General features: G+C 61.8%; 39 protein-coding genes (2 of these 39 running past the window's edge). 22 read left to right on the forward strand and 17 right to left on the reverse strand.

Going from position 1 to position 57,671, the window contains the following annotated elements:
* The 15 genes from F0P96_RS02215 to F0P96_RS02280 form a co-directional block, all read right to left on the reverse strand.
* Positions 1–576, reverse strand: the 5' end (the start) of a protein-coding gene (locus F0P96_RS02215; protein ID WP_151077106.1) for a DUF7033 domain-containing protein. Its footprint begins 819 nt before the window's first position; only the first 576 of its 1,395 coding nucleotides appear in the window; its start codon is at positions 574–576; its stop codon lies beyond the left edge, outside the window.
* Between the two features lie 147 nt (positions 577–723).
* Positions 724–2,157: a T9SS type A sorting domain-containing protein gene (locus tag F0P96_RS02220; RefSeq protein WP_151077107.1), complete on the reverse strand. Its 1,434-nt coding sequence runs from the start codon at positions 2,155–2,157 to the stop codon at positions 724–726.
* Positions 2,158–2,193: 36 nt separating this feature from the next.
* Positions 2,194–3,258, reverse strand: coding sequence for a glycosyltransferase family protein (locus tag F0P96_RS02225; protein WP_235917350.1), 1,065 nt, complete (start codon positions 3,256–3,258; stop codon positions 2,194–2,196).
* 229 nt (positions 3,259–3,487) lie between these two features.
* Positions 3,488–4,531, reverse strand: a complete 1,044-nt coding sequence (gene pseI / locus F0P96_RS02230) for a pseudaminic acid synthase (RefSeq protein ID WP_151077108.1) — start codon at positions 4,529–4,531, stop codon at positions 3,488–3,490.
* Between the two features lie 41 nt (positions 4,532–4,572).
* Complete coding sequence (pseH, locus tag F0P96_RS02235) at positions 4,573–5,118, reverse strand: UDP-4-amino-4,6-dideoxy-N-acetyl-beta-L-altrosamine N-acetyltransferase (RefSeq protein ID WP_151077109.1); 546 nt, start codon at positions 5,116–5,118, stop codon at positions 4,573–4,575.
* 81 nt (positions 5,119–5,199) lie between these two features.
* The gene (pseG, locus tag F0P96_RS02240) at positions 5,200–6,225 is read right to left on the reverse strand and encodes a UDP-2,4-diacetamido-2,4,6-trideoxy-beta-L-altropyranose hydrolase (protein ID WP_151077110.1); all 1,026 of its coding nucleotides are present in this window, start codon (positions 6,223–6,225) and stop codon (positions 5,200–5,202) included.
* Positions 6,225–6,971, reverse strand: a complete 747-nt coding sequence (locus F0P96_RS02245) for a cytidylyltransferase domain-containing protein (protein ID WP_151077111.1) — start codon at positions 6,969–6,971, stop codon at positions 6,225–6,227. Before F0P96_RS02245 ends, pseG begins: the two co-directional genes overlap by 1 nt.
* On the reverse strand, positions 6,956–7,762 hold the full coding sequence (locus F0P96_RS02250; protein ID WP_151077112.1) for an SDR family oxidoreductase: 807 nt from the start codon (positions 7,760–7,762) through the stop codon (positions 6,956–6,958). The genes F0P96_RS02245 and F0P96_RS02250 overlap by 16 nt, the downstream gene beginning before the upstream one ends.
* Positions 7,744–8,625 (reverse strand): aldo/keto reductase, encoded by an 882-nt coding sequence (locus F0P96_RS02255; protein ID WP_151077113.1) that lies wholly within the window; start codon positions 8,623–8,625, stop codon positions 7,744–7,746. Before F0P96_RS02255 ends, F0P96_RS02250 begins: the two co-directional genes overlap by 19 nt.
* Entirely contained in the window at positions 8,625–9,791 is a 1,167-nt protein-coding gene (gene pseC / locus F0P96_RS02260) for a UDP-4-amino-4,6-dideoxy-N-acetyl-beta-L-altrosamine transaminase (RefSeq protein ID WP_151077114.1), read from the reverse strand. Before pseC ends, F0P96_RS02255 begins: the two co-directional genes overlap by 1 nt.
* A gap of 33 nt (positions 9,792–9,824) precedes the next feature.
* Complete coding sequence (locus F0P96_RS21410) at positions 9,825–10,157, reverse strand: acyltransferase family protein (RefSeq protein ID WP_420840940.1); 333 nt, start codon at positions 10,155–10,157, stop codon at positions 9,825–9,827.
* Positions 10,075–10,539 (reverse strand): acyltransferase family protein, encoded by a 465-nt coding sequence (locus F0P96_RS02265; protein WP_151077115.1) that lies wholly within the window; start codon positions 10,537–10,539, stop codon positions 10,075–10,077. The genes F0P96_RS21410 and F0P96_RS02265 overlap by 83 nt, the downstream gene beginning before the upstream one ends.
* 188 nt (positions 10,540–10,727) lie before the next feature.
* Entirely contained in the window at positions 10,728–11,021 is a 294-nt protein-coding gene (locus F0P96_RS02270; RefSeq protein WP_151077116.1) for an acyltransferase family protein, read from the reverse strand.
* Positions 10,981–12,000, reverse strand: coding sequence for a UDP-N-acetylglucosamine 4,6-dehydratase (inverting) (gene pseB, locus F0P96_RS02275; RefSeq protein ID WP_151077117.1), 1,020 nt, complete (start codon positions 11,998–12,000; stop codon positions 10,981–10,983). Before pseB ends, F0P96_RS02270 begins: the two co-directional genes overlap by 41 nt.
* A 105-nt stretch (positions 12,001–12,105) precedes the next feature.
* The gene (locus F0P96_RS02280) at positions 12,106–13,413 is read right to left on the reverse strand and encodes a glycosyltransferase family 4 protein (RefSeq protein ID WP_235917351.1); all 1,308 of its coding nucleotides are present in this window, start codon (positions 13,411–13,413) and stop codon (positions 12,106–12,108) included.
* 207 nt (positions 13,414–13,620) lie between these two features.
* Between F0P96_RS02280 and ffh the strand changes: the two genes are divergently transcribed.
* Positions 13,621–14,964, forward strand: coding sequence for a signal recognition particle protein (gene ffh / locus F0P96_RS02285; RefSeq protein ID WP_151077118.1), 1,344 nt, complete (start codon positions 13,621–13,623; stop codon positions 14,962–14,964).
* 68 nt (positions 14,965–15,032) lie between these two features.
* Here ffh and F0P96_RS02290 read toward each other — a convergent pair whose 3' ends face one another.
* On the reverse strand, positions 15,033–15,509 hold the full coding sequence (locus tag F0P96_RS02290; protein ID WP_151077119.1) for a nucleoside deaminase: 477 nt from the start codon (positions 15,507–15,509) through the stop codon (positions 15,033–15,035).
* Between the two features lie 236 nt (positions 15,510–15,745).
* Here F0P96_RS02290 and F0P96_RS02295 point away from each other — a divergent pair, with 236 nt between their 5' ends.
* The 11 genes from F0P96_RS02295 to F0P96_RS02345 all read left to right on the forward strand — a co-directional run bounded on the left by F0P96_RS02295 (position 15,746) and on the right by F0P96_RS02345 (position 36,897).
* Positions 15,746–17,623, forward strand: coding sequence for a CHRD domain-containing protein (locus F0P96_RS02295; RefSeq protein WP_151077120.1), 1,878 nt, complete (start codon positions 15,746–15,748; stop codon positions 17,621–17,623).
* 362 nt (positions 17,624–17,985) lie between these two features.
* Complete coding sequence (locus tag F0P96_RS02300) at positions 17,986–18,312, forward strand: hypothetical protein (protein ID WP_167291145.1); 327 nt, start codon at positions 17,986–17,988, stop codon at positions 18,310–18,312.
* Between the two features lie 23 nt (positions 18,313–18,335).
* On the forward strand, positions 18,336–19,058 hold the full coding sequence (locus F0P96_RS02305; RefSeq protein ID WP_151077122.1) for a 3'-5' exonuclease: 723 nt from the start codon (positions 18,336–18,338) through the stop codon (positions 19,056–19,058).
* Positions 19,043–20,950, forward strand: a complete 1,908-nt coding sequence (locus F0P96_RS02310; protein WP_151077123.1) for a DUF294 nucleotidyltransferase-like domain-containing protein — start codon at positions 19,043–19,045, stop codon at positions 20,948–20,950. The genes F0P96_RS02305 and F0P96_RS02310 overlap by 16 nt, the downstream gene beginning before the upstream one ends.
* Before the next feature lie 403 nt (positions 20,951–21,353).
* Positions 21,354–24,143, forward strand: coding sequence for an alpha-d-galacturonidase (locus tag F0P96_RS02315; RefSeq protein WP_151077124.1), 2,790 nt, complete (start codon positions 21,354–21,356; stop codon positions 24,141–24,143).
* Between the two features lie 127 nt (positions 24,144–24,270).
* Positions 24,271–25,830 carry an MGH1-like glycoside hydrolase domain-containing protein gene (locus F0P96_RS02320; protein ID WP_151077125.1) on the forward strand — a complete coding sequence of 520 codons (1,560 nt, stop codon included), beginning with the start codon at positions 24,271–24,273 and terminating at the stop codon, positions 25,828–25,830.
* A 152-nt stretch (positions 25,831–25,982) separates the two neighbouring features.
* The gene (locus F0P96_RS02325) at positions 25,983–27,641 is read left to right on the forward strand and encodes a glycoside hydrolase family 28 protein (protein ID WP_151077126.1); all 1,659 of its coding nucleotides are present in this window, start codon (positions 25,983–25,985) and stop codon (positions 27,639–27,641) included.
* Positions 27,642–27,694: 53 nt separating this feature from the next.
* The gene (locus tag F0P96_RS02330; protein WP_151077127.1) at positions 27,695–30,505 is read left to right on the forward strand and encodes a glycoside hydrolase family 95 protein; all 2,811 of its coding nucleotides are present in this window, start codon (positions 27,695–27,697) and stop codon (positions 30,503–30,505) included.
* Positions 30,506–30,586: 81 nt separating this feature from the next.
* Positions 30,587–34,156, forward strand: coding sequence for a malectin domain-containing carbohydrate-binding protein (locus F0P96_RS02335; protein WP_151077128.1), 3,570 nt, complete (start codon positions 30,587–30,589; stop codon positions 34,154–34,156).
* A gap of 147 nt (positions 34,157–34,303) precedes the next feature.
* Positions 34,304–35,902, forward strand: a complete 1,599-nt coding sequence (locus F0P96_RS02340) for a sodium:solute symporter family protein (protein ID WP_151077129.1) — start codon at positions 34,304–34,306, stop codon at positions 35,900–35,902.
* 68 nt (positions 35,903–35,970) lie between these two features.
* Positions 35,971–36,897 carry a dihydrodipicolinate synthase family protein gene (locus F0P96_RS02345; RefSeq protein WP_151077130.1) on the forward strand — a complete coding sequence of 309 codons (927 nt, stop codon included), beginning with the start codon at positions 35,971–35,973 and terminating at the stop codon, positions 36,895–36,897.
* A 127-nt stretch (positions 36,898–37,024) separates the two neighbouring features.
* Here the strand turns inward: F0P96_RS02345 and F0P96_RS02350 are convergent, their stop codons facing one another.
* Positions 37,025–37,921 carry an AraC family transcriptional regulator gene (locus tag F0P96_RS02350; protein ID WP_151077131.1) on the reverse strand — a complete coding sequence of 299 codons (897 nt, stop codon included), beginning with the start codon at positions 37,919–37,921 and terminating at the stop codon, positions 37,025–37,027.
* Between the two features lie 959 nt (positions 37,922–38,880).
* Between F0P96_RS02350 and F0P96_RS02355 the strand changes: the two genes are divergently transcribed.
* The 10 genes from F0P96_RS02355 to F0P96_RS02400 form a co-directional block, all read left to right on the forward strand.
* Positions 38,881–40,548 (forward strand): fucose isomerase, encoded by a 1,668-nt coding sequence (locus tag F0P96_RS02355; protein ID WP_151077132.1) that lies wholly within the window; start codon positions 38,881–38,883, stop codon positions 40,546–40,548.
* A 41-nt stretch (positions 40,549–40,589) separates the two neighbouring features.
* The gene (locus tag F0P96_RS02360; RefSeq protein ID WP_151077133.1) at positions 40,590–43,583 is read left to right on the forward strand and encodes a SusC/RagA family TonB-linked outer membrane protein; all 2,994 of its coding nucleotides are present in this window, start codon (positions 40,590–40,592) and stop codon (positions 43,581–43,583) included.
* Positions 43,584–43,598: 15 nt separating this feature from the next.
* Entirely contained in the window at positions 43,599–45,347 is a 1,749-nt protein-coding gene (locus F0P96_RS02365; RefSeq protein ID WP_151077134.1) for a RagB/SusD family nutrient uptake outer membrane protein, read from the forward strand.
* A gap of 116 nt (positions 45,348–45,463) precedes the next feature.
* A complete protein-coding gene (locus F0P96_RS02370; protein WP_151077135.1) occupies positions 45,464–47,128 on the forward strand; it encodes a pectate lyase family protein in 1,665 nt (554 codons plus the stop codon).
* Positions 47,129–47,317: 189 nt separating this feature from the next.
* A complete protein-coding gene (locus F0P96_RS02375; protein WP_235917353.1) occupies positions 47,318–50,500 on the forward strand; it encodes a DUF6298 domain-containing protein in 3,183 nt (1,060 codons plus the stop codon).
* 202 nt (positions 50,501–50,702) lie between these two features.
* Entirely contained in the window at positions 50,703–52,022 is a 1,320-nt protein-coding gene (locus tag F0P96_RS02380; RefSeq protein ID WP_235917354.1) for a glycoside hydrolase family 140 protein, read from the forward strand.
* Positions 52,023–52,058: 36 nt separating this feature from the next.
* Positions 52,059–53,024: a glycoside hydrolase family 43 protein gene (locus tag F0P96_RS02385; protein WP_151077136.1), complete on the forward strand. Its 966-nt coding sequence runs from the start codon at positions 52,059–52,061 to the stop codon at positions 53,022–53,024.
* Positions 53,021–54,889 carry an exo-alpha-sialidase gene (locus tag F0P96_RS02390; RefSeq protein WP_235917355.1) on the forward strand — a complete coding sequence of 623 codons (1,869 nt, stop codon included), beginning with the start codon at positions 53,021–53,023 and terminating at the stop codon, positions 54,887–54,889. Before F0P96_RS02385 ends, F0P96_RS02390 begins: the two co-directional genes overlap by 4 nt.
* Positions 54,890–54,994: 105 nt before the next feature.
* On the forward strand, positions 54,995–55,396 hold the full coding sequence (locus F0P96_RS02395) for an endonuclease domain-containing protein (protein ID WP_151077137.1): 402 nt from the start codon (positions 54,995–54,997) through the stop codon (positions 55,394–55,396).
* Positions 55,397–55,502: 106 nt separating this feature from the next.
* A protein-coding gene (locus F0P96_RS02400) for a glycoside hydrolase family 2 protein (RefSeq protein WP_151077138.1) crosses the window boundary here: on the forward strand, positions 55,503–57,671 show its 5' portion. Its footprint extends 651 nt past the window's final position; 2,169 of the gene's 2,820 nt are visible here — the first part of the coding sequence; the start codon lies at positions 55,503–55,505; its stop codon lies beyond the right edge, outside the window.

A 57,671-nucleotide genomic window follows, 5' to 3' on the forward strand; every position in this document is an offset into this window, starting at 1 on the left:
CCAGCCGCTGCGCAGCTCGTCGATGTCGTGGGTAACGAAGACGGCAAACGGCGACCCGGACGCCCAGCGGCGCGGGCGTAGCGGCTGGCCCGTTACGTGCTCGACGGCCGCGCGCAGGATATCGAAGTAATAATTGACCACGGGCACGGTCACGAACCCGTAGCGCTGCTGCACGCTGGCCGCATAAGGAAAGCGGCCATGTCGGTCGCGCTCCACGGAAAAATACTCCTGCCAGCCACTGAGCAGGTAAAACGCGGCGGAAATGAGGTCGGGCCCGATGATGGCCCGACCGGGCAGTAACTGCAGCAGTTCGGCCTCCGGCGTGGGGTCAAAGAAAAAAGGCAGCTTAGCGCCTCTCCAGTCACGGTAAGTCGGCGGGCCGGGGTAGGGAGATGCAGCCTCAAAAAAGCCGCCCGTGCCATCGGCCATTTCTATATCGGCCGCACTGCCGAGGTGTCCGATGCGCAGCTCGGACACAGGTCCGTATGCCAGCCAGAAATGCTGCAGCACGTAAGTCAGCCGGGTTTCAGCAGAAACTGACGTGACGGCAGCTACAGGCATCGAAGGCAACGACATGGAACGAAGGTACACGCTTGGCGCAATTCAGGTGGGTAATTCGTCGATGTTGCCAGAGCCGCAAAAATGAAGCGGGCCGCGGCGCCGCGGAGTATTACACTCCTTGGACGCCGCGGCCCGCTCGTGGGGCATTTCCGCTGCGGTTATCTATTCTATAACCAGTCGCTTGGTTACCGTGCCTTCGGCCAGCGCGATGCGCACGGTGTATACGCCCTTGGCCAAAGCCGGTAACGGGAGCTGTTGAGCGGCGCGGGAGTCGATGAGCTTTTGGGTGAGCAACTGCTGACCTAGAGTATTGTAGATAGTCACTACGCTTTGCTGGCTGGCCGAAGCGGGCAGCTGCACCCACACGGTGCGGTGGGCCGGGTTGGGGTACACGCTTACCTGGGCACTCAACTGGGCCGAAGCCGTAGCCAACGTGCGGCCGGTCATAATGTATTCGTTCCGGTACGTTTGGTTGTCAAGCACTAAAGTACTAGCCGTGACGGTTGGTGAGGTGGTATTCCAAGCCAGTGCGTCGTTGGCCGTACGGGTGTAGAGGCCGCTGGCCGGGACCGTGCCCGATTCTGGACTTAGGCGCACCGTATAGCTCGACGTTGCGGGCACGCTGAACACGCCAAAGTAACTAGGCGCTGTGCCAGTGCCCGGTGAAACCTGCGGCGTGCTGTTTACGGCGTAGAGGTGAATTCCTTTGTTTTGGGCATTGACATTGGTTACCACGGCTGAGTCACGGTTGGCTGCAAATAACCACATGCGGGCAACATTGATACCTGCGCTGGGGTAACCTGCCACGCTGGCGTCGCCGATGGCCGCGCCGGAGGTGACCCAAGGGTTTCCGGAGAAACCTACCAAGCTTCCGTTGGCGGGTACACTGCCTTCATCGTTGGCTACCTGGCCACTAGACTGATCGAAACGGTAATAGGCGACCAGGTTGCCTGGAATCGTGGCGAATCGGCGGCACATATCAGTTCTGATATGTGCCTCTGTTCTGGCAGAGTTCCACACCCTTACTTCATCCATTTGCCCGTTAAAGAATTGGTCGTTGGCAAGGTAATACATGCCAATAGCCATAGGCACAGAAGAAGCCAAATTGCCGTTGGTGTAGTTGTAAGTGGTGCTGCCTTCTAGGATTCCATCAACGTACACTTGCCATGTGCTTCCCGTGCATACGCCCGCCAAGTGGTGCCAGCGGCCATCATCTACTCGCGTGACGGACAAGCCAGAGGTAAAATATTGCCCTACGCCGGCGCGCCCATGGAAACCGGCCCTGCCCCCATTGGTAACAAGGTGGTAGCCCTTATCTTGTCCTGAACCGTCGGAGTATTTGCCGAGCACAAATTGATAATTGCTGGTCGACGTTTTGATCCATGCCTCCACAGTGACTTGCTGCGTGATATTTCGGTTGCCGGCTCCTGCATTTATGTAATTGCCAAAACCACTAAAAGTAAGTGCCTTACCCGAGCCCGGTAATGTTTGAGCATCGGCATTGGAAAGACTGCCGGCTATTGCGGCGAGCAGTAAAATACCTCTTGAAACCCAGGTTAAGATGTTGGCAAGTGATGAAGTAAACATTTTAGTCATGCATGTGGGGAAAGATCTTCTTCAAAGAACGTCAACTTATTGTGAAGCCAACCAGGCGCCTACGGCGTGAGCAACAAGGGCCTGGCTCTTGCCTTCGTAGGGTGTGCCAAGGGTAGCGCAGTAATAAGCGGCCCGCTGGTAATGATACAACGGTTTTGCAAGCTGATAACCCCGTAATACATTGCCGAGCTCATTCAGTGACGTTGCTCGGTCAACTAGGCCGTGGGCCACATAACCGTAATAGTCATCGGCAGCGGCGTGGGTGCCGAAGCGGTAATATATACCGACTAGATTCAGGAGTGTGGCCTCCAGATGGGTAGAGGTATCGGCGGCCACCAGCGCGTCGTGACGGAGCAGAAACTCGAATACGCTTTCCTGCCGGGCGCTTGAAAACTGTAGTTGCGGGAATTGCTGGCGTAAGGCCGCAAAGTCGCGTTGGTCGCCGGGGTGCGGGCGCAGGGTAAACGTCAGTTCAGGGAAGATTTCGCACAGGTAACTGATGGCGGCAGTCAGGCCATCGGTGGGGTCGAGCAAGTTGGCGGCAATGGCTACGCATTGCACGTGCGGCTGGGTGTTGCGCTGTGCCAGAAATACATCGGCTTTGGGCATGCCCACGAGTTGCACGCGGCCTGGTATCGGCCCGCATTGCCGGTATTTGTCAAGGGCATCTTGGCCTTCGAGAAGGTTTAAATTGAAGGCTAGTGGGGGAAAAATAGTACTGACGCTGGCATGCTGGATGTAAGCCGTTGGCACGCCTTCGGCTTGGCAGGCCAGTAGCAATGCGCGAGCGTCGTCGTTGTGGTCGTTGGCAAACACCACCGCCCGCGGCCGGTAATGGCGTAGGGCTCGGCAGTAGACTTCATAATACCCAATGGCGTTGAATATCAAATCAAAAAACCGCCATGCCGGCCGGCCTTCACTGTGCATCAAACCCGCCAACACGATTGGAAACTGCCAATAGTAGAGCAGCTTGCGGCGTAATGAAAGCCGATTGACATGCAGGTTATAGCGTCCGATTTGCTTGTGTTGGCCCGCCACAAGTACGGCATCGGGCCGCTGGCTTTTCAGGAAGGCCAGCGCGTCGTAGTTGTTCTGGCTCACCACGTACAGCCAGAGGCCCCCGTGCAGGTTTTCGGGATTTCGAATTGGCTGAAAAACATTGCCCACCAGGCGCGCTCCAGCGTAGCCCAATACTTTCAGCAGCCGCCGGAAAGGGTTGGCCGGCGAAACCGGGTCGAGCACCGCAGCGGGCAACGAAACATACAACGGGCTGAAACGCAGTTGCAACAAGTCGCGAATGCGCGCAACCAAAGGCAGGGCCGGCATGCGTTTACAGTACCTCCCAGCTAAGGGGAGTGCCGGCAGCCAGCGCCCCCCGAGCAGGCTTGCCCAGCACTTGTTCGAAATAGCGCGGGGGTAATCCGTCGCCGGGACGGACTACGCGCAGGTTGTCGCGGGAAAACAACTCGCCGGGCGCAATGTCTTGAGCTACGTACACCGAACGTTTGTAGAGGCGACTTTTCTCCTCAGCCCGCTGCACGCCGTACTGAATTTGCCCCAAAGCCTGCCAGGCGCGTTCGGTTTCGGTCACCAACAGAGCTACTTCTTCGGGCTCCAGCGAAAACGCCGAGTCCACGCCGCCATCGGCGCGGCGCAGCGTTACGTGTTTTTCCACCACGCTGGCGCCCAGAGCCACCGCCGCTACGGAAGCACCCACGCCCATGGTGTGGTCGGAGAGGCCCACCAAGCATTCGGGGTAGAGTTGTTGCAGGTGCGGAATGGTGCGCAGGTTGGTGTTTTGAGGAGTAGCTGGGTAGGTGCTGGTGCACTTGAGCAGCACCAACTCGCGGCAGCCGCCGGCCCGCAGCACGTCCACTGCTTCGGCCATTTCGGCCAGCGTACTGGCGCCCGTGCTCATGATGACGGGCTTGCCGGTGGCGGCCACCCGGCGCAACAACGGCCAGTCGGTGTTTTCGAAGGACGCAATTTTGTAGGCCGGCACGCCGAGCGACTCCAGAAAATCCACCGCCGTTTCGTCGAAGGGGGAGCTGAAGGCTTCCATGCCGTGCTGGCGGGCACGGTCAAACAGCGGCTTGTGCCATTCCCAGGGCGTGTGGGCCTCTTCGTAGAGCTCGTACAGCTCGCGGCCGTACCACAGCGACGACGGGTCGTCGATGCGATGGGCGCCACGCAGCGTCATGGTGTTGGCCGTGTAGGTTTGCAGCTTGATGGCGTGCGCGCCCGCCGCTGCCATTGCATCCACAATGGCCAAGCCCCGCTTGAGCGACTGGTTGTGGTTGCCGCTGAGTTCGGCAATAATGAAAGGAGTCTGGTTAGGACCGATTGTGCGGTTGCCTAGCTGAAATTCGGCCATATGCGGGAAACCCGAAAAGTCTGATCAAAAAAAGCCCGCAGCTAGCGGCGGAACACGCGGGCTTGCAGCGCTTCGCGCACCTGCAACCACTCGCGCTGCAGCATAGCCAGCCCGACGACATCCTTAAACACGCCGTCTTTGCGAATGTGTTCACGAAAGTAAGATTCGCGCCGAAAGCCGAATTTCTCGTGCATGCCAATGACTTTGTCGTTATCGACAAATACCTCGCAAAGCAACTTGTTGAGCTTGAGCTCCGAGAAAACGTATTCGAGGACCGTAAATTCTACTTTTGCCCCAATGCCGGTACCCCGCAGATTCTGGTCGCCAAGGTAAAACGCCCAATAGCAGGATTGGAAAGCCTGGTTGATGGCATATAGATTGGCCACACCCACGTCGCGCCCTTGGTAGGTGATAATCCAGTACTGCTTGGATGCATCGGCGCTTATGCTGGCAAACCAAGCTTTCTGCTGCTCGGCCGTAATCGGCTCGGAGCTGTACATGTACTGCGCCACAGCTTCAGAATTGCGCCAGTTGCGCACCATTTCCAGATCCTGATGCTGCAGAGGACGAAGAATATCAGTGGTCATGAGCAAAACATGCGGGCGAAAACACGGCAACAAAGGTAGAGCAAATGCGCCGGTGCCGGTGCGCCGAAAACGCCTTGAGCGTTAGCGGCTGGCCAAGCGTTGAAATTCGCGCCGAAGCTCCTCAGTTGCCAAAACCGGAGCATAAGGCTCCCGAAGGATTGTTTCGTGGAACCGGAGGCCACTGGCCATAGCCTCTTTCAATTGCTCCGGTGGCAACTGCGCGAAATCACCTACCGAATAGGCTTGGCGGTGCTCGTGCACATAAGCAGCCAAATAGCGCTGGTTGTCGACGTAGTACCCCGTAACGGCGGCGCAGCCCAATACCAAGGCTTCCAGCAGCACCGTGCTAGCCGGGCACACCACCACGTCGTGGGCCTGAAACAGCGCCGCCATTTCCGCCGAGCCCAGATTACGCCGAACCGAAATCTGGACGGTGGGATGATCGGCAATCAGCGGTTGCAAAGCCGCCTCGTGCGCGAAGGCACTGCCTATGACCACGCTAATCCGCCGGAGTTGGGGCAGTTGCAGCAGAGCCGTCAGGCAGCGGACCGTGAGTTGCTGCGGGTCGGCGCCGCCAAAGCACAATGCAACCGCAGTGACATGTGGGACCACCTGCGGCCAACGAGCACGCTGCCGGAACTCAGAACGCAACAAGGAAAAGGCCGGGCCCAGGCAAAAGCGGGTGGTGCTTAAGGCCTGGTAATCGTGGGGCGTAACGCCGGGCGCGTGATTGATTACCAGATCCGCTGCCATAGCCCAGGCCCGCAAATCGTCCACCACCGCCACGCGGCAACCGCTCTGCCGCACGGTTGCCTGATAAGCGGTAGCAAAGCGGTAGCCATCGAGTACTACCACGTCGGTCGGTTGGAGTTGGCCCATCAGCACGGGAGCTTCGGCTTCATACTCCTGAGCAGGCAATTCCCACAGGTGCATGCCGGCACTCGTAATCATGTCGCGAATGGCGGAGGTGGGTTGCTGGATGGCAAACCAGCAGACGGCAAACTCGGCCCTCACCATATCGGCAAGGGCCAGCAACCGCACCACGTGGCCGAGGCCGATTTGCGCGTTGCCATCGGCGCGCAGCACCAGTCGGGAGCCAGATGGCATCACGGGCGAATTTGTTCGTTGTGGCGGTTGACGTCGAGCACCCACGGGTATTTTGTTACGAAGGCTTGCACCTGCTCCAAATCAAACCGGGGCGGCAAGTTGGTGTACAGCAAATGCAGCAAGGCATAGTCGCTCGGAAAATCCACCGTCAGGCGCAACTGGCTGATAGCGGGAGCCGCTTTTAGCTCCATTGTCAGCAACCGAAACGCCTCGGGATGCCGACGTAGGTACAGAGTAACGTGTTCCCGTTCGGCCGGCTGGCTCGCTTGCGCAAAAGCAGCGGCCAAGGCCGAGGCACTGATGACCTCGGTATTGGTGCCCAGCGGCAAGCCCGAAGTCAGGGTATAATCGGCGTGATGCGCGTGGTGCTTGGCAACTGCCGCACTTATGTAGTGCGGATCAATGGCTGGATTGTCGGCGGTAAGGCGCACAACGGCACTGAGCCCAAATGCCTCGGCGGCATGATGAAAACGGGCCAGTACATCGTCTTCGGCACCCCGAAACACCGCAGCGCCCAGTGCTGCAGCCGCTGCCGCAATGGCATCGTCCTGGGGCAGGGTAGTGGTAGCCACTACCACTATATCGATGCCCTGGCAGGCACGGGCCCTTCCCACCACATGAGCCAGCAAGGACAGGCCATTGCCCAGCGGCAACGGCAGTAGTGACTTACCCGGCAGGCGCGTGGACCCCAAGCGGGCCTGAACGACTGCGCCAACGCGGCGCGGAGAAGTTAGCGAATCGTCCATCCTCCGTCCACCACCAAGTTGTGTCCCGTTACAAAATCGGCCGCGCGTGAGCTGAGGTACACGAAAGCGCCTACCAAATCCTCGGGCTGGCCAATTCGGCCGAGCGGAATGCGCTGCTCCAACTCGTGTACGAAAGCTGGGTGCTGCTGCACTGCCGCGCTGGGAAATGCTCCGGGAGTCACGCAATTGACCTGGATGTTTTCCCGGCCCAAGTACGATGCGAAGTACCGTGTGAGCTGAATAACGCCTGCTTTGGCCGCGCCGTAGTGTGGCGGATTGATAAACTGGGGAGTGGCTTCGTAAGCTGTAAAATCGGGCGCCACTACCCCGTACATCGAGGCCACGTTGATGATTTTGCCGCTGCCTTGCCGGCGAAAATAGGGCAGAATCTCTCGGATGCACCGGTAGGTGGTGCCCAAGGCTCCATCCAAGCCGAATGCAAATTCCTCGTCTGTCAGCTGGTCCGGCTGATTGCCGCGGCTGTAGAGGGCGTTGTTGATGAGAACCGCCGGCGGGCCATAAGCTGCGGCTGCAGTAGCAAAGGCCTGCTGCACCGAAGCAGTATCGGCCACATCGCACGGTATAAAGTGAATGTTGCCGTCTTCAGCACCGAAAACCGCCTCAAATTCTTCGGCACGGCGCCCGAGTACCACTACCGTTGCACCGTAGGCCGAAATGCCTCGAACGGTAGCGCGCCCCAAGTGACCGTAGCCGCCGGTTATCAGCACTACTTTGCCGGCAAGCGAAAACAGGTTGCGGAGCGAAGGGTCGTTTAGCGCGTCGGCGGCCATGTATAAGGCAAGATAAACTGGTCGGTCGGCTCGGCCAACGCCAGCAGATGAGGACGTAATTGACGAGCCGTGTCTGCGTATGCGCCGGCCGCTACGTTGGCTCGCAAGTTATCCACCGAATCGACGCCAATTACCACCCGGGCTACGTCGGGCGTTTGCGTTGCAAAGAGCAAAAGCATAGCTTCCAACGGTATGTTCGCCTCATTGGCTAGGGAATGAAGCTGTTGCAGCTTAGGCCGGAGCGGCTCGAAAAACGCAGGTAGGGTGGTGAGGTCACGCAGGAGCAGGCCCTGCAGAAATGCCGAGCGCACATGCACCTCTACTCCCCGGGTGGCTAGCTCCGGTAGAAGCGGGGCAAAACGCTGATCAAAAACGTTGAATGGCACTTGTACTAAGTCTACTCCCAGGTCACTACTCAACAGCCACCGTGCCTGTGCCGGGTGGTAGAGCGACACCCCGATCCGCTGTGTTAATCCGTCTTTCTGGGCAGCAATCAAGGCCTGCCAGGACTCAGGGTATTGTTGCAGGTTTTCGAAACGGTGAAGCAACACCCCGTACACGCTGCGGCGACGCAGGCGGGTCAGTGAGGTGTGCAACTGCTGAGTTACTTCAGCTGGCGGAGCACCGGCCAGCTTCGTGACTACTTCCAGGGTGGAAGTTTGTTCGCCGAAAACGCCTAATCGGACCTCGCTGTCGCCGTAAGCACTGGCGGTATCAAGCATAGACACCCCTGCTTCAGCCGCTGCCGCCAAAATTGCCTGCACAGTAGCATCGTCAGGCCGTCCGTGCAAGTTGTTTAGGCCATAATCAAGCCCAAACTGCGCGGTGCCCAGGGCCAGACGTTCTGCGAAGGAGACCGGCATTATCCGCGACTTACAAATTCGCGCACGCACTCAATGACATAAACCTGCTCCGCATCCGTCAGCGTTGGGAACATGGGCAGGCTCAGGCAATGCTCGTAATAAGCTTCGGCGTGCGGAAAGTCGCCCGCTTTCCAGCCCAACTCTTGGTAGTAAGGCATGAGGTGCACCGGAATGTAATGGACCTGCGCAAAAATCTGCTTGGTGCGCAGGAAATCATAAAGCCCGCGGCGGTCGGCCACCTGAACGATATAGAGGTGGTACGCGTGGCCCACGCTGGTCTGTAGCAACTGCACACCGGGCATCGCGGCAAATTCTTCGTCGTAGCGGCGGGCTAGCTCCCGGCGGCGGGCCAAGCCGTCGTCGGCGCGCTGCAGCTGGCTGATGCCGAGGGCGCACAGCATATCGGGCAAGCGGTAGTTGTAGCCCAGTTCCTGCATTTCCATGTACCAGCCGCCTTGGTCGGGGCGGTGCATGTGGGCTGGGTCCTTGGTAATACCGTGCGTGCGCAACAGCAACAGGCGCTCATACAGGTCGCGGCGGTTGGTGGTTACCATGCCGCCCTCGCCGGTGGCAATATGTTTGACGGGATGAAACGAGAAAATGGCCAGATCGGCCAGCTGCCCGTTGCCGCAACGCTGCTCCTGGCCGTGGCTGTCGACAAACGAGCCGCCGGGCGCATGGCAGGCGTCTTCGATGATCCAGAGTCCAAACTCGTCGGCCAACTGGCGGGCTTCCTCCAAGTTCACCGGCAGGCCGGCAAAATCCACTGGAATTAGGCCGTGAAAATGCCCGCGCGGGTGGCTTTCGAGCAGCCGGCGCACAGCTTTTAGGTCGATCAGGGCCGTGGAAGGGTCGATATCGGCGAAATGCACCTCGCCACCGCAGTAACGTACGCAGTTTGCCGAGGCCGCAAACGTGATGGGCGTGGTGATGACGCGCTGCCCCGCCTGCACATTCAGCGCCAACGTGCACAGGTGCAACGCGGCCGTGCCATTGCTTGCGGCTACCGCATACCGCACTCCGATGTACTCGGCAAACTGCCGCTCAAACTCGGCAACTTGCGGCCCTTGCGTCAGGAAGTCGGAGCGAAGCGTGGCGAGAACGGCCTGCTCGTCGGCTTCGGTGATGTGCTGGCGGCCGTAGGGAATGGGGGGAGACAGAAACATTTTGCTCAATTGTTAAAAACGGTTCTTCGTATCCTAAGCACCACCACTGTTAACAACAGTGAATTTCTTTTTAAGGTGTAAAAACGGCTGCTCAATATATATGTAAGAGAAATGGGCAATAAGTATAGTTAAGGGTAAGCCACAAGTGTACAATGCTATGTTTACTATTGTTTCATTGTTTATTCTGAAATATTTTAAAAATGAAAAAATAAAACCAAGAACGATAAAGTGCCACATGTAAATGCCAAATGATAAATTGCCCAAATATGACCATAGCTTCTTTTCAAATCTTAGCAGTGGGTTTTTTTTCCATTGAAGTGGATAAAATAATGTAGCAAAATAAAATAGAGTATACTTCAAATTCAAATCCTTTGATTCGTATTTTAAATATTATCAGTGTTAAAATTGCGAAATAGCATGATATTTCAATGATTTTATTTTTTGCAATTTTTTCAATAATTTTTTTATGATAAAAGCAAAAATAGGCGCCTATGCCGCCTATTGCCATGCATCCGAGTTTAGTTATTGTAAGAATTGCAGCTGTGTAGTAAAAGAAAGAATTGAAATATTTAGCATGCGTATATAAGTGGGCTGATATTGAATTGAGTGCTACTAATAATATAGGCATTATTATTATTGTGATAATAAATGTCTTGCGCTTAAGGTAGTTTACTAGCAATGGCCAAAATAAATAGAATTGCTCTTCTACTCCTATTGACCATAACGGATTAGCGTAAGATACTGTCATGGTAAAAGCCATTGCAAAATTAGGTAGCATAAATATATAAAATAATAAATTGCCTGGAAAGTTTAGGTTATCTACATTTGTTACTCTAGGTATGTCGAAAAAATCTATGCGGAGTAAAATAAAAAAACAATTGATGCTACAAGGTAATATAGCGGCCAGATTCTTAAAATTCTTCTTAAATAGAAATCTTAAATAGAAATACTTTTATTTTGAGTTTTTTCTGCGAAAAGGAGATACGAAATTAAAAAGCCACTTAAGACAAAGAAAAAAATTACAGCTAAACGTCCTATTAGCTCTGTGGGGTAATTTTTGTAAACATTATGGAAAGCATGAAGGCCTTTGATTTCCTCCGTGTGAACCAAGACGACTAATGACGCAGCAACAAATCTAAAAAAATTAAGGCCTGGGAAATATATCTTTTTAGATGTTGTCATATCATCATTATGCTTCAAACCCGGCATCCACGTGCTGGCGGATTTCATCACGCAGCTGCTCGGCATCTAGCCATTCTTCGTTGTTCGACGAGTTGTAGTGGAAGCCCAACGGCACGCGTTTACCGTTGAAATGCTTGATGAATTCGTCGGTGTCCCAGCGCGGCGTGGCAGGCAGAATCACGTAGTAGCGGTCCAATTCCACCGTGCTCAGGGCGTCGGTTTCGGTAATCATTTCCTCGTGCAGCTTTTCGCCTGGCCGAATGCCCACAATTTCCTGTTGGCAATTGGGGCCGATGGCTTCGGCCAGCTCCGTAATGCGGTAGCTAGGAATTTTCGGTACGAAAATTTCCCCGCCCCAGGAGTGTTCCAGCGCGTAGAGCACCAAATCCACGCCTTCCTCCAGGGAGATGTTGAAGCGCGTCATATCGGGGTGGGTGATGGGCAGTACGCCCGTAGCGCGGCGTTGCAGGAAAAACGGCACCACCGAGCCGCGCGAGCCGATAACGTTGCCGTAGCGCACCACCGAAAAGCGCAGGTCGCGGGAGCCTTTCATGTTATTAGCCGCCACAAAGAGCTTGTCGGAACAGAGCTTGGTGGCGCCGTAGAGGTTGATGGGCGCGGCGGCTTTGTCGGTGCTCAGGGCCACCACGTCTTTCACGCCGCAGTCGAGGGCGGCGTTAATCACGTTTTCGGCCCCAAAGATGTTGGTCTTGATGCACTCCATCGGGTTGTACTCGGCGGCGGGCACTTGCTTGAGAGCGGCGGCGTGCACAATCACGTCGATGCCCTCGCAGGCGCGCTTCATTCGCTCGGCGTCGCGCACGTCGCCGATGAAGTAGCGCATGGCTGGGTACTTCTCGGTGGGAAAGTGCTGTGCCATTTCGTACTGCTTCAGTTCGTCGCGCGAGTACACCACCAGGCGCTTCACCTGCGGAAATTTGTCGAAAACCGACTGCACGAACTGCTTGCCAAACGAACCGGTACCGCCGGTTACCAGAATAGACTTGTGATTGAGGTCGAGGGCCATGCCAGGGAAATAGGAGCCGGCGTTGGGGCCGGAGAAGCCGCAAAATTAGGCAATAGCCGCGGGCTTTGCCTCGCCGTCGTGGTTTTGGCCCTTCCAGGCTGAGCCTCAGCCCCGGATCAAAGCCACGAGGCGCTCGGTGAGGGCGCGGCGCGAGTAGCGGGCGTGACTGACGGCAGGCAAATCCAGGTTAGGGTTCTGCTGCCACGCGCCCACCAACTGGTCGAGGTGCTCGGCCATGGCCGCCGTGGCGTCGTAGGGGAGGGTGCGGCCGGCCTGGTTTTCTTCCAGAATGTGGTCGGCGTCGGAGCCCACCGGGCCGATGCAAATGATGGGCTTGTTGGTGGCCAAGTACTCGAAAATCTTGCCGGGCAGGATGCCAAAATTGTGTGGTACATCGGGAATGGCCAGTAGCAGCGCCGTGGTGCTCAGCAGGTAGCCGATGGATTCGTCGTGGGGCACGAAGGGCACGATGTCGGTGTGCGGCAGCAAGCCCGCAGCGGCCAGCTGCTGCTCGATTTCGCGGGCTACGCGGCCCACAAAGCGCAGCCGCAGCGGCACGGCGGGGTGGCGCCGGATGCAGGCCGCCACCTCGCGCAGAAAGGGCTCAATGTGGTATTGACCCGTGATGGTGCCCACATAGGTAATCAGCAGCTGCTCGGCCGGTGGGGCAGAAGGGGCGCCAAAATCGGCTTCGTCGTAGCCGTTGGGCAGCACCACAAACTTGCCCGAGGGCAGTTCGGCCGCCTTGCCCAGCAGCAGCCGGCGCGTGTCGGAACTGGTAGTGATGACGGCATCGGCGGCGGCCAGCACCTGCCGCTCGTAGCGGGCATCGAGCCAACGGGCCGCGGCGGTGCGCAGCAGCGCCTGGGTGTAGTAAATATCGGTCCACGGGTCACGCAAATCGGCCAGCCAGCGCAGGCCGTAGCGGCGCTTGAGCTGCAGGCCGATGAGCTGGGTGGAGTGCGGCGGCGACGAGGTCAGCACGGCGTCGAACTGCTCGCCAGCGGCCAGCAACTGCTCCACGGCGCGCAGCACGTGGCGGTTCCAGCCGCGGCGCGGGTCGGGCAGAAACAGGTTGCCGCGCACAAAGCGGGCCGCACGCTGGGCCAGGGAAGGTCGGCCCTCGTTGGCAAAGCCGCCGTGTGGAATGGGCCGGTTGGTGAGCTTTTGATAAGCGCCGAATGGCTCGGTGGTGCCGGTGCGAATTACGCGCACGCCCGGTGGCACGTCGGCCGCCAAGGAGTTGTCCAGTACCGGGTAAGCCGCCTGCGCCGGGTCGACGGTAATCACCGTGGGCTCGACGCCGAGGGCGGGCAGGTGTTTCACCCACTTCAGGCAGCGCTGCACGCCGGCCCCGCCCGAAGGCGGCCAGTAGTAGGTAATGACGAGCAGACGCAGCGGGGCAGCGGACACGGCGGGGCAGAAAATGCGGCGGAAACACGAAAGTAAAGCACGGAGCCGGCTTTCGGGGTTTTGTGGCTATTTTTGTGCTTCGTGCGTAGCGCCGCGGGCCGGGCCGGCTTGGCTGGCAGAGGTTTTCGGCCAACACAAAGCGTTTCGGCGCTTTTGCGGCCTTGAGTCAGCGGTTGCGCACCGAAAGTACCAGCATCCAGCACCGCCATGTTTGATAATTTAAGCACCAAGCTCGACCGCGCCTTCAAAACCTTGAAGGGCCAGGGCAGCATCACCGAAATCAACGTCGCCTCGACGGTAAAGGAAATCCGCCGCGCGCTGGTGGACGCCGACGTGAACTACAAGGTGGCCAAAGAAGTCACCGACAAGATCAAGGACGAGGCCATGGGCCGCGACGTGCTGACGGCCGTTTCGCCGGGCCAGCTGATGGTCAAGATCGTGTACGACGAGCTGACCGAGCTGATGGGCGGTGAGAAAAAGGACATTCTCATCAAGGGCGACCCGGCCGTGGTGCTGCTCTCGGGCCTGCAGGGCTCGGGCAAAACCACCTTCGCCGGCAAGCTCGCCTCCTATATTAAGAAGCAGAACCGCACCGTGCTGCTGGTGGCCTGCGACGTGTACCGCCCCGCCGCTATCGACCAGCTAAAGGTGTTGGGCGAGCAGATTGGCGTGGAAGTGTACGCCGAGACGGAGAACAAGAACCCCGTCGAGATTTCGCAGAACGCCATCGAGTACGCGCGCAAAAACAACAAGAAGGTGGTCATCATCGACACCGCCGGCCGCCTGGCCGTCGACGAGCAGATGATGCGCGAGATTGAGGCCGTTAAAAAAGCCATCAACCCGTCGGAAACCCTGTTCGTGGTCGATTCCATGACCGGGCAGGACGCGGTGAACACCGCCAAAACCTTCAACGACCGGCTGAACTTCGACGGCGTGGTACTCACCAAGCTCGACGGCGACGCCCGCGGCGGTGCGGCCCTCTCGATTCGGGCGGTGGTCGAAAAGCCCATCAAGTTCATCTCAACGGGTGAGAAGATGGAGGCCCTCGACCTGTTCTACCCCGACCGCATGGCCCAGCGCATCCTGGGCATGGGCGACGTGATTTCGCTCGTGGAGCGCGCCCAGCAGCAGTTCGACGAGGACGAGGCCAAGCGCATCAACGCCAAAATCCGCAAGAACCAGTTCAACTTCGACGACTTTCTCTCGCAGCTGGAGCAGATCAAGAAGATGGGCAACCTGAAGGACCTGGTGGGCATGATTCCGGGCATGGGCAAGGCCATGAAGGACGTGGAAATCGACGACGACGCGTTCAAGCCCATCGAGGCCATCATCAAGAGCATGACCCCGCAGGAGCGCGCCAACCCCGACCTTATCAACGGGTCGCGCCGCAAGCGCCTCGCAGCGGGTTCGGGCCAGGGCATTCAGCAAGTGAACAACCTGATGAAGCAGTTCGACGAGATGCGCAAAATGATGCGCACCATGAACAAGATGAGCCAGACCAAAGGCGGCATGGCCCAAATGGCCAAGATGATGGGCGGTCTGCGCCGCTAGGCACTGGGTTTGAGAAACGAAAAAGCCCGGCCGCTGCGTAGTGGCCGGGCTTTTACGTGCTCGATGGGCTAGTACTCCGTCTTGCCTTCTTTGCTTTCCCAGGCGCGGAAACCGGCCAGGGCTTCGTCGCGCAACAACTGCGTCATCGGGATGCTACGGTCGGAGAGGGGCTGCTCGATTTCGTCGTAAATGAACTGGTCGTCGAAGCCGATGGCGGCCGCGTCGGCTTTGGTGTTGCCATAGAACACGCGGCGCGGGCGGGCCCAGTAGATGGCGCCCAGGCACATGGGGCACGGTTCGCAGGAGGTGTACAGGTCGCAGTCGGTGAGCTGGAAAGTGCCCAGCTCCTTGCAGGCCTTGCGAATCACGTCGACTTCGGCGTGGCAGGTAGGGTCGTTGGTGCTGGTAACCTGGTTGAAGCCGCGGGCAATGATCTGGCCGTCTTTCACCACAACGGCCCCAAACGGACCGCCGGAGCCGGCTTGCATCTGCTCGATGGAGAGGCGAATGGCCTCGCGCATGAATTCGGGGTTGGGAGTATCCATAGGAAGGGGAATCAACGGGAAAGTGGGGCGGCAAAAATAGCGGGGTTTCGGGCAACCATTCGCCGGAAGCGTCCGAGGTATTTCTACCGGGCTACGGGTACCGGGAAAATAGCTGATAGTCAGCAGGCAACTGTTGCGGATTGTGTGGCCGGCGTTTCGGCGCTGGCTGAACATACCATCGACTTTCTGCCTCACCTCCATTTGCTTCACTTCTACCAACCAAACCCCTTTCTACCATGACGCTATTTCGTACTCTTCTCCGAGCAGCCTTGCTGCCAGCGCTGTGGCTGCTGGCCTTTTCCAGCCGCGCCGACCACCTGCACGCCCATTTGCTGCTGGGCGCACAACTAACCGGCGCGCAGGAAGCCCCGGCCGTAAACACGGCCGCCCGTGGTGTGGCCAGCTTCACCTTCAACGAAAACCGCGACACGCTCTTCGTCACGGCCGCCTTCAACGGCCTGAGCGGGCCCATTACCAATGCCCACGTGCACGAGGGTGCGCGCGGGGTATCGGGCCCGGTCATCACTCCCTTGTTTCAGTTTGTGAACGGCAACCGCCTGCAGGGTTTTCTGACCGGAGCCGACATCGACAAGGCGAAAATCAGCAAGTACCTGCGCGGCGAGTACTACATCAACGTGCACACGGCTGCCAACCCGGCGGGCGAAATCCGCGGGCAGATTGAAGTAGAAACCGACGTGGAATATTCTGCCAACATCAACGGCGCGCAAGAAGTACCAGCCGTGAACACCCAGGCCAGCGGCTACGGCACGTTCAACCTCAGCCAGGACCAAGGCACCATGAAGTTTCGGGTGGTGATGAGCGGCCTGAGTGGCCCCGCTACCAATGCCCATTTCCACACGGGCGCCGTGGGCGTGTCGGGTCCGGTTATCATCGGGGTGTTTCAGTTTGCCAGCGGCAACCTGATAGAAGGAGAGGTAGCCACCACACCGGCTTTTCTGACAGCCTTGGCGTCCGGCCAGATCTATTTCAACGTGCATACGGCGGCCAACCCCGGGGGCGAAATTCGCGGGCAAGTGTTGCCGACTATCCGCGCCGTGGCCCACGATGCCCGTCTGGATGGCAGTCAGATGGTACCGGCCGTGACGACTCCTGCCAAAGGCGTATCGGTACTTCGCCTGAACACGACCCTGGATACCCTGCGCCTGACGGTGGCGCATACCGGCCTGAGCGGCGCCCCAACCTCGCTGGTGCTGTATGCCGCCGATGCCGGTGTGGCCAACTCCAGCGCCAATCAGATTGCTTCCGTAACCATTCCGGCCGGTACGCCCAATCCCTTCGGCGTTACTTTCTCAAATGCCACCCCAGCGCTGGTCAACCTGTTTTTGCGCGGTGGCGTGAATATGGTGCTGACTACAGCGGCCAACCCCAACGGCGAGTTGCGCGGCCAAGTGTACCGCCTGGCTCGGGAAGGCTACACCTTTGCCCTGAACGGTGCCCAGGAAGCGCCCAATCCCACGCCCAGCACCGGCTACGGCGCGGGCTACGTATCCATCGACCGCGACCAAACCAACGCGCACTTTGCCATGACCTGGGGCGGCCTGACGGCTACGCCTACCGCCGGCCACTTCCACACCGGCCGCCGCGGGCAGGCTGGCCCAGTCATTTTCAACTTGCTGCCCTACTTCGCGCCTGCCGGCAGTGGCATTTCGGCCGAAGGTTACTGGCGCAGCACCGATGCCGCGGCGCCTTTCACCCTGCGCCGGTCCCTGCAATTTCGACAGGACAGCATGTACGTTAATCTGCACACGCCTACGTACCCCGGAGGGGAAGTTCGGGGGCAGGTGTTTCGTGGGGCCCGCAACCTCAGAAGTGTGCTGGCGGCCCAGCCGGCGGCTGTGCTAGCCGAAACCTTTGCTGCCTATCCCAACCCCGCCACCAACCACGTGCAACTGGAATTCACGAGCCGGGTAACCGCCTCTGGCACGGTTCAGGTGTTTGATCCGTTGGGAAGAAAAGTGCTGAACGAATCAACTCAGGTGCAACCCGGCAGCAATAAAATAACTCTTGATGTTAGTCGCCTGAAAAGCGGAATTTATTTTACGGTGGTCAGTGTTTCTGGCACGGACATTGTTGGTAAATTTGCGAAAGAATAGTTTTTTAGGTGTTTTGGTTGTGGAAAAGAGGGATGGCGCTGCCGTCCCTTTTTTTATGCCCGTTTATGAGCAGTATGGCCACTTTTTGACCGATAAAACGCACTGTAACTATTAGTCTGTACTAACGACCCCAAATCAGTACAGACTTTTTGAGGGTAGAAGCGGGGGCCTTGGTTGAAGCTGTGTGGAAAGCTTCTGGTAGTAGGGTTTGTACCAGCATCACACCACGACTGCATTCCAAATACATTGGTTGCTACCAGCCTTGGCTTTTCACACCCCGAGCAAAGAGCGGGAAAAGTGGCTGAATTGCACCGGAATCGGGGTTTGTGGAAAACTTGCTTCGTGAAGGTTTGCTAATGGTCTTGGCCATCGGGTACCTTCATTCTGTTCTTGGGAAGTGGCTGATTGTCTTGTACATCAACATCGTCGACCAAGTGCTTGATGCGCTCAAGAACCTCCCAGTATTATTTTCACCAAAACATACCCCAATGCCCAAAAGCCGTACCCGCAAACCCCGCAAAGCGAACCACGTCCCCCACGTCTTCAACAAGACAACCATTAACCAGAACATCACCCAGAACATTCACTACAACCAGAATCCACCAGCTGAGAAGAAGTCGTGGCTGAAAGCCATCGGTGGATTCTTTGGGGCCCTGTTAGCTGGACTGTTAGGAAGCGGCGACCAATAACTTCGTCTTAATTCTTTGTTGCCTTGACGCCCGAGTACCTGCTCTTCATCGATACCGAAACGACCGGGCTGCCCAGCCGCTGGGACTTGCCCTACGCCAGCGACGCGGCTCAGTGGCCGTACGTGGCCCAGGTAGCGTGGCAGGTGTACTCGCCCGAAGGAACACTCATCAAGCAGGAAAACCATTACCTGCACGTGCCCGACGGGGCGATGCGGCCGGCCGCGCTGGCCGTACACGGCTTGACACCCGATTTCCTGCGCCAGTTTGGTCAGGAGCCCAGCATCGTGCTTCGGCAATTGCATCAGGATTTGCTCACGTACCGGCCGCGCGTGGTGGGTTACTTTCTGCAACTCGATTTTCACGTGCTGGGCGCCGGTTTTCACCGGGCCGGTCTGCCCAACCTGCTGCCAGAGTTGCCGCAATTCTGCGTGATGCGCGTAACCGAGCGCCCGGTTGATGGCTCCCACCGGCGGTTTCGGCGGCTGGCCGAGCTGTACGAGCAACTCTTTGAGCTGGCCATGCCACAGCTGCACGATGCCTGCGAGGATGCCGCCGCCACAGCCCGCTGTTTTTTTGAGCTGCAGCGGCGCGGAAAAATCACGCACTCCGTCCTTACCGGGCAGCCGCCGCTACAGTTGCCCGGACTGGCTGGGGGTGGCTGGTCGCCGTGGCGGCCGCTGCTGCTGGCGGCCGCGGCGGGGGCATTGGTCTTGCTTCTACTTGCCTTCCTATGGAAAATCGTTTAGCCTTTCTGCGTACCGTGGCACCCTTCACGGTGCTGCCCGATGAGGTGCTGGCCGGGGTGGTGGACCTGTTGCAGGAAGTCACCTACCCGAAAGAAACCTTGCTCTACCAGCAGGATATCAGCAAGCTGCGTTACCTGGACATTATTGTCGAGGGGGCCTATGATACCTTTTTCTACGACAGCGAGCAGCGCAAGCGCCTGCCCGAAGAATACGGCGCGGGCCTCTGCTACGGCGGCATGTCCATCTTGCTGAACAAGAAACGCTCGTTGCGCACGGTGGTGGCGCGCAAAGGCACCCGCGTACTCCAGCTGCCCCGCCGCGACTTTCGGGCCTTGTGCCTCTCCTCGGAAGCTTTTTTCCAGTACTTCACCCACAAATACGGCCAGCGCATGCTCGACGACGAGTATGCGCATTTTGTGAAGCCCGCCAACCCGCCCGAGGCCAATTTCCTGGTGGCCGACCAGCTGTATTCGCGCCGCGTCGAGTCGCTGGAGGAGCGTGCCATTGTGGCCTGCCCGGCTGATACGCCCATTTTTGAGGCCGCCCGGCGCATGGCCGAGGCGAAAGTCAGCTGCTTGTTTGTGACGGCACCGCAGGCCGATTCCATCATCGGCTACTGCACCGACATTACCCTGCGCGACTCCGTTGTTGCCCAGTGCCTCGACGCAACCCGGCCCGTGGGCGACGTGGTGGCTACGCCCGTGCTCAGCATTCAGAGCGAGGCCTTTGTGTACGAGGCCATTCTGCTCATGTTCCAGACCAAAACGCGCTACCTGCTGGTGGAGCGCAACGGCCGCTACGTGGGCTTTTTGAGCCGCAATAAGCTGCTGAGCGACCTGGCGCAGTCGCCGTTCATGTTCATTCAGGCCGTGAAGCTGGCCCAGAGCACCCGCGAGTTGAAGCGCCGCTGGGACATGGTGCCCGACATCGTGAACCAGTTGCTCACCCGCGGCGTGCGGCCCGAAATCGTCAATCAGGTCATTACCACCGTGGCCGACACCATTGCCCAAAAGGTAATCGAGCGGGCTTTGGAAGCGCACGGGCCGGCACCGGCGCGCTTCGTATTTGTGGTGCTGGGCAGCGAAGGCCGTAAGGAGCAGACCCTAGTGACGGACCAAGACAACGCCATCATTTACGAGGACAAGGCCAACGAGCAGCGCGAACTGGTGCGGGCGTACTTTCTGCGCTTCGCCGAAGCTGTGTCGGATGAGTTGAACCACATTGGGCTGCATTTCTGCACGGGCGGGTTCATGGCCAAAAATCCCAAGTGGACGCACTCCCTCTCGTACTGGAAACGCCAGTACCGCGAGTGGATGAGCAACTCCAACGCCGAAACGGTGATGCAGATGTCGACCTTTTTCGACTGCCGCGCCCTATACGGCGACTTTGGTCTGATGGACGAGTTGCGCGCTTTTCTGCACGAAGAGCTGAGCCAGCCGCTGGACCGCTTTCTGTTTTACATGGCCAAGAATGCGCTGCAGTACGAGCCGCCGCTCACCACGTTTTTCCGCAGCTTTCGCACTTTCAGCCAGGAAGGTCAGCAGGTGTTCGACCTCAAGAAAACCATGACGCCCATCGTGGACCTGGTGCGTGTGTACGCCCTGCAACACCAGATTTTCAGCACCAACACCGGCGAGCGGCTGGCGTTGCTGCGCGAGCGGGGCGTGTTTCGCGACCAGGAATACCACGAACTGTTGCAGGCCTACTACTACCTCATGGGCATGCGCCTCAAGAAGCAAGCCCGCCAGCTCATCGACGACCGCCGCACCGCCACCAACTACCTCGACCCCAAGAGCCTAACCCAGGTTGAGCAAGTCACGCTCAAGGAAATTTTCAAGGTTATTACCGATTTTCAGTTGAAAATAAAGGTGAATTTCACGAAAACGCTATAATGAATGATACGTGATAGTTGCTGGATATAAAATGGGAATAATATTCCAGATAAAAGTCCATTAATATGTTGTGTTTTTGATTTAATCATTAAAATAAGATTAATAATTAGACGCTCGTTTTTTACTTTTTGTGTGCGTCTAGCAACGGCCAATTGTGTGGAGATTAACCAGCTTTTCAGAAGAACCTTGACGTTGTAGGGGCATTTTGTCAAGAAATTCCTCTTGTTTGAAGCAACTCGGTGGTACGATGTTATCCTGGCTGATGCGCATATTGGCCAGCCTGTATGCTAACTTTCTATAACAGCTGGAGAAGATGATATATGCGGGGCGTGCCGACAGGAATTAATTTTGATTGCGTTGGTTTGACTAGCTCTAGCCGGGCGCATTCAAAAATAAAGTACCCATGACCTTGCTTCGCGGAATAAACGTAGCGGCCAGTTTTCTAATTGCCATCTGTCTGGTTCTGTTGGGCGTCGCGGACGCTAGTGGGGCAACTCAGCCCGCCCCGAGCGTACAGGCACGCACCATCGTACTGCCGAAAGGCGCCCACGCCCGCCTGAGATACGGCGCCGAGCGGCTGCGCGAGGCCCTGCAACGCGCCGGCAGCCCGGCCACCATCACCGAGCAGGACCAGCTCAGCGGCAAGAAAGACCTGATTGTCGTGGGCCGCGCCGCCGATGCGCTGCTGCAGCAAGCCGCCACCGCCTTCCACGCCCAGGCCGATAAGATGCCCGGCAAGGAAGGCTTTGCCGTTACCAGCGGCGACAACAACACCATCGTCATCAGCGGCACCGACAACTCCGGCGCCCTCTACGGCTGCCTGGAACTGGCCGAACGGGTGCAGGGGGCTAAGGAGGGTTACGTCCGCAACCTCCGGCTCACCGACCAGCCCGAAATGGTGATGCGCGGGGCCTGCATCGGGGTGCAGAAACCCACCTACCTGCCGGGGCGCCAGGTGTACGAGTACCCCTACACGCCCGAAACGTTTCCGTGGTTTTACGACAAGCAGCTCTGGGTGCGCTACCTCGACATGCTCGTCGACAACCGCATGAACTCGCTCTACCTCTGGAACGGCCACCCCTTCGCCTCGCTGGTGCGGCTGAAGGAGTATCCGTACGCGGTGGAAGTCGATGAGGCCACGTTTAAGAAGAACGAGGAAATGTTCCGCTTCCTCACCGAGGAGGCCGACAAGCGCGGCATCTGGGTGATTCAGATGTTCTACAACATCATCGTCTCCAAGCCCTTTGCCGAGCACCACGGCATCAAAACCCAGGACCGCAACCGGCCCATCACCCCGCTCATTGCCGACTACACCCGCAAGTCCATTGCCGCCTTCGTGGAGAAGTACCCCCACGTGGGGCTGATGGTGGCCCTGGGCGAAGCCATGGAAGGCGTGGGTCAGGACGACGTGGACTGGTTTACGAAGACCATCATTCCCGGCGTGCAGGACGGCCTGAAAGCCCTCGGCCAGACCGAGCTGCCGCCCATCGTGCTGCGCGCCCACGACACCGACGCGCCGCGCGTTATCAGCGCGGCCTTGCCCCTGTACCAGAACCTCTACACCGAGGCCAAATTCAACGGCGAGGCGCTGACGACCTACACCCCGCGCGGCTCCTGGGCCGAGCTGCACCGCAAGCTGAGCAGCATGAACTCGGTGCACATCCAGAACGTGCACATCCTGGCCAACCTGGAGCCCTTCCGTTACGGCTCGGCCGATTTCATCCAGAAATCGGTGCAGGCCATGCACCACATCTACGGCTCGAACGGGCTGCACCTCTACCCGGAGTCCTCGTACTGGGACTGGCCCTACACGGCCGACAAGGTGGAGCCGCGGCAGCTGCAAATCGACCGGGACTGGCTCTGGTACAAGGAGTGGGCCCGCTACGCCTGGAAAGCCGACCGCCCGCGCCAAGGCGAAATCGACTACTGGGGCCAGCAGCTGGGCCAGCAGTTTGGCGGCACGGCCGAAACCGGCAAGCACGTGCTCGAAGCCTACGAAGCGGCCGGCGAAATCGAGCCCAAGCTGCTGCGCCGCTACGGCATCACCGACGGCAACCGGCAGACGCTCACGCTGGGCATGCTGATGACCCAGCTCATCAACCCGCGCCGCTACGGGCTGTTCACGCTCCTGTATGAGTCGGAAGCCCCGGAGGGCGAAATGATTATCGACTACGCCGAGAAGGAAGCCAAAGGCCAGCCGCACATCGGGGAAACCCCGCCGCAGGTGGCCGACGAAGTGGTGGCCCACGGCAAAGCGGCGGTGGCGGCCATTGAGCGGGCCGCAGCGGGCGTGACGCAGAACCAGGCCGAGTTTGCCCGGGTGAAAAACGACATGTACTGCCAGGACGCGCTGGCCAACTTCTACGCCGACAAGGTGCGCGCCGCTTTGCAGGTGCTGCGCTACAAGTACAGCCATAACGTGGCCGACCTGGAAGCTGCCATGCCCCTGCTGGCCCGCAGCGTGCAGCACTGGGAGCGGATGGTGGCCCTGACCAAGGACTCGTACCTCTACGCCAACAGCATGCAGACCGCCCAGCGCAAAATTCCGATGCGCGGCGTCGACGGCACCTACAAAACCTGGGTGGAGATGCTGCCGGTGTACCAGCGCGAGCTGGCCAACCTGCGCCACAACCTCGACTCGCTCAAGCAGGTGCGCCTGCTGCCCGCCAGCCAGAAAACGGCCCGCCTGACCCCGGCCGCCGTGACACTGCTGAGCAAGGCGCAGACCTACACGGTGGGTGTGGGCCAGACGGTTTTCGCCGATACCACCGCCCAGCTCACGGCCGTGGCGCCGGAGCTGCAGGGGCTGAAGGGCATCCGCCTCGGCAAGGCGCAGATGCAGAACCAGCGGACGGAATTGCGCTTCAGCACGAAGCAGCCGGTGAAGCTGCTAGTGGGCTATTTTAACGCCAAGAACCCGCGCTACCTGCCCGTGCCGACCCTGGAAATCGACGCCACGGCCAACGACTACGGCCAGGCCGATATCAAAATCAGCAACGCCGCCACGGTGACCGGCCTGCCCACGGTAAACGTGCACACCTACAGCTTCAAGCCCGGCACCCACACCCTGAACCTGGGCAAGGGCACGGCGCTGCTGCTGGGCTTCGTGCCGGCCGAGGAGCCCATCCGCATCTACAACGCCGGCCTGGGCGTGACCAACAAGGACGGGGAGCTGGACTGGCTGTTTGAGTAATTGAGTGACAGGTGACAAGTAACACGTGACAGGTTGTTGCCTCTGCGTCTTCTGCGGTTCTTCCGCGTCCTCTGCGGGCTAAAGTCGTCCGCGCCGCCTTCCCGCTTCTGAATCCGAATCCACCCGCATGACCATAACCATTCGCCCCACCGCGCTTCTGCTTTCCCTCGGTTTGCTGACCAGCACCGCCGTCAGCGCCCAAACCGGCTTCGTGCTCAGCGACGCTACGCTGCGCGCCGACGTGGCCCGCTTCAACGCGCTGGATAAGGAGGACGTGATAAACCTGGTGCCCAACGCCCAAGCCGCCGACTGGCTCAGCCAGCAGGTGCCCCGCTTCGAGTGCCCCGATTCGGCCCTGCAGCACACCTACTACTACCGCTGGTGGTGCATGCGCAAGCACCTCAAGCAGACGCCCGACGGCTACGTGTTCACCGAGTTCATCACCCCGATGAAGCACGCGGGCACCCACAACACCATCAGCAGCGCCCTCGGCCACCACCTGTACGAAGGCCGCTGGCTGCGCGACCCGCAGTACATCGAGCAGTACACCAAGTTCTGGCTGTACGTGGACGCCAAGCGCACGGCTCCGAAGCTGCACGGCTTCAGCAGCTGGCTGCAGGACGCGGTGTGGAGCCTGTACCTGGTCAACCAGAACCAGCCGCTGGTGCAAGAGCTGCTGCCGGCGCTGAATACCGACTACCGGCTCTGGGAAAAGGAGCGGATGCTGCCCAACAAGCTGTTCTGGCAGTACGACGTGAAGGACGCCATGGAGGAATCCATCAGCGGGGGGCGCAAGGTGAAAAACGTGCGCCCGACCATCAACAGCTACATGTACGGCAACGCCAAGGCCCTGACGGCAATGGCGAAGCTGACCAAAAATGATACCCTGGCGAGCAAGTACGCCGCCAAGGCCAAGCAGCTGCGCGCCGACGTGCAGCGGGTGCTCTGGGACGACCAGGACGCGTTTTTCAAGGTGCAGTACGAGAAGGGCGGCCTTTGCGAGTGGCGCGAGGAGCTGGGCTACATCCCCTGGTACTTCTCGCTGCCCGCCGACAAGGCCAAGTACGCCAAGCAGTGGGAGCAGCTCACCGACGAGGGTGGTTTCAAAGCCCCCTGGGGCCTGACCACGGCCGAGCGCCGCGCCCCCGGCTTCCGCACCCACGGCTCGGGCCACGGCTGCGAGTGGGACGGGGCGGTGTGGCCCTACGCCACCACCCAGACGCTGAAAGGCCTGGCCAACCTGCTCACCGAATACAAGCACCAGGACGGGATGAGCAGGCAGGTGTACTACGACGAGCTGCGCAAATACGCCCTCTCGCACCGCAAAAACGGCCAGCCCTACCTCGGCGAGTACCAGGACGAAAAGACCGGCGAGTGGCTCAAGGGCGACAACCCGCGCAGTAGCTACTACAATCACTCCGGCTTCGCCGACCTCATCATCACCGGCCTCGTGGGCCTCAAGCCCCGCACCGACAACGTGGTGGAGCTTCAGCCGCTGGTGCCCGAAGGCCAGTGGGACTACTTCTGCCTCGACGAGTTGCGCTACCACGGCCGCACGCTCACCGTCATCTGGGACAAAACCGGCCAGAAATACGGCAAAGGCCCGGGCCTGCGCATCTTCGCCGACGGCAAGGAAATCGGGCGGACGGGTAAGCTGACGCGCCTGACGGCCAAGCTGCCGGGGTAGTACAGGACGGAAACCCAGAACGTCATGTCGAGCTTGTCGAGACATCTCGCGTGCTGACTTCAAGTAGTAATCAACCTGACGAGTGGTTTTACTTACCCAGCGAGATGTCTCGACAAGCTCGACATGACGGCCATTTTGCATTGACTCTCACCATGAATCATACTTCTCTCGCCACCCTCCGCCGCCTCAGCTGCGCCTTGCTGCTGTTGCTGCTTGGCGCCTCGGCCGCCCAGGCCCAGCAGTCCTACAACGTGCTCAAGTACGGCGCCCGCAACGACAGCACCAGGCTCAGCACCGAGGCCATCCGGAAGGCTATTGCGGCGGCCAGCAAGGCGGGCGGGGGCACGGTGTACTTCCCCGCCGGCAAGTACCGCACCGGGGCTATTCACCTGAAAAGCAACATTACCATCGACCTTGACGCCGGGGCCATCCTCTACTTCAGCGACAATTTCGACGACTACCTGCCCATGGTGCCGACGCGCTACGAGGGCATCGACATTACCAGCTTCTCACCGCTGTTTTACGCCTACAAGGCCGAGAATATCACGATTAAGGGCCGGGGCATCATCGATGGGCAGGGCAAGAAATGGTGGGATTTTGCGGAGGGCAAGTCCAGGGCCAGCCAGGACTCGAAGTGGCAGCAGGAGTTTTTCCGGCTCAACAAGGACATTCTGAAGCCCGATCTGCCGGGCGTGATTGAGCGCGGCTTCATGCGCCCGCCTTTCATCCAGCCGATGTACTGCCGGAACGTCCGCATCGAGGGCATTACCATCCGCAACTCCCCGTTCTGGACCGTCAACCCCGAGTTCTGCGACAACGTGACGGTGACGAGCGTGACCATCCTGAACCCCAAGTCGCCGAACACCGACGGGATTAACCCCGAGTCCTGCCGCAACGTGCACATTTCCGACTGCCACATCAGCGTCGGCGACGACTGCATCACCATCAAATCGGGCAAGGACCGGGCGGGGCGGCAAATGAACGTGCCGGCTGAGAATTACACCATCACCAACTGCACCATGCTCAGCGGGCACGGCGGGGTGGTTATCGGGAGCGAAATGTCGGGCGGGGTGAAGAAGATTACCATCTCCAACTGCGTCTTCGATGGCACCGACCGGGGCATCCGCATCAAGACGGCCCGGGGGCGCGGGGGCGTGGTGGAGGATATTCGCGTCGATAACGTGGTGATGAAGAACATCCGGGAGCAGATGATTGTGCTGGACATGCAGTACGCCAACACGCCCGCCGAGCCGGTGACGGAGCGCACCCCGCGCTTCCGCAACATTCACTTCAGCAACATCACGGCCGAGGGCAACCAGGCCGGCTTGCTCAACGGGCTGAGCGAAATGCCCATCGAAAACGTCACGTTCTCGAATCTGAACCTCGACGCCAAGCAGGGCTTCACCGTACGCGAAGCCCGCAACGTGGCCTTCCACAACGTGCAGGTAAACACCCAGATCGGCCCCGCGGTGCGCGCCGAAAACGCCCAGCAGCTGCGCCTCGACGGCCTGCGCGGCACGGTGCCCGCCGGTGCCCCGCTCGTGGAGCTAGGCAACGTGACGGATGCTTTCGTGACCAACTGCTTCCCCGCCGCCGGCCTCGACACTTTCCTCAAGCTGAAAGGTGCCGACACCCGTGGCATCGTGCTGCAGAACAACTACCTGAAAGCGGTGAAAACGCCGATTGCCAAGGGCGAGGAAGTAAAGCAGCCAATAGAAATTACCGCCGCCGAAGTGCCCGCCATGGTGCCCGAACGCAGTGGTACTACGACTCCCAGTCGTAATACCATTATCGTCGAACGACGCCGCTAGCACGTCCTCTGCGTCCTCCGCGCCCTCTGCGGGCTATAACTCGTCTGCCCCGAATGCGTCAAACTGCTCTACTATTCCTCGCGCTACTCATAAGCCTCGCCGCCGCCGCCCAGCAGCCGCTGACGCTGTGGTACAGCAAGCCCGCCGAGAAGTGGACCGATGCCCTGCCGCTGGGCAACGGCCGCCTGGGCGCCATGGTGTTCGGCGGGGTGGGGCAGGAGCGGCTGCAGTTCAACGAAACCACCCTCTGGACCGGCCGCCCGCGCCCCTACGCCCGCCCCGGCGCCGCCCAGTACCTCCCCCAAATCCGGCAGCTGCTGGCCCAGGGTAAGCAGGCCGAGGCCGAAGCCCTGGCCGCCGCGCACTTCATGGGCCTGCGGGACCACGAAGACGGCTACGAGCCGCTGAAAGCCGCCTGGCTGCAAAAAATCAAGGCCGTCAGTGCTCCGCAGGCCCTGGCCGCCAATGGTTGGCAGCCCATCAGCATCCCCACGCCCAACGGCTGGGAAGTGGCCGGCCTCGATGGCCTCGACGGGGCGGTGTGGTTTCGCGCCAGCTTCGAGCTGCCCGCCGCCTGGGCCGGCAAAGACCTCACCCTGAGCCTGGGCCGCATCCGCGACCAGGACCGGACCTACGTCAACGGCCAGCTCATCGGCTCCGACGAGGGCATCAGCAAAAAGCGGCGCTACCAGCTGCCCGCCGCCGCGCTCAAGGCCGGCCGCAACGAGGTGCTGATTCAGGTCATCAACTACTACGACAAGGGCGGGCTGATCGGGGTAAAAGAGCTGCAGCCGGTATTCGTGGCCTACCCCGAGGGCGCCGACCCCGCTACCGGCGTGGCCCTCAGCCCCGCCTGGCAGTACTGGGTGCAGGACCGGGAGCCGCCGCTGACGCCCACCTACCAGGCCGCCTACCAGCCCTTCGGTGACCTGCTGCTGGATTTCGCGCCCGTCGAACAGCCGGCCAGTTACCGCCGCGAGCTGGACCTGCGGCAGGCGCTGAGCCGCACCCAGTACCAGCAAAACGGCGTGGCCTTTACCCGTGCAAGTTTTGCCAGCTACCCGCGCAACGCGCTGGTTTACCGGCTTCAGGCCAATGAGAAAGGTCGCATCAGCTTTAAAGCCCGCTTCGACAGCCCGCACCAGCAGCGGCGCACGTACCGCGTGGACGACCACACGCTGGCTTTGGCCGTGCAGGTGCGAGACGGGGTGCTGCGCGGCGTGAGCTACCTACGCGTGGAGGCGAAAAAGGGCAAAGTCACGGTGACTGACCAGCAGATTCAGGTGGACGGCGCCGATGAAGCAACGCTGTACCTGACGGCCGCCACCAATTTTGAGGACTACCAGCACGTCGGCGCCGACCCCGAAAAGCGCGCCGCCGCCTTCATGCGCAGCGTGAGCGGCCAGAGCTTCGACAAGTTGCTGAAAGAGCACCTGCGCGACTACCAGCCGCTGTTCAACACCTACAGCATCGACCTCGGCCAAGGCCCGCACGACAAACTGCCCACCGACGAGCGGATTCGGGCCTTCGACCCGCTTGCCGACGCCAGCCTGCCGGCCCTGTACCAGCAGTACGGCCGTTATCTGCTGATTGCCTCTTCGCGGCAGGGCGGGCAGCCGGCCAACCTGCAGGGCCTGTGGAACGAGTCGCTGACGCCTTCCTGGGGCAGCAAATACACCACCAACATCAACCTGCAGATGAACTACTGGCCGGCAGAGGTGCTCGGCTTGTCGGCCTGCACGGCACCGCTGTTCGGGCTGATCAACGAGGCCGCGGAGGCCGGCAAAATCACTGCCAAGGAACATTACAACGCCGGCGGCTGGGTGCTGCACCACAACACCGACTTGTGGCGCGGCACGGCCCCCATCAACGCCTCCAACCACGGCATCTGGGTAACGGGCGCGGCCTGGCTCACCCAGCCCGTCTGGGAGCATTACCAGTTTACCCGGGACAAGGAATTTCTGCGTCGCGAGTACCCCATTATGAAGCAGGCCAGCCAGTTTTTCCTCGACTTCCTAATCAAGGACGAGCGCACCGGCTGGCTGATCAGCACACCATCCAACTCGCCCGAGCACGGCGGTTTGGTGGCCGGCCCCACCATGGACCATCAGATTATTCGGGAGCTGTTCCGGACCACCAGCGCCGCTGCTCAGGTGCTGGGCGTGGATGCGGATTTGCGCCAGCAGCTCACCGATAAGGCCCGGCAGTTGGCCCCGAACCAGGTGGGCCAGTACGGGCAGCTGCAGGAGTGGCTGGAAGACAAGGACGACCCCCGCGACAACCACCGCCACGTCTCGCACCTCTGGGGCGTGTTTCCGGGCACTGATATCAATTGGCAAACGCCTGACTTGATGCAGGCCGCCATCCGGTCGCTGGACCAGCGTGGCGACGAAGGCACTGGCTGGAGCTTGGCCTGGAAGCTTAACCTATGGGCCCGCTTCGGCAACGGCGACCGGGCTTTGGGCATTCTGAAGAAGCTGCTGTCGCCGGCCGAAACCGGCACCGGCAGCGAGCGGGGCGGGGTGTACCGCAACCTGTTCGACGCGCACCCGCCCTTCCAGATCGACGGCAACTTCGGCGGGGCGGCCGGCATGGCCGAAATGATGCTGCAAAGCCACGCCGGCTACCTGCACCTGCTGCCGGCTCTGCCCGGGACCTGGAGCCTCTTCGGCGAAGTGCGCGGCCTGCGCGCCCGCGGCGGCTTCGTGGTAAACATGCGCTGGCAGGCGGGCAAGCTGACCGGGGTGGAAATCAAATCGGAAGCCGGCCGGCCCTGCGAAGTGCGCTACGGGGACAAAAAGCTAACCCTGAACACCAAACCCGGCAAAACCTACAAGCTCAACGGTGAGCTACAACCGCTGTAGCGACGGGCGTCCGCGCCGTAAGCGTCGTGGCGCTCAGCAGCCAGCTCGGCCCGCACCGTGCTACATTCCTTTCCTCCACCAATGCCAAGTCCCGTTCTTGCCCGTCTGCTCCCGCTATTGCTCCTGCTGCTGACCGCCACCGGAGTTTGTGCCCAAACCGCGCTGCGCACCGAACTGCCGCTGCTGGCCGGCTGGCGCAGCGTGGCCGACGACAAGAACCAGCAGGCGCACAGGGGTTTCGAGCGGCCTGAGTTCGACGACAAAGCCTGGCAGCCCGTAGCCCTGCCCCACAACTGGGACGCCTACGAGGGCTACCGCCGGCAGCGCCACGGCAATCGGCACGGCTATGCCTGGTACCGCAAAACCTTCACGGCCCCTGCGCCCGGCCGGGAACAGCGCAGCTTCCTGTACTTTGAGGGCGTGGGCTCCTACGCCACCGTCTGGCTGAACGGCCGACCGGTAGGCAGCCACGCCGGGGGGCGCACCACCTTCACCCTGGACGTGACCGAGGCGCTGCGCACGGACGGCAAACCGAACCTGCTGGCCGTGCGTGCCGACCACCCCGCTGGCATCCAGGATCTGCCCTGGGTGTGCGGGGGCTGCTCCGAGGAGCGGGGCTTTTCCGAAGGCTCCCAGCCCCTGGGCATCTTCCGCCCCGTCACGCTCGTCACCACCAGCGCCACCCGCATCCAGCCCTTCGGCGTGCACATCTGGGCCGATTCGACGCTGACGGCCCAGGCGGCCCGGCTCAGCGTGACCACCGAGCTGAAAAACTACGGCCCGAAACCCCGGACGCTCACGGTACGCCAGCAGCTGCTGGACCGGCAGGGCAGGGTAGTGGCCGAAGTCAGCGCGAAGCAGAAGCTGGCGTCCGGAGCGGCGGCGGAGCTGCGCCAGCAACTGCCGCAACTGAATCAGCCGCAGCTGTGGTCCCTGGCCGATCCGTACCTGTACCGCCTCGTCACCCGCGTCAGCGCCGGCAAGCAGGCCGTGGACGAGCTGACCACGCCCTACGGCATCCGCTGGATCAGCTGGCCGATTGGTAAGGCCGCGGCGGCGGGGCAGAAGCAGTTTCTGCTCAACGGCAAGCCGGTATTTATCAACGGTATTGCCGAGTACGAGCATCTGCTGGGCCAGAGCCACGCTTTCACGCCGGAACAGATTCGCACCCGCGTGGGGCAGATGAAGGCGGCCGGCTTCAACGCCTTCCGCGACGCTCACCAGCCCCACAACCTGCGCTACCAGGCCAACTGGGACTCTTTGGGCTGGCTGTGGTGGCCGCAGATGGCCGCCCACGTCTGGTACGACACCCCCGCGTTTCGCCAGAATTTCAAGACCCTGCTGGTCGAGTGGGTGAAGGAGCGGCGCAACTCGCCCTCCGTGGTGCTCTGGGGCCTGGAAAACGAAAGCACCCTGCCGGCCGATTTCGCCCGGGAGTGCTCGGCCCTCATCCGGCAGCTCGACCCGACGGCCTCCCGGGAGCGGAAAATCACCACCTGCAACGGCGGGCAGGGCACCGACTGGGACGTGCCCCAGAACTGGACCGGCACCTACGGCGGCGACCCGAACCTCTACGGGGCCGACGTGGAGCGGCAGGTGCTCATCGGCGAGTACGGCGCCTGGCGCACCCTCGATCTGCACCGCACCGGCCCCCCGGCCATCAACAGCGGGCCCTACAGCGAAGACCGGTTTGCCCAGCTCATGCAGCTGAAAGTGCGCCTCGCCGAATCGGCCAAGGACCGCACCGCCGGCCACTTCTTCTGGCTGCTGACCTCGCACGACAACCCCGGCCGCGTGCAGGGCGGCGAAGGCCAGCGGGAGCTGGACCGCATCGGCCCGGTGAACTACAAAGGCCTGCTCACCCCCTGGGAGGAGCCCACCGACGCCTTTTACATGTTCCGCTCGCACTACGCCCCCAAGGCGACGGAGCCGATGGTGTACCTGGCCTCGCACACCTGGCCCGACCGGTTTCTGACGCCTGGCCGCCAGGACAGCCTCATCGTGTACTCCAACTGCGACGAAGTGGAGCTGTTCAACGACGTGGACGCGGCCTCCCTGGGCCGCAAAAAGCGCGGCGCTTTCGGCACGCACTTCCAGTGGGACGCGGTGGACGTGCGCTACAACGTGCTGCAGGCCGTGGGCTACGTGGCCGGCAAACCGGTGGCCCGCGACCTTATCGTGCTGCACCATCTGCCCAAATCCCCGAAGTTCGACCAACTGCTGGCCGAGGCCAAGCCGCTGACGGCCCCGCAGCCCGGCCTGAACTACCTCTACCGCGTCAACTGCGGCGGGCCGGAGTACGTGGACCAGCACGGCAGTCGGTGGGCCGCCGACCAGCCCCGGACCAGCCCCGGTACGGCCGGCTCTGCGTCCTGGACCGAGGACTTTCCCGGCCTGGCGCCCTTCTTTGCCAGCCAGCGCCGCACTTTCGACCCGATTCGGGGCACCCGCGACTGGCCGCTGTTCCAGACTTTCCGCTACGGCCGCGACAAGCTGCGCTACCACTTCCCGGTGCCCGACGGCGAGTACCAGGTGGAGCTGTACTTCGTGGAGCCCTGGCTGGGCACCGGCGGTGGCATGGACTGCCGGGGCTGGCGCCTGTTCGATGTGGCCATCAACGGGCAGACCGTGCTCAAAGACTTGGACCTCTGGCGCGAAGCCGGCCACGACGGCGCCCTGAAAAAGACCGTGAAGGCCCGCGTAACGGGCGGGGAGCTGGTCGTTTCCTTCCCGAGCGTAGCTTCCGGTCAGGCCCTGATTTCGGCCATTGCCGTGGCTACCGCCGATGCCAACGCGGAACCAGCCCCGACCACGCCGGCCGTTATCGGTGGCGTGCTCCTCAACGAGCCAGAGGAAGGCGAGTGGTCGGCCGAAAGCTGGCTGGATACCGGCGTGCGGCCTTACAACGACGCTGCCACGCTCAGCAACCTCCCCTCGGCCCTGTACGGCGCCGAGTGGCTGCAACGGCCCCGGAGGCCGCTGAAGAGCCAGGCCGTGGTTTCTTTGCCGCTGACCTCGGCCGCCGACGTGTACGTGGCCGTCGATGCCCGGCAGAGCAGCCGGCCGGCCTGGCTGCAAGACTACGAGGACACCAAGACCACGCTCGACATCAACGCGCCGGGCGTCCGGCAGATGCGCGTGTACCGCCGCCGCTTTGCGGCCGGCGCCACCGTCACGCCCGGCCCCGATGCGCCCGGCCTGCTGCCCAGTTTCGTGGCCGTGGCCCGCACCAGCAGCATCGAGCCCGCCTACGACCTAAAAGCCACCACCGGCTACAAGCCCGCCACGGCCCGGCTCAGCGGCCCCGGCCTGACGCGCGAAACCGTCAACGGCAAGGAAAGCGTGACCTACAAGGAAGCCGGCGCCGCCGCCGTGGAGTGGACCATCCAGACCGGTGTGGCCGACGTGTACTCGCTCACCGTGCGCTACGCCAACCCGCTCAGCCGCCCGCTCGCCGGCAAGCTCACGGTGTCGGCCGCCGACGGCACGCTTCTGCGCGAGGAAACGGTGGAATTCGTGCCCTCCAAGCCCGGCAAGTGGAATTACCTGGCTTCCTCCACCGGCACCATGATCAATGCCGGTAGCTACCGCATCAAGCTCACGGCTACCGACGCGGCCGGGCTGAGCGTGTCGGGCCTGGACGTGCAGTAAGGCCGGGCAGTCAAGGCAAGCCAAGATTCTACAATAGGAGGGGAAAATCATACACGGACGCGGGGGCGGGCGGGGGTAGATTTGTAATCGTTACCCACAACCCCAGTTCGAGGCGAAGATTCGCAGCATTTTGGCCAGTATTGCACCATGAGCAATTTGCGAGTTCTTGACCTGGTCATTATTGCCCTCTACCTCGTGGGGATGGTGGCCGTGGGAGTGTACTTCTCCCGCCGAAACGTGAACCCCGAGCAGTATTCCAGCGCGTCGGGGCAGATTCCGGGCTGGGCTATCGGGCTGTCCATCTACGCCACGTTCCTAAGCAGCAATACCTTTCTGGGCGTGCCGGGCAAGGCATTCGGCACCAACTGGAACGCCTTCGTCTTCAGTCTTTCCATGCCGCTGGCGGCTTGGGTAGGAGCCCGATACTTTGTGCCATTTTACCGTAGCACCGGCGAAATTTCCGCTTACACCCACCTGGAGCACCGCTTCGGCAGCTGGGCGCGCACCTACGCCGTGGTGTGCTTTCTGCTCACGCAGCTGGCCCGCATTGGCTCCATCTTTTTCGGCATTGCCCTCACCTTGCAGGCCCTCACGGGCTTGTCGATGGAAATGATCATGCTCGTCACCGGCGTGTGCATCATCGTCTACACCGTGCTGGGCGGCATCGAGGCCGTTATCTGGACGGAAGTGGTGCAAGGCGTCATCAAAACCTTCGGCGCGCTGCTGATTCTCTACCTCATCGTCGACAACATGCCCGGCGGTTTGGCCAAGGTGATGGAAGTAGGGCAGCAGCACGACAAGTTCAGCCTCGGCGGTTTTGCACCCGATTTCACCCAGTCGACCTTTTGGGTGGTGCTGCTCTACGGCTTCTTTATTAACCTCAACAACTTCGGCGTCGACCAGAACTACGTGCAGCGCTACCACACGGCGGCTTCGGCCAAGCAGGCGGCCAAGTCCATTTGGCTGTGCGTGTGGCTGTACGTGCCAGCGTCGCTGCTCTTTTTCGTCATCGGCTCGGCCTTGTTTGCCTACTACCAGGTGCACCCCGAACTGATAGAGGCCGTGAAGCTGAAAGTGGCCGCCGAAAAGCTGCCGCTCACCGCTACTGCCGCCCAAATCAGCCAGACGGCTGCCCAGCTCGTGCCGGCCGACTACGGCGACAAGGTGATGCCGCATTTCATGGTTACCAAGATTCCCTCGGGCTTTGTGGGGCTCATTGTCTCGGCCATTTTGTCGGCGGCCATGAGCACCATTAGCTCGGGCATGAACGCCTCGGCCACCGTTTTCACGGCCGATATCTACGAGCGGTACTTCCACAAAGCCAAGCTCAGCGGCCGCCAGATGCTGCGGGCCCTGCACCTGGGCACCGTGGTGGTGGGGCTGTTGGGCATGGGCACCGGCATTGCCATGATTGGCGTGAAAAGCGTGCTGGACGTATGGTGGGAACTGTCGGGCATTTTCGCGGCCGGCATGCTGGGCTTGTTCCTGCTCGGCGTCATCAGCCGGCAGACCGGCAACGCCGAAGCATTAACCGCTACCGCCATCGGCGTGCTGGTGATTCTGTGGATGACGTTTTCGAGCAAGCTGCCGGAGGGCCTCGCCGCCTTCCGCAACCCGCTTCACAAAAGCATGATCATCGTCGTGGGTACGCTCACGATTTTCCTGGTTGGGCTGCTGCTGGCCCGGCTGCGCCGCAACGGGGCCTTGCAAGAGGCTCTGGAGCCGGCCAAACATTCCGTGTACTAGACGCAATAAACGCATACTGAACAGCCCAAGGCGGCTGCTGCACTCAACTCAAGACTGGTTTTAAGGAGATGGAAAAATCGCGCAAGGGATTTGTCCCGGTTATGCTCATGCCCTTCCAAAACGACGGGCTGATCGATTACCCGGCGCTGACGCGCCTGACGGAGTTGTATTTAAAGGCGGGCGCCACCGGCTTGTTCGCCAATTGCCTGTCGAGCGAGATGTTTGAGCTCAGCGCCGAGGAACGCCTGCAAAGCATCCGCCACGTGGTAGACGTGGTGGGCGGCGAGGTGCCGGTAGTGGCTACGGGCACCTTTGCCGGCAGCCTCCCCGAGCAGGCCGATTTTGTGAAGCAGGTGTACGACGCCGGTACCGAAGCCGTCATTGTCATTACCGGACTGCTGGCTGCCGAGACGGAGCCCGACGCGGTGTTCAACGAGCGGGTGTTTGAACTGCTCGACCGCACGCCGGGTATTCCGCTGGGGTTCTACGAGTGCCCCGAGCCTTACAAACGCCTGCTTTCGGCCGAGCAGCTGCACCAGTTCGTGGGCACCGGCCGCGTCATTTACCACAAAGACACCTGCCTCGACATCAACCAGATCCGGCAGAAGCTGGCCGCCGTGCAGGGTGCCAGTTTCGGCCTCTACGATGCCTACATGGGCCACGCCGTAGAGTCGCTGAAAGCCGGTGCGGCCGGGCTGTCGTGCATTCAGGGCAACTTCTTCCCCGAGCTGATTGTGTGGCTGTGCAACAACTACGACAATGCCTACCTGACCGAGGAAGTGGCCGCCGTGCAGCAGTTCTTCGTCAAGAACATGCACGTGATGCACAACGTGTACCCCGTGGTGGCCAAATACTCGCTCAAGCAGCGTGGCATCGATATTTCCACCTTCACCCGCCGGAAAGTGGGCACCTTCTCCAGCAGCGTGCGCAAGGGCGTCGAGAACCTGTGCTACGACTACAGCAACCTGCGCAAAGACCTGGAGTGGGCCGCGTAGGAGCGGAGTCGAAAGGTAGAAAGTGAAGCACGAGGCAAGCATCTGCACTGCCCGTAACCGACGAAGCGCCGCCCCGATTACCGGGGCGGCGCTTCGTTATGTATGCGAAAGGGAAAAGGCCCCTTAACTAGGCAGCGGCAGCCAGTTCTTTGTAGTTGCGCAGGTACTTGCGCTTGTATTCCAGCGGCGTCATCTTCGTGATTTTCTTGAAGTGCCGGTAGAAATTTGAGACGTTGTTGAAGCCGCAGTCGAAGCAAATAACTTCCGTCGGTAGCTTGTCTTCGATGAGCAAGCGGCAAGCTTGGCTGATGCGGATTTCGATGAGGAAATCGTAGTAGGTTTTCTTGGTAATCAGCTTGAAATACCGGCAGAACGAGGTTACACTCAGGTTGCTGATGCTGGCGACTTCCTCCAGGGTAATTTCGTTTTTGTAGTTCGACAGCGTGTAGTTGCACACCTTGTTGATGCGCAGCGCATCCGACTCGTTGGACTGCGTGAAGGCGTGGTGCTTGGACGCAATGCTCTCGATTTCGTCGGTCTCCGACAGAATTTTCAAGATGGAGAGGAAGATGATGATGCGGTCGAGGTCGGTGGCTTCCACGGCGCGGCGCATCAGCGGCCCTAGTTGCTCCCGGGCGTCGCCGTTGATGAGCAGGCCGCTCTTGGCCTTCTCAAATAGCTTCGGAATCAGGTAGGCCTCGGGCAAACCCAGCAGGTAGCGGCCTAAGCACTCGGGCATGAACTGGATGACGATGGCCTCCACCTCCAGGTCGGCGTCGTACTGAAAATACTCCTCGCGGCAGCGCCAGGTGTGGGGCAGGTTCTGGCCCAGCAACACGATTTCGCCGGCCGAGAAATTGCTGATGTTGTCGCCGATGAGCCGCACGCCCTCGCCCTTAATCACATAATGCAGCTCCAGTTCGGGATGATAGTGCCAGGTAGTGCCGAAGTTCGGCTTCACATCGTGGCGGATGCTGAACGAGCTTTGCGAGCTGACCGGGATTTTGTGGAAGTGGGCTTTCATGGGGGCGGGGCGAGTGAGTGAGGACAACTGCGCGGTCCGGGTCAGGCACAGCGCTGGGCACTAGCGGATTAAGAGGGGCAACCGGCGGTGGAAAGATTCCCGCAAAGGATTGCAGTGCGAAATCAGAAAAAGGCTAGCCGGGCAGGTGGCTAGCGCCGGGAAAGATCAAAGAGGCGAAAGGGGCATGGGACCGGAGCAAGGGCAATACCCAGCGGGCTACTCTAGGATCTTATCTTTTGGAGAAACCAGCCGATTCGACCCGCAACTCGCCCGGGTATATGTGGTGAGTGGTCACTAATGTAGAGGCCGCATTTACCCGAACTCTCCTGTAGACTACTGCTCGGGGGCTTTTTGCCGACTGCGGAAAGCCAAGCCCAGTGGAGGTTCTAAAACACCCTGTTTCCAAGCAAAATCCGGCGCCAGCGCCTGCAAGTGCGCTTTCCGGCTGGGGCTACTCGTGCGACAGAGTGCCACAGGTCGGCAAGCCAGAGCGGCGCGTGTTACCGGTGGTGAGTAGAGTTATAATCGAAATAACAAATGGTAAAAAATGTATTTAAATGTCTGTAAAACAGATTATTGTATAACTAATAATTTGGCCAGTTAGTCGCTTTGGAGGACACGTAGGAAGTGGAAAGCAGGTAGGTGAAGCAGAGTTAAACCAAGCGCAGCAGGCCCAAGCAGCAGAGGACCGTCGGTTGTGCTTCGTTGCCCTGGCTGGACGGCCTGGATCATGCGAAAAAGTGCATGATAACATCCTATACTAAGTTGCTAAGAACTGGTAGGGCCTCCCCAACCGCACCGCGCATATTTGCTAACGAGGCCTGTGGCAGGTTTCGTCGGCCGGCTGGTGCTGTCTACTCGCAGCCGCCCGCCCGGCGGTTGCCTTGCCACCTGAGCGTTCAGAACCGCGCTGAGGTCCTCCGTCATCAACTCGCAAATCACCCTAACCACCGCATTCCGTGGCTGCTACCACCCCGAAAGAAGTGTTGCTATTTGCCAGCGGCGACCTGCGCCTGGCTGCTAACCAAGACTGCTGGGCCGCGCAGCAGGCCATGGAAGAACTACTCACGGCGGCCCTGGCCCGACAGGGCTGGACGGTGCGCCGCGCCCACGCCTACGACCCCGCGAAACGCCACGGCTTTCTTGACTCGCAGAAGATGGGCATGGACGTATTCCGCGGCATCGACCCCGAGCAGCCGCTCATCGTGGCCGAAAGCGTGTGGCAGTACTCGCACCACGTGCTGGCCGGCCTGACCACCCACCGCGGCCCCATTCTGACGGTGGCCAACTGGAGTGGGCAGTGGCCCGGCTTGGTGGGCATGCTCAACCTGAACGGCTGCCTGACCAAAGCCGGCGTGACCTACAGCTCGCTTTGGAGCGAAGATTTTACGGATACCTTCTTTGAAGACGGTTTGCGTCAGTGGCTGGCCACTGGCACCATCGACCACGACCACAGCCACGTGACCAGCCTGCGCGACGTGCAGCTGCCCGCCGCTGAGGAACAGCAGGGCCGCGCCTTTGGCCGCCGGCTGCGCGAGAACAAAGCCATTATGGGCGTGTTCGACGAAGGCTGCATGGGCATGTACAACGCCATTGTACCCGACGAGCTGCTGCATGCCACCGGCCTGTTCAAGGAGCGCCTCAGCCAGTCGACCCTGTATGCCGCCATGCGCACCGTCGCCGATGCGGAAGCCCGGCAGGTGCTCGATTGGCTGCTGGCCAAGGGCATGCGCTTCAACTGGGGCCACGACGAAGCCACCGAGCTAACCGAAGCCCAGACCCTGGAGCAGTGCAAGATGTACATTGCCGCCGTGCGCCTCGCCGACGAGTTTGGTTGCGCCACCATCGGCATTCAGTACCAGCAGGGCCTGAAAGACCTGACCGTGGCCAGCGACCTGGTGGAGGGCCTGCTTAACAACCAGGACCGCCCGCCCGTGTACGCCGCCGACGGCCGCGAGCTGTACGCCGGCCAGGCCTTGCCGCATTTCAACGAAGTAGACGAGTGCGCCGGCCTTGATGCCTTGGTGACCTACGGCCTGTGGAACGAGCTGGGCCTGTCGGGTGAAACCACGCTCCACGACTTGCGCTGGGGCCAAGACGTTGATACCGGTGCCGGCGAGGAGTTTGTGTGGGTGTTCCTGATTTCGGGCGCGGCCCCGCCGGCGCACTTTGTGGGCGGCTACCAGGGCGCCAGCTCCGAGCGGCAGCCGCCCATGTATTTCCGCCTTGGCGGGGGCAGCCTGAAGGGCGTGAGCCGACCCGGCCACATTGTATGGAGCCGCGTGTACGTGCAGGACAACGCCCTGCACTGCGACCTGGGCGTGGGCGAGGCCGTGGCGCTGCCCGAAGCCGAAACCCAGCGCCGCTGGCAGGAAACCACGCCGCAGTGGCCCATCATGCACGCCACGCTCAAGGGCGTGAGCCGCGACCAGATGATGGCCCGGCACAAGGCCAACCACATTCAGGTGGTGTATGCCGCCGACGAAGCCCAAGCCCACCAGGCCTGCCGCATAAAGGCTGCTGCTTTAGCGGAAATGGGCCTGACGGTGCATTTTTGCGGAGCCGTTGATGGCCTCGCGGTCCGCGCCGAAGCCCGCACTGCCGAATTGGCCGCGCTGCCCAACTAACCACTGACTCTCCCGGAAACCTTCCCTAACCCTCACGCTTCATGAAACCTCTTTTTCCCTTACTGGCGGTTTCCACGATGCTCATCGGCACCGCCGCCCAGGCCCAAACGCGGACCGTTACCGGCCAGGTGGTCGGCGACGACAAAGCGGAGCCTTTGCCGGGCGTGACGGTGCTGGTGAAAGGCACCACCAACGGCAATACCACCGACAACGAAGGCCGCTTCACGCTGCAGGTGCCCGATAAGCAGGACGTAACGCTGATCTTGTCGTACCTGGGCTACCGCAGCCAGGAGGTGGTGGTGAAGCCCGACCAAGCCCGCGTGGAAGTGCGCCTCGCAGCCGAAACAGCCTCGCTCGACGACGTGGTGGTTATCGGCTACGGCACGGTGAAAAAGCGCGACCTGACCGGCGCCGTGGTATCGGTGAAAGGGGAGGAGGTAACCAAGCTGCCCGTTACGACGATAACGGAGGCGCTGCAGGGCAAGATTCCGGGTGCCGACATCAGCCGCGCCAACGGCTACGCGGGGCAAGGGGCTTCCATTCGCATCCGCGGCAACCGCTCCATTGCCAATCCCGGCTCGTCGAACAACGTGCTCTACATCGTGGACGGCGTGCAGAACGTGAATGCCTCCGACATCGACCCGAACGACGTGCAGAGCATCGAGGTGCTGAAAGATGCTTCGTCGACGGCCATTTACGGGTCGCGCGGCGCCAACGGCGTGGTTATCATCACCACCAAGCGCGGCAGCACCGGCAAGCCCAAAATCAACTTCAACGCCTATACCGGCATTACCAAGGTGGCTGGCTACGGCGAATTCATGAGCGGGCCCGAGTGGGTAGCGTTCCGCCGTGAGGCCTTCCGCGCCGCCGGCACCTGGAGCAGCCCCGCCAACGACCCCGTGGCCTTCAACGCGGCCCAGCTGGATGCCATCCAGAACGAGCAGTACATCAATTGGCCCGACCAGCTGCTGCACACCGGCATGCAGCAAAACTACCAAGTCGGCCTCTCGGGCGGCTCGGAGAATACCAAGGTGTACTTCTCGCTGGGCTACTACGACGAGAAGGGCCTCATGAAGCTGGACCGCTTCAAGCGCTACACCACCCGCGCCAACATCGACCAGACGGTGAACAAGTGGCTGAAGGTGGGCGTGCAGACGCAGCTGGCCTACATCAACAACGACATCCGCCGGGACCCGTTCAACGCGGCCTCGCAGATTGTGCCGCTGGGCCGCCCCTACGACGACAACGGCAAGCTCATCTTTTTCCCGCTGGGCGGCTCGCGCCCCAACCCGCTGGCCGACGAGCAGCCCGGCGCCTATGAGCGCAACACCAAGACCAACCGCCTGACTGCCGCCGCCTACGTGGAGCTGACCCCGCTCGACGGCTTGAGCTTCCGCTCGACCTTTGCAGCCAACTACGCCACCTCGGAGGCGGGTAGCTTCTTCGGTATCAACACCATCGACGGGCAAGGCAACCGCTCGCAGGCGTCCATCACCAGCAACCAGGACCGCAACCTGAGCTGGGAAAACGTGCTGACCTACCGAAAGGAATTCGGTGACCATTCGCTGACGCTGACCGGGGTGGGCAGTAACCTCTCGTTCGTGAATACCAACAGCTTTGCCGGCGGCCAGAACCAGGTGCTGCCGTCGCAATCGTTCTACAACCTGGCGGCGGCCAGCCAAAACCCATTCTTCGGCTCGGGGTTCCGGCGCAACGACCTGATTTCCTTTGCCGGGCGCGTCAACTATAGTTGGAAGGGCCGCTACCTGCTCACCGTTACCAACCGCGCCGACGCCTCCAGCAAGCTGGGCCCGGGGCATAAGTGGGACTACTTCCCCTCGGCCGCCATCGGCTGGCGCATCGTCGACGAGTCGTTCATGCAGAACCTGAAGTTCCTGACCGAGCTGAAGCTGCGCGGCTCCTACGGCGTGTCGGGCAACGACGGCATCAACGCCTACGGCACGCAAAGCTCGTTGACCAATACGCCGTTTTCCTGGAACGAAACCGCTGCTTCGCCCACCTATACCATTTCCGGCCTGGTGGGCAACCGGGAGCTGGGCTGGGAAAAAACCTACACCACCGACGTGGGCGTGGACTTCGGGGTGTTCGACAACCGCATTACCGGCACCGTCGACTACTACGACGCGAAAACCAAGGACCTGATTTTTCCCTTCACGCAGGCCGGCTTCACGGGCGTAACGACGGTGAACCGCAACATCGGCAGCACCCGCAACCGCGGCTGGGAGGTGTCGCTGACGTCGCAGAACCTGCGCGGCAAAGGCCTGACGTGGTCGACTACCCTGACCTACGCCCGCAACCGCGAAACCATCGACAAACTGCCCAACGGCAACGTCATTGCCGATGACTACCGCAACTCCCTGATCGAAGGCGCGCCGGCGCAGGTGTACTACGACTACGTGAAAATCGGCATCTGGCAGCTTGGTGAAGAAGACGAGGCCGCCAAGTACGGCCCCGGCCTGTTCCTGCCCGGCGACATCAAAGTGGCCGACATTTCGGGCCCCGACGGCGTGCCCGACGGCAAAATCACCGCCGCCGACCGCACCATCATCGGCTCGCGAGTGCCCAAGTGGACCGGGGGGCTGAGCAACGACCTGCGCTACAAAGCCTTCGACCTGAACGTGCTGCTGGTGGCCCGCGTGGGCCAGTGGATCAGCTCCGACTACTACGCCAAGTACACCCGCAACGGCAGCAGCAACGGCGCCCGCGTGGACTACTGGACGCCGGAAAACCCCACCAACGAGTACCCGCGTCCCCACGCCACCCGCGCCCTGAGCTATGTGACCACCCTCACCGAGCGCGAGGCATCGTGGGCCAAGGTGCGCAACGTGACCCTGGGCTACACCATCCCGAAAAGCGTGGTGGGCCGGGCCCACATCGACAACGTGCGCGTGTACGTGTCGGGCCGCAACCTCTACACGCTCAGCAGCCTGAAAGACTTCGACCCCGAAGGCGAAGGCGTAATCGACCGCCCGCTGAACCGCGCCTACGTGGTCGGTCTGAATGTGGGTTTCTAATTCGACCTGTCAGCCATGCATAAGATCATCCGACCCCTGACGTTTGCCTTGCTGGTACTGGCCGCTTCGGCCTGCAAAGACCAGCTCGAAGAATTCAACCCCAGCGGGGCCACCGCCGAAGCCGTCTTTACCACGCCCGAGGGTTTCGAAACCGCCGTCAACGGCGCCTACACCTACAACCGCGCCATCTACGGCAAAGAGTCGGGCTATGCCCTGCTGGAGATGGGCACCGACATCTGGACCAACGCCCAGCTCAACGGGGAAACGCAGGCAAGCAACGTGCGCCCGCAGCCGCCGCTGATGAACTACCAGGGCCTGAACACCGACAACGTGTGGGTGAAAAACAACCTGTGGGTGCCCTGCTACCAGGGCATCAACCTGGTCAATCAGGCGCTGAAGTTCATTAACCAAGCCGGGCTGAGCGCCACCCGCCGCCCCTCGGCTGAGGCCGAATTACGCTTTCTGCGCGCTTGGTACTACTACCATTTGGTGGAAAGCTACGGGCCGGTGCCGTTGCGCCTGGAGCCCACCGAGGGCGTGGTGACAACGGCCACCCGCGCCTCGGTGCAGGAGGTATACACCCAGATCCTGGCCGACGTGGACTTCGCCGTACGCAACCTGCCCGTGACGCTGGCGCAGTTTCCGGCCCCAGCCACCGGCACCGATTACGGCCGCATCACCCGGCCCGCCGCCGAGGCTTTTGCCGCCAAGGCCTACCTCTCCAACGGGCAGTACCAGAAAGCGGCCAACTACGCCCGCAAAGTCACCACCGGCTACACGGGGCAGGGCATTCGGCTGCTGACCAACTACGCCGACCTCTGGACCTTCACCAACCAGCGCAACGCGGAAGTGCTTTGGGCCGTGAACTACTCCACCAACCTGGCCTTCAACGCGGGCAGCCACACCGGGCATCAATGGTTTCTGATGCAGTACGACGACCTGCCCGGCATGGCGCAGGACGTGGCCAACGGCCGGCCGCAGGTGCGCTACATGCCCACGCGTTTCCTGCTCGACCTCTACAACGAGCAGAACGACGCCCGGTACCTCGGCTCGTTTAAGCAGGCCTGGATTGCCAACAACGCCACCGTCAAGCCCATTCCGCGCTGGACGCAGGCCGAAGTAAACCAGAACCCGGCCCTGGCCCCGTTCCTGAACCAGCCCAAGTTCGCCGTGGGCGACACGGCCGTCTTCACCAGCAAGCGCAGCATTCCGGACTTCGAGCAGCTTTACACCCGCCGCTACCGTTACAAGACATACGACATCGACGACCTGTACAACGCCGATGGCTCCCTGAAAGGCGAGCGGCGCTACTATCCCTCGCTGCGCAAGTTCGACGACCCGACCCGCGCCACGCCAACCACCTCTGAAAGCTCGCGCGACGCCAACATGCTCCGGCTGGGCGACATCGTGCTCATCGGCGCCGAAGCTCAAGTCCGCCTCGGCCGCACCGATTCGGCTGCCTACTACGTGAACCTGGTGCGCACCCGCGCCGCCCTGCCCGGCCGCACCGCCGCCATGCAGGTTACGCCCGCCCAGATGACCCTGGACTTCATCCTCGACGAGCGGGCCCGGGAGCTGGCTGGCGAGCAGGTGCGCTGGCTGGACCTCAAGCGCACCGGCAAGCTGGTGGAGCGGGTACGCGCCCACAACCCCGACGCCCGCGCCAGCATCCAAGATTTCCACCGTCTGCGCCCCATTCCGCAGAGCGACATTGATGTGGTAACCAACAAAGGCGAATTCTACCAAAACGACGGCTATAATTAACAGGATAGAACGGTCCAGCTTGCCTACGCCTTCCCTCGGTTCGATAAGCGGACGTCAGATGAAGCACGAGGGCCAAAAAAACTGCTAATTCTGCCGCCCATTCCTTCCGCCTTTTCATGAAAAACCGCCTGCTCTTCCTCTCCGTCACCGCCGCGGCGGCTTGCGCGGCCCAGCCCGCGCTTGCCCAGTACCCCACCATTCCGCCCGACGTGCAGGCCAAGGCCGACGCGCTGCTGGCCGACGCGCAGAAACGCTCCGATGAAGCCTGGGCCAAGGCCCTGCCCATCATCGAGCAGGAAGCCAAAGCTGGCAAGCCCTACGTGCCCTGGGCGGCCAAGCCTTCGGATCTGCCGCAGGCCAAAATCACGGCGTTTCCGGGCGCGGAGGGCGGTGGCGCGTACTCGTTCGGGGGGCGCGGCGGCAAGGTGTTCGTGGTGACCAGCCTGGACGACAGCGGCCCGGGCACCCTGCGCGAGGCCTGTGAGCAGGGCGGCGCCCGCACGGTGGTCTTCAACGTAGCCGGCATCATCCGGCTCAAAAGCCCCATCAGCATCCGGGCGCCCTACATCACCATTGCGGGCCAGACGGCCCCCGGCGACGGGGTGTGCGTAGCCGGGGAGTCCTTGTGGATTGACACCCACGACGTGGTAATCCGCTACCTGCGCTTCCGCCGCGGCGCCACCGAAGTGGGCCGCCGCGACGACGGGTTGGGCGGCAACGGCATCGGCAACATCATCATCGACCACGTCTCGGCTTCCTGGGGGCTGGACGAGAACATGTCGATGTACCGGCACGTGTACCACAACCCCGAAACGGGCAAGGCCGACAAGCTGCCGACGGTGAACGTGACCATTCAGAACAGCATCTTCTCCGAAGGCCTCGACACCTACAACCACGCCTTCGGCAGCACCATCGGGGGGCTGAACAGCACCTTCGTGCGCAACCTCTGGGCCAACAACATCAGCCGCAACCCCTCGGTGGGCATGTACGGCGACTTCAACTTCGCCAACAACGTGGTGTTCAACTGGTGGAACCGCTCGGCCGACGGCGGCGACAACCGCTCGGAGTACAACTTCGTGAACAACTACTACAAGCCCGGTCCCATCACCCCGCTCGATAAGCCCATCAGCTTCCGCATCCTCAAGGCCGAAAGCAGCCGGGAGAAGGAGCTGAAGGGCGTGTTCGGCAAGGCCTACGTGGCCGGCAACGTCATCGAGGGCAACGACAAGGTAACCAAGGACAACTGGGCCGGCGGCGTGCAGCTGGAAGACGTGGCCGAGCCGGAAAAAGTGCTGGCTGCCATCCGCACCGACAAGCCCTTTGCCCTGACCGGCGTGGGCCCGCTGCTGTCGGCCCCGGACGCCTATAAGTACGTGCTGGCCAACGTGGGCGCCACCCTGCCCCGCCGCGACGCCGTAGATGCCCGCGTGGTGGAGGAAGTACGCACTGGCCGCATCACCTACGCCAAGGACGCCAGGGACACGCCCGTCAACCCCTACATCAAGCGCCGCCTGCCCGCCGATTCCTACAAGCAGGGCATCATCACCGACCCGCAGCAGGTGGGCGGCTACCCCGACTACAAGGGCACTCCTTATAAGGACACCGACAAGGACGGCATGCCCGATGACTGGGAGAAAAAGCACGGCCTGAACCCCAAAGACGCCGCCGATGCCGCCAAGGACCGCGACAACGACGGCTACACCAACATCGAGGAGTACCTCAACAGCGTGGTGGACCCGCAGAAAGTAACGCCCGCCGCCCCCGGTACCCGCAAGTCGTAGATGCGTCGTCCGCGTCGTAGCGCTGACTCTGTAGTCGGCGCTGCGGCGGCACGCCGCAATGCGGAACCGCGCCGTTGGTGCTGTTGTCGCCTAATTGCGCGGCCCCACATCGGCGCGTGCCGCGCCGGCGCCGACTACAAAGTCAGCGCTACATCGACGTTCAACGTCAGCTAAAACCACTCTCCGCTCTTGACCCTGCCCGTCCCCACTCTGGTATTCCGCTTTCAGCCGCGCCTGCTCGGTCTGGCCCTGGGCCTGGCCCTGAGCGCCGCGCCCTGGCCGGTAGCCGTGTATGCCCAGAAACCCAAGGTAGAAAAGCCTTTGCCGCCGCTGGCGGAAGGCAAGGACCACCGGCTGGTGTACGTGGCCGACGCGCAGGGCAACCGCGTACCGGACTTTTCTACCTGCGGCTACGCGGCCAGCGAAAAAGCCATTCCGCTGGCGCCCGTGCGCGTGGTGGTGCCCGTGAAGCAGGGCGACGCCACCGCCCGCATTCAGGCCGCGCTGGACTACGTGGCCGCCCTGCCCGCCGATAAAGCCACCGGCCTGCGCGGCGCCGTGCTGCTGGAACGCGGTACGTACGACGTAGCCGGCGGCCTCGTCATCAAAGCCTCCGGCGTGGTGCTGCGCGGCAGCGGTATGGGCGAGGATGGCACCGTGCTGCTCGGCAGCGGCCTGGACCGGCAGACGCTCATCCGCCTCACCGGCCGCGACGACCGGCAGCTCGACAAAGCCGTGGCCGTGACGGATGCCTACGTGCCCGTCGGGGCTAATCAGCTCAAGCTGGCCGCGCACGCGCTGAAAGCCGGCGACCTGGTGCTGGTGCGCCGACCATCGACCAAGGAGTGGATTCAGGCGCTGGGCACCGAAGCTTTCGGCGGCGGTATTTCGGCCCTGGGCTGGAAGCCGGGGCAGCGCGACCTGACCTGGGACCGGCAGGTGGTGAGCGTGCAGGGCGACGTGGTGACGCTCGACGCCCCATTGACCACCGCCCTGGAGGCGCAGTACGGCGGCGGCACCGTGCAGCCCTACCGCTGGGCGGGCCGCATCAGCCAGGTGGGCGTGGAGAATCTGCGCTGCCGCTCCTCGTTCGATGAAAAGAACCCCAAGGACGAGGCGCACCGCTGGATGGGCGTGACCCTGGAAAACGTGGCCGATGGGTGGGTGCGGCAGGTGGCGTTTGAGCATTTCGCCGGCTCAGCGGTGGCGGCTTTTGAATCGGCCCGGCGGGTGACGGTGGAGGACTGCCTGAGCCTTGCGCCGGTGTCGGAAATCGGCGGGCAGCGGCGCAACGCCTTTTTCACCGCCGGCCAGCAGACCCTGTTTCAGCGCCTGTACTCCGAGCAGGGCTACCACGACTTCGCCGCCGGCTTCTGCGCCGCCGGGCCCAACGCCTTCGTGCAGTGCCAGAGCCGGGAGTCGCTGGGCTTCAGCGGGGCCACGGACAGCTGGGCCTCGGGGCTCTTGTTCGACATCGTGAACATCGACGGCCACGCCTTGAGCCTGGCCAACCGCGGGCAGGACGGGCAGGGCGCGGGCTGGACGGCCGCCAACAGCGTGGTATACCAGAGCACCGCCGCCCGCATCGATTTGCCCAAGCCGCCCACCGCCCAGAACTGGGCTTTCGGCACCTGGGCCCAGTTCCAGGGCGACGGTTATTGGGGCGAATCCAACAACTCCATCAACCCGCGTAGCCTCTACTACGCCCAGCTGGCCGAGCGCCTCGGCGGCAAAATGGCCGTGCAGCCGCAGCTACTGACCGTGCCCACCGAAGCCTCCAGCAGCCCCAGCGTCGCAGTGGCCCAGCAGCTCACCGCCGAAGCCAAGCAGCCCGCCCCGCAGCTCATCGACTGGATCCGGCAGGCCCCGCAGCGCCAGCCCATTTCGACCTCGACAGCCGGCGCCAAGAACTTCGATCAGCTGAAAATAAAGCCCGCCGCGCCCGCGCCGGCCCAGGCGCCGCTGCGGGTGCAGAACGGCGTGCTGGTGCGCGGCAGCGTGGTGCAGACCGGCAGCCGGGGCTCGGTGCCGTGGTGGAACGGCTCGTCGCGGCCCTACGGCATCGGGCAGGCTAAGCCGGCCATTACCCGCTACGTGCCCGGCCGCACCGGCCGCGGCCTCACCGACGACCTGCAGGCCCTGACCGATTCCATGCAGGCCCGGCACCAGGTGGGCATGGAGCAGAACTACGCCCTCTGGTACGAACGCCGCCGCGACGACCACGAGCGTATCCGCCGCATGGACGGCGACGTGTGGCCGCCCTTCTACGAGCTGCCCTTCGCCCGCAGCGGGCAGGGCGCGGCCTACGACGGGCTGAGCAAGTACGACCTGACCAAGTACAATCCCTGGTACTGGGGCCGCCTGCGCGAGTTTGCCGAGCTGGCCGACCAGAAGGGCCTGGTGCTGGTGCACCAGAACTACTTCCAGCACAACATCATCGAGGCCGGCGCGCACTACGCCGACTTCCCCTGGCGCCCGGCCAACAACGTGAACGACACCGGCCTGCCCGAGCCGCCCAACTACGCCGGCGACAAGCGCATCTTCATGGCCGAGCAGTTCTACGACGTGACGCACTCCACGCGCCGCGCCCTGCACCGCGCCTACATCCGTCAGTGCCTCACGAACTTCGCCGACCAGAGCGGGGTCATCCAGCTGATCGGGGAGGAGTTTACCGGCCCGCTGCCTTTCGTGCAGTTCTGGCTCGACACCATCAAGGAGTGGGAACAGGAAACCGGCAAACACGCGCTGGTCGGGCTGGCTACTACCAAGGACGTGCAAGACGCCATCCTGGCGGACCCCATCCGCGCCGCCGTGGTCGATATCATCGACATCCGCTACTGGCACTACCAGGCCAACGGCGAAGCCTACGCCCCGCAGGGCGGCCAGAACCTGGCCCCGCGCCAGCACGCGCGCCTCTTGAAACCCAAGGCCACATCGTTTGAGCAGGTGTACCGGGCCGTGCGCGAGTACCGCCAGCAGTTTCCCGACAAAGCCGTGCTCTACTCCGGCGACGGGGCCGACAAGTTCGGCTGGGCCGTGCTGCTGGCCGGCGGCTCTTTGCCCGACGTGCCGGCCGTGCCCAGCCAGGAATTCCTGGCCGCCGTGGCCCAGATGAAGCCCGCCGAACAGCAGGCCGCCGTGGCCAAGCAGTGGCAGCTCGTCAGCCCCGGCCAGGGCTACATCCGCTACTGCGAGCCGGCCGCCGCCACCCAGCTTGACCTCAGCAAGGAGCAGGGTACTTTCCAAGTGCACTGGCTCGACGCCCGCAACGGGCAGCTGCTCGGCAAAGCCCAGAAAGTAAAAGGTGGGCAGGTGCTCGACCTCAAAAATCCGCAAGCCGCCCCCGCCATCCTGTGGGTAGACAAGGGGTAGGGTTTAGTGCCCAGAAGGGCGAGCGAAGAACTTAGAAGAACAGCGAAACTTAATTCGAATGACCCAGGAGAATAAACCCAACGAGGCGCAGATGGGGCGCAAGCCTGAACACCGGACGGCCCGTAAGCTGAATCGTTGGCTTTCTAAGCTCTCAATTCTAACGGTCTCCGTTTTAACCCTCGCCGCCGCGCCCTCGGAGCCCGTGGGCAAGCTCAAGGTCGCCAGCAACGGCCGCTACCTGCAGACCGAAGCCGGCAAGCCCTTCTTCTGGCTGGGCGACACCGGCTGGCTCTTGTTCAACAAGCTCAAGCGCGAAGAAGCCGAAACCTACCTCGAAGACCGCCGCCGAAAAGGCTTCAACGTCATTCAGGTGATGGTGCTGCACCAGGTGCCGGCCGTAAACGTGTACGGCGACTCGGCCCTGGTGCGCGGCAACGTGGCCACGCCGCTGGTCACCAAAGGCAACTTGCCCGCGGACCCGGCCCAGTACGACTTCTGGGACCACGTGGACTACATCGTGGATATGGCGGCCAAAAAGGGGCTGTACATGGGCCTGGTGCCGGTGTGGGGCACCAACGTAAAGGGCGGCAAGGTCAACCAGCAGCAGGCCAAAGCCTACGCGACCTTCCTGGCGGAGCGCTACAAGAACCGTCCGAACATCATCTGGCTGAACGGCGGCGACATTGCCGGCTCCGACTCCTTGAAAGTCTGGAATACCATCGGCAGCACCCTGAAGGCCATCGACCCGAACCATCTGGTGACCTACCACCCGCGGGGCCGCACGCAGTCTTCTGATTGGTTTCATAATGCGAAGTGGCTGGATTTCAACATGTACCAGTCGGGGCACCGGCGCTACGAGCAGGATACTTCGCGCAAGGAGAAAAAGCTCTACGGCGAGGATAACTGGCGCTACCAGTTGGTCGACAATCAGTTGAAGCCCACCAAGCCCAGCATCGACGGGGAGCCGTCGTACGAGGGTATTCCGCAGGGTTTGCACGACATCACCCAGCCCCGCTGGACCGACGCCGACGTGCGCCGCTACGGCTACTGGTCGGTCTTCGCAGGCGCCTTTGGCTACACCTACGGGCAGAACTCGGTGATGCAGATGCACAGCTCCTTCGACAAGGGCAGCGCCTACGGCTCCTCGGAGCTGTGGTCCTCGGCCATCAATGCGCCAGGGGCCGCGCAGATGCAGTATTTGAAGCAGCTCATGCTGTCGAGGCCCTTCTTCGAACGGGTGCCGGATCAGTCGCTGATTGCCGGCGGGGAAGGGGAGAAGTACGAGCGGCTGATGGCTACGCGGGGCAAGAACTACGCCTTCGTGTACACCTACACCGGCCGCACCTTTAAAGTAAATCTGGGTAAAATCAGCGGCAGCAAGGTAAAGGCTTCGTGGTTCAGCCCGCGCGACGGGAAAACCACTGCCATAGGCACCTTTCCGAACAAGGGCACGCAGGAATTCAACGCCCCCGGCGAGCCGAAAAACGGCAACGACTGGGTGCTGGTGTTGGACGCGGTCTAATAGAAGCTCAGCATGACGTTCTAGAGTAACCTCATAATGCTTAAAACCAAAGCCGTCCGCTTCCTCGCCCCGCTGCTCGGCGCCGCCCTGCTCTCGGCCTGCTCGCGCGACGTGTACATGTTCACGTCCTTCCACGAGCCGGCCAACGAGGGGCTGCGCCTGCTCTACAGCTACGACGGCTACAAGTGGCAGGACCTGAACCGCATCTTCCTCACGCCGCAGGTAGGGCCTAGCAAGATCATGCGTGACCCGAGCATTGCCCGCGGGCCCGACGGCACCTATCACCTGGTGTGGACCTGCGGCTGGAAGGGCGACAAGGGCTTCGGCTACGCCTCCTCCAAGGACCTGGTGCACTGGTCGCCGCAGCGCTTCATCGACGTGATGGGCCACGAGCCGACCACCGTGAACGTGTGGGCCCCGGAAATTTTCTACGACGCGCCCACGCAGCAGTACCTCATCGTGTGGGCCTCGACCATCCCGTTGCGTTTTCCGCGCGGCATTGAGGACGAGGACAACAACCACCGGCTCTACTACACTACCACCAAGGACTTCCAGTCGTTTGCGTCGGCCAAGCTGTTTCTGGACCCGGGCTGGAGCGCCATTGACGCCGTGGTGGTAGGGCGCGGGCCGCAGGATTACGTGCTGGTAGTGAAGGATAACACCCGGCCTATGCGCAACATCAAGGTGGCCTTTGGGCCGTCGGCCATCGGGCCGTTTCCGGAGGTGTCGGCGCCTTTCACCGGCAACTTCACCGAGGGACCGAGTGTGCTGGCGCTGCCCGACAAGCAGTGGCTGATTTACTACGACGCCTACAAGGAAAAGCGTTTCGGCGTGATGAAAACGGCCGATTTCAAGACGTTCACCGACGTGTCGGCCCAGACCAGCGTGCCGCAGGGGCACAAGCACGGCACCGTGTTCATGGTGCCGCGCAAGACATTGAAGAACCTGTTGCGCAGCGCTTCGGCGGCGCCGGCAACGACCACCACGAGCGGAAATCCATGAGCAAGCAGATAGGAATTTGGATGGCAGCGGCGGCGACACTCGGCGTGGTTTCGGCCCAGGCCCAGACGGCGCCGGAAACCATCCGCTACACCGGCACCACGCTCAGCAACGTGGACTACCACCACGGTCAGCTGCGCCCGGCCATCGGCACGCACGCCCGGCAGGTGCTGCGCGCCAACCGGGAGCAGCCCAGCGCCGCGAACGGGGAGGGGTGGACCTACAACCACGCGCCCATGCTGGCTTACTGGCAGGGGCAGTTCTACTACCAGTACCTCAGCAACCCCGTGGGCGAGCATGTGCCGCCCGGCCGCACCCTGCTGCTGACCTCCAAGGACGGCTACACCTGGACCAACCCCACGGTTATCTTCCCGCCCTACAAGGTGCCCGACGGTTTCACCAAGCCCGACCAGCCCGGCAAGATGGCCAGGAACCTGGAGGCGGTGATGCACCAGCGCATCGGTTTCTACGTGTCGAACAAGAACCGCCTGCTGACCCTGGGCTACTACGGCGTGGCCCTCGACGCCAAGGATGACCCCAACGACGGGCAGGGTATCGGCCGGGTGGTGCGGGAGGTTCTGCCCGGGGGCAAGTTCGGCCCGATTTACTTCCTGCGCCACAACAAGACCTGGGACCAGTCGAAATCGACCTACCCGTTTTACACCAAAAGCAAGGACAAGGGCTTCGTGGCCGCCTGCGAGGAAATTCTGGCGAATCCGCTGATGATGCAGCAGATGGTGGAGGAGCAGGACAAGGACGACCCGCTCATCCCGATTCACAAGGATTATAAGGCCTTCAGCTACTACCACCTGCCCGACGGCCGGGTGGTGGGCCTCTGGAAGCACGCGCTGACCACCATCAGCCCCGACGGCGGCAAAACCTGGCCCAACCCAGTCATCCGCGCCCCGCACTTCGTGAACAGCAACGCGAAAATCTGGGGGCAGCGCACTTCGGATGGGCAGTACGCCACGGTGTACAACCCCTCGGAGTTCCGCTGGCCGCTGGCCGTGTCGCCCTCCGCAAACGGCCTCGACTACACCGACCTCTGGCTGGTGCACGGCGAAATCACGCCCATGCGCTACGGCGGCAACTACAAGAGCTACGGCCCGCAGTACGTGCGCGGCATCCAGGAAGGCGACGGTACCCCGCCCGACAAAAAGATGTGGGTGAGCTACAGTGTCAACAAGGAGGACCTCTGGATTGCCTCCGTGCCGGTGCCCATCCGCGCCACGGCTACCAGCCACGCCAACGACGTTTTCGCGCAAATGCCCGCCGGCCAGGAGCTGGAGCAGTGGAATACCTACAGCCTGGTGCAGGCCCCGGTGGAAATCGGTCCGCTGCCCGACGGCTCGAAGGGTCTCGTGCTCAAGGATTCGGACCGCTTCGACTACGCCAAGGCCGAGCGCATCATCCCCGAAAGCAAGCAGCTGACGGCCGAGCTGGCGGTAGTGCCCGCGCAGAACGACCACGGCCTGCTGCAAATCGAGTTTCAGGACGCCAAGGGCCAACCCGCCGTGCAGCTGAGCTTCGACTCCACCGGCACGCTGAGCTACAAGGCGGGGGCGCGCTTCAAGGGTGTCGCCAAGTACCAGGCCGGCCAGCAACTGGACCTGAAAGTGACCCTGGATGCGCCCAACCGCACCTGCACAGTGTCGGTAAACGGCGGCAAGACCAGCACCTTCATCTTCTTCGCCCCGGTGGCCTCGTTCGAGCGGGTGATGCTGCGCACCGGCCCGGCCCGCCACTTCCCCACGCCCGACACGCCCGCCGACCAGACCTACGACCTGCCCCGAGCGGGTGAGTCGGAGAAGTTGGCGGTGTTTTACCTGAAGTCGCTGAAGACGAGTGGGGGAGTGGTGACGCCCTGACGTGGCGCCTCACCCCCCGGCCCCCTCTCCGAAAAAGGAGAGGGGGAGCCACGGCGGCGCGGTTTGGTTTTGTAGCTTTTTGGTTTCTGATTTTACCCGAATTCTATGGAAGCCAACGAGCCTTACCTGCCGCAGGATAAAATCTTTACCGCCGACCGGAAACAGTACGGGCGGCTTGATCTGAAAGCCCGCTCGCGCGGAATGCGGCACGAGCCGACGCCGGCCGAAGAACTGCTCTGGCAACGGCTACGCGGCAACCAGCTGGGGGTGAAGTTTCGCCGCCAGCACAGCATAGCCCGGTTCATCGCCGACTTCGTCTGCCTCCCGCATAAGCTGATAGTGGAACTGGACGGCGCCGGCCACCTGGAACCCGACCAGGCCGAATACGACAAAGGCCGCTCCGACATCCTGGCCGAGCTAGGCTACCGCGTCCTGCGCTTCGCCAACGACCAAGCCCTCCACGAAACCGACCAAGTCCTCCAGGCCATCAAAGCCCACCTCCAATAAGCCTCAGCGCCCACCCCAAGCCCCCAACGAAGTCGTCAGGCTCCCCCTCTCCTTTTCGGAGAGGGGGCCGGGGGGTGAGGCGCACGTGAGGCGACCCCAACCCGATATGCCCAAACGTTTCCTCCCATACCTCCTCGCCCTGCTGCCCCTGGCCTCACACGCCCAGCAGACCGAAATCCAGTACCTCTCCGGTACCGACAAAGACCACACGGTGAAGTGGAAGTTCCACTGCTCGGCCGGCCGCAAGGCGGGTAAGTGGACCACCATCCCGGTGCCCTCGAACTGGGAACTGCAGGGCTTTGGCAAGTACAACTACGGCCACGCCAAGGACACTGCCCGCGGCAAGGAAGTGGGCCAGTACAAGTACGAGTTCAAGGTGCCCAAGAACTGGGATGGCAAGACGGTGAACATCGTCTTCGACGGCGCCATGACCGACACCGAGGTGAAAATCAACGGTCAGTCGGCCGGCCCCGTTCACCAGGGCTCCTACTACCGCTTCAAGTACGACATTACCCGGCTGCTCAAGCCGGGTAAAACCAACCTGCTCGAAGCCACCGTCGCCAAGCACTCGGCCAACGAGTCGGTCAACGACGCCGAGCGGCGCGGGGACTTCTGGCTTTTCGGCGGCATTTTCCGCCCGGTGTTCCTCGAAGCCCTACCCGCCACCCACATCAGCCGCGTGGCCGTGGACGCCAAGGCCGACGGCTCCCTGCGCGCCGACGTGTACACCCAAGGCAGCGGCGCCGATGAAGTCGTGGGCCAACTCTACACGCTGGATGGGCAGAAAGCCGGCGCGGAGTTCCGCGCGGCCGTAGCCGGCGGGGCCACCACCCGCCTGCAAACCTCGCTCAATCAAGCCCGGCTCTGGACGCCCGAAACGCCCAACCTCTACCGCGTGGCCTTGACCCTGCGCAAGGGCGGGCAGCCGGTGCACACCGTCGACCAGCGCATCGGCTTCCGCACCATGGAAGTCCGCGAGCGGGACGGCATGTACCTGAACGGCGTCAAAATCAAGTTCAAGGGCGTCAACCGCCACTCGTTCTGGCCCACTTCGGGCCGCGTGACCAGCAAGGCCCTGAGCATCCAGGACGTGAACCTGATGCGCGAGATGAACATGAACGCCGTGCGCATGGCCCACTACCCGCCCGACGACCATTTCCTGGCCGCCTGCGACTCCCTGGGCCTGATGGTGCTCGACGAAATAGCCGGCTGGCACGGCAACTACGACACGCCCACCGGCACCAAGCTCACCGAGGAGATGGTGCGCAAAGACGAAAACCACCCCAGCATCGTGGTGTGGGTCAACGGCAACGAGGGCGGCCACAACTTCGACCTCGACCCGGTGCTCGACCGCATGGACCTGCAGCAGCGCCCCGTGGTGCACGCCTGGCAGGTGTTCCGCGGCACCGATACCCAGCACTACATCAACTACGACTACGGCAACGGCACGCACTTGCAGGGCCACAACGTGGTGTTCCCCACCGAGTTCCTGCACGGCCTCTACGACGGCGGCCACGGCGCCGGCCTCGAAGACTACTGGGAGCAGATGTGGGCCCACCCGCGCTCGGCCGGCGGCTTCCTCTGGGACCTCTCCGACGCCGGCGTGGTGCGCACCGACAAGGGCGGCATCCTCGACACCGACGGCAACCACGGCGCCGACGGCATCCTCGGCCCCTACCGCGAAAAGGAGGGCAGCTTCTTCACCATCAAGGAGGTCTGGAGCCCCGTGTTCTTCGAGCGCCGCGAAATCACCCCGGCCTTCGACGGCACCTTCCGCGTGCAAAACCGCTTCCACTTCACCGATCTGAATCAGTGTAAGTTCACCTGGAAGCTAACCCAGCTACCCGGCCCCGGCAGCAAGGCCGCACCCGTCACCAAAACCGGCACCCTCACCACGCCCAGCGTGGCCCCCAATGGCACCTACGGCACCCTGAAAGTGGCCCTGCCCGCCGACTGGCAGCAGCACGACGTGCTCTACCTCACCGCCCAGTACCCCGACGGCCGCGAAATCTACACCTGGAGCTGGCCCATTGCCCGCCCCAGCGCCGTGGCCCAGCGCCTCATCCGCACGGAAGGCCCCACCGCCGCCAAGCTCACCGAAACCGACTCGCTCTACAACGTGTCCGCCAACGGCGTGGAGCTGAGCTTCAGCCGCCGCTCGGGCCTGCTGCGCGCGGTGCGCAACGCCAAGGGCATCATCCCGCTCACCAACGGCCCCGTGCTGGCCGAGGGCGAAACCGCCTTCGAAGGCCTCAGCCAGCGCCAGGACGGGCAG

It is taken from the genome of Hymenobacter busanensis (genome assembly GCF_008727865.1).
Classification (GTDB): domain Bacteria; phylum Bacteroidota; class Bacteroidia; order Cytophagales; family Hymenobacteraceae; genus Solirubrum; species Solirubrum busanense.

Coding starts and splice junctions, on each gene's coding strand:
- F0P96_RS02220 (WP_151077107.1), bottom strand. CDS start 2,157: ATGACTAAAATGTTTACTTCATCACTTGCCAACATCTTAACCTGGGTT.
- pseI (WP_151077108.1), bottom strand. CDS start 4,531: ATGGCCGAATTTCAGCTAGGCAACCGCACAATCGGTCCTAACCAGACT.
- pseH (WP_151077109.1), bottom strand. CDS start 5,118: ATGACCACTGATATTCTTCGTCCTCTGCAGCATCAGGATCTGGAAATG.
- pseG (WP_151077110.1), bottom strand. CDS start 6,225: ATGCCATCTGGCTCCCGACTGGTGCTGCGCGCCGATGGCAACGCGCAA.
- F0P96_RS02245 (WP_151077111.1), bottom strand. CDS start 6,971: ATGGACGATTCGCTAACTTCTCCGCGCCGCGTTGGCGCAGTCGTTCAG.
- F0P96_RS02250 (WP_151077112.1), bottom strand. CDS start 7,762: ATGGCCGCCGACGCGCTAAACGACCCTTCGCTCCGCAACCTGTTTTCG.
- F0P96_RS02255 (WP_151077113.1), bottom strand. CDS start 8,625: ATGCCGGTCTCCTTCGCAGAACGTCTGGCCCTGGGCACCGCGCAGTTT.
- pseC (WP_151077114.1), bottom strand. CDS start 9,791: ATGTTTCTGTCTCCCCCCATTCCCTACGGCCGCCAGCACATCACCGAA.
- F0P96_RS02265 (WP_151077115.1), bottom strand. CDS start 10,539: ATGACAGTATCTTACGCTAATCCGTTATGGTCAATAGGAGTAGAAGAG.
- F0P96_RS02270 (WP_151077116.1), bottom strand. CDS start 11,021: ATGAAATCCGCCAGCACGTGGATGCCGGGTTTGAAGCATAATGATGAT.
- pseB (WP_151077117.1), bottom strand. CDS start 12,000: ATGGCCCTCGACCTCAATCACAAGTCTATTCTGGTAACCGGCGGTACC.
- ffh (WP_151077118.1), top strand. CDS start 13,621: ATGTTTGATAATTTAAGCACCAAGCTCGACCGCGCCTTCAAAACCTTG.
- F0P96_RS02290 (WP_151077119.1), bottom strand. CDS start 15,509: ATGGATACTCCCAACCCCGAATTCATGCGCGAGGCCATTCGCCTCTCC.
- F0P96_RS02295 (WP_151077120.1), top strand. CDS start 15,746: ATGACGCTATTTCGTACTCTTCTCCGAGCAGCCTTGCTGCCAGCGCTG.
- F0P96_RS02310 (WP_151077123.1), top strand. CDS start 19,043: ATGGAAAATCGTTTAGCCTTTCTGCGTACCGTGGCACCCTTCACGGTG.
- F0P96_RS02315 (WP_151077124.1), top strand. CDS start 21,354: ATGACCTTGCTTCGCGGAATAAACGTAGCGGCCAGTTTTCTAATTGCC.
- F0P96_RS02320 (WP_151077125.1), top strand. CDS start 24,271: ATGACCATAACCATTCGCCCCACCGCGCTTCTGCTTTCCCTCGGTTTG.
- F0P96_RS02325 (WP_151077126.1), top strand. CDS start 25,983: ATGAATCATACTTCTCTCGCCACCCTCCGCCGCCTCAGCTGCGCCTTG.
- F0P96_RS02330 (WP_151077127.1), top strand. CDS start 27,695: ATGCGTCAAACTGCTCTACTATTCCTCGCGCTACTCATAAGCCTCGCC.
- F0P96_RS02335 (WP_151077128.1), top strand. CDS start 30,587: ATGCCAAGTCCCGTTCTTGCCCGTCTGCTCCCGCTATTGCTCCTGCTG.
- F0P96_RS02340 (WP_151077129.1), top strand. CDS start 34,304: ATGAGCAATTTGCGAGTTCTTGACCTGGTCATTATTGCCCTCTACCTC.
- F0P96_RS02345 (WP_151077130.1), top strand. CDS start 35,971: ATGGAAAAATCGCGCAAGGGATTTGTCCCGGTTATGCTCATGCCCTTC.
- F0P96_RS02350 (WP_151077131.1), bottom strand. CDS start 37,921: ATGAAAGCCCACTTCCACAAAATCCCGGTCAGCTCGCAAAGCTCGTTC.
- F0P96_RS02360 (WP_151077133.1), top strand. CDS start 40,590: ATGAAACCTCTTTTTCCCTTACTGGCGGTTTCCACGATGCTCATCGGC.
- F0P96_RS02365 (WP_151077134.1), top strand. CDS start 43,599: ATGCATAAGATCATCCGACCCCTGACGTTTGCCTTGCTGGTACTGGCC.
- F0P96_RS02370 (WP_151077135.1), top strand. CDS start 45,464: ATGAAAAACCGCCTGCTCTTCCTCTCCGTCACCGCCGCGGCGGCTTGC.
- F0P96_RS02385 (WP_151077136.1), top strand. CDS start 52,059: ATGCTTAAAACCAAAGCCGTCCGCTTCCTCGCCCCGCTGCTCGGCGCC.
- F0P96_RS02390 (WP_235917355.1), top strand. CDS start 53,021: ATGAGCAAGCAGATAGGAATTTGGATGGCAGCGGCGGCGACACTCGGC.
- F0P96_RS02395 (WP_151077137.1), top strand. CDS start 54,995: ATGGAAGCCAACGAGCCTTACCTGCCGCAGGATAAAATCTTTACCGCC.